Origin of the sequence: Nonomuraea sp. NPDC023979, from assembly GCF_040639085.1 — a bacterium.
Lineage (GTDB): Bacteria > Actinomycetota > Actinomycetes > Streptosporangiales > Streptosporangiaceae > Nonomuraea > Nonomuraea ceibae.
Window position 1 is genome coordinate 56,771 of sequence record NZ_JBEZZG010000034.1, and the last position, 48,789, is coordinate 105,559.

Genomic DNA, 48,789 nt, shown 5'->3' on the forward strand with positions numbered 1-48,789 from the left:
GAGGCGCTCGGCTTCGAGGTCGTCATGGGCATGCCGGGCGCGGCCTTCCTCCAGGCGCCCGGCTCGACCAACGACCACGACCTCGGCCTGTTCCAGATCGGCCAGGACGCCGGCCCGTCACCCGCCGGACGCACCGCCGTCGGCCTCTACCACCTGGCGTGGGAGGTCGACACGCTCGACGAGCTGGAGCGCATCTCCGCCAGGCTGAGCGAGCTCGGCGCGCTCGTCGGCGCCTCCGACCACGCCACCACCAAGGCCCTGTACGCACGCGACCCCGACGGCCTGGAGTTCGAGGTCTCCTGGCTGGTGCCCGCCGCGTTCGTCGACGAGGCCCTGCTCGCGGCCCGGTCCAGCATCCGGCCGCTGGACCTGGCCGCCGACCGGGCCCGATACGGCGGGCAGACCCGGGGCGGGGTCGGGGTGTCGATCCCCGGCTAGCGGGTTACCGTGGGAGGACCAGTTTCCTTCTCTTGGAGAACGTCATGCCGAGAGATCCCGACCACGTGCTCGACGCCATCGACGGCGTCGTCGACGAGTGGGAGACGCTGAGCGCCGACGCGATGCGCTGGGCGCCTCCCGAGAACAAGGGCGACGACCTCCTGCGCGAGGTCACCGAGATCTTCGCGCCGCTGGCCGAGGCCCTTACCGAGGCGTTCCGGCCGCTGGGCGACGCCGTCACCCGCGCCCTCGACACCCTGGTCGACGAGGACGACGACCGTTAACGGGCGAACCGGTCGGTGGCGGCCAGCAGGGCCTCCCTGACGCCCGCGTAGGCGTTGGAGTGCCCCGCGCCCTCGACCACGATCAGCTCGCAGCCCGGCCACGCCCGCGACAGGTCCCAGGCCGTCTGGAGGGGCGTGCTGATGTCGAGCCGGCCGTGCACCAGGACCCCGGGCACGTGCCCCAGGCGCTCGACGCCGGTGATGATCTCGTCGTCGGGCAGCCAGGCGGCGTTGCGCCAGTAGTGGGTCACCAGCCGGACGAACCGCATCCGGAACACCGGGTCCTCGAACGTCGGATCGGGCTTGTGGTCGGCGTTCACCCGTACGTGGGAGTCCTCCCAGCGGCACCACTCGCGGGCCGCACGATCGCGCACGGCCGGGTCGGGGTCGGCGAGCAGGCGCGCGTAGGCGTCGGCGAGGTCGCCGTCGCGGTCCTTCTCCGGCACGCCGTCGCGGAAGCGTTCCCACTCCTCGGGGAAGTAGCGCCCGACGCCCCTGGTGATCCAGTCGACCTCGTGCCTGCGCGTGGTGGCGACCCCCGACATGATCACCTCGGTGACCCGGTCCGGGTGGCGCACGGCGTAGGCCAGGCCCAGCGTGGTGCCCCAGGAGCCGCCGAAGAGCTGCCAGCGGTCGATGCCCAGGTGCTCGCGCAGCAGCTCCATGTCGGCCAGCAGGTGGTCGGTCGTGTTGACGGACAGGTCGGTGTCAGGGTCGGCGGCGTCGGGCGTGCTGCGCCCGCATCCGCGCTGGTCGAACAGGACCAGCCGATAGCGCTCCGGGTCGAAGTATTCACGCCAGCGCGGCCCGGCCCCGGACCCCGGCCCGCCGTGCACGATGACGGCGGGCTTGCCGTCGGGGTTGCCGCTCACCTCCCAGTGGACGAGGTTGCCGTCGCCCACGTCGAGCATTCCCTGGTCGTACGGGTCAATTCGCGGATACATGGTCGCGCTCCTCCCGATGGGGCTCAGATCTAACAGCGCTGTTATATTAGCCCCATGACCGCGAGCCTCGGCACGCTGCTGCGCCACCTTCACGACCTGATGGACTCCGCCATCGCCGCCACCTACGCCGAGCAGGGCCTGGAGGGATATCGGCCGCGCTTCTCCCCCGCCGTCCGCGCCCTGGCATCCGCCGGGCCGATGGCCATCCGCGACCTCGCCGACGCCACCGGCGTCACCCACTCCGCCGCCAGCCAGACCGTCGAGCAGATGCGCCGCGCCGGCTGGGTCACCCTCGCCAAGGGGAGCGACGCCCGCCGCCGCATCGTCCACCTGACCGACCAGACCCGCCGGGCGCTGCCCGCCATCGAGGCCGAGTGGGCCGCCACCGAGCGCGCCGTACGCGCCCTGGACGCCGAGCTGCCCATGCCGCTCACCGACGTCCTCCAGGCCGCCGCCGACGCGCTCAGGCGCCGCCCCTTCCACGAGCGCCTGTCGTCAGAGGCCGGTAAAACGGGCTGATCTTGTCGGTGGGGCCTGCGATAGTGAGCGGGTGGTTCACACCTTCTCCCTCCTGCCCTGCCATGTCCGGGAGCTGCCCGCCGGGGCGATCGAGCTGATGCCGATCGTGCTCCCCATGACGCTCACCAGCGTCCAGCGCCGCGAGCTGGCCGCGATCCTGCTCCACGGGCTCGACGACCCCTCCCCCGTCGAGCCGGAGCTGTGCGCCGTCTGACCGTTCAGGCGCCGATCCGCGCCAGCGCGCCGTCCCTGGCGCACAGCTCCCGATAGCGGCCCGCGTGGAAGACCAGCGGGTCGCCCTCCTGCCACTCGAAGTGCTCGACCTCCCCCACCATCACCAGATGGTCGCCCGCCTCCTGCGCGCTCACCGTACGACAGGCGAAGAACGCCAGCGCGCCCGCCAGCGCCGGCAGCCCCGTGGGCGTCAGCCGCGTCGCCACCCCGTCGAACTTGTCTGGAGCCGGCCTGCTGAACCGCCGCGACAGCTCCTCCTGCCCGGCGGCCAGCACGTTCACCCCGAACCGGCCGGCCCGCAGGAACGCGGGCGCGCTCGGCGCCCGGCTCGACAGGCACCACAGCACCAGGGCCGGGTCCAGCGACACCGAGGCGAAGGAGTTCACCGTGAGCCCGGCGCGCTCGCCGGGCAGGGCGGTGGTCACCACGGCCACCCCGGTGGCGTAGCGGCCGAGCGCGTCACGCAGCGCCCTCATGACGACACCTCGGCCAGATAGCGCCGGGCGCTGTCCGGGTCCATGAACCACTCGGCGAAGTCCGTCGGGTCGTCGAAGCCGTTGACGAAGCGCGAGGCCACCTCGGGCAGCGACCCGGCCGCGCCGAGGATCTCCAGCACGTGCGGCGGGGGCGGGGCGAGCAGCGCGTTGGTCCAGTCGGTGACGTGCCGCGCCTGCTCCCAGAACCGCTCGAACGTGCGCTCCATCCACGCCTGGTCGAACGGCCGGTCGCCGTGCTCCAGGATCGCCTGGAGGTAGGCGGCGGCGCACCGGGCCGCGTTGCCCGCGCCCTGGCCGGTGATGGGGTCGTTGAGCACCACCACGTCGGCGACGCCCAGCACCGGGGCGCCGGTGGGCAGCACCGCGACCGGCCGCCGCACGGTCGGCGCGAACCGCCCGGTCAGCGTGCCCATCGCGTCGGTCAGCTCGATCCCGTCGCACCGGGCGGCCTCCCACGGCAGGAACGTCTCCAGAATCGACCGGCTCGTGGCCAGGTGCTCGGCGGGGGTGCGCACCTCGCCCCAGCAGTCCATCGGGCCGCCCGGGACGCCCTCGAACACCATGATCTCGCACGGGCCGGTCACGGTCAGCGCGGGGAAGACGAAGTACTCGCCCACGCCCGGGATCACGTTGAAGCACACCGCCGAGTGCTCCGGCCTGGGCGTCAGGCCGGTGACGTAGGTGAGCGCGAGCGTCCGCTGCGGTGCGTCGTAGGGGGACCTGGCGGCGTCCCGCTCGAACAGCGAAGCGATCTTGCCCTTGCCGGCGGCCACCAGGACCAGGTCGTGCGTGGCGGCGTAGGTCTCCAGGTCGGCGGGCGTCACGTCGCGGATCTCGACCCGGCCGCCCAGCTCCTCCACCTCGGCCAGCCAGGCGGGCATCTTGACCCGCTGGTCCACGCTGCGGGCGGGCTCGCGCAGCCGGGCCGCCCAGCCGATCGCCTGGCCGCCGTCGGGCCCCGCGACGGCGAACCGGATGCCGTCGATGGGCGGGCAGTGCGGCCAGTGGTCCAGGCCGAGCGCGCGCTCGTGACCCAGCGTGGTGCCGAACATGGCCTGGCTCGACATGACCCGGCCGTCGCGGATGTCGTCCGGGGTCCGGTTGGAGACCACGGTGACGTCGTAACCGTTCTTCAGCAGCCCGAGCGCCAGGTGCAGTCCAGACTGCCCGGCGCCGACGATCAGAATCTTTCGCATACCGGGAACGGTATTTTCCGGCCCCCCGGCCGAGCCATCCACTGAGCGCGGATCCCGTCCGCTGGACGCGGAGTCAGCTCAGCCGCAGCGTGGCCGAGGGCGCGCGGCCGTACCTGTCGCGGTAGGCGGCGGCGAAGCGGCCCTGGTGGAGGAAGCCCCAGCGGGCGGCGACCGTGGTCACCGTGCACCGGGCCGGGTCACCCGCCAGCAGCTCGGCGTGCACCCGGGCCAGCCGCACGTCGCGCAGGTGCGCCATCGGGGTGATCCCGAGGTGGGCGCGGAAGCCCTCCTGGAGCGAGCGGACGCTCACGGCCACGGCCCGCGCCACGTCGCCGGTGGTGATCGGCAGGTGGGCGTGCTCGTCGATGAACGCCATCGCCCGGCGCACCACCTTGGGCACCGCCGCGGGACGGGGCGCGATCAGCCGGCCCAGGTAGTTGGACGGCTGCGTGGTGACGAGGCTGAACAGCAGGGCGTTCTCCAGATGGGCGGCGGCCAGCGGCTGCGCGCCTCCGGTCTCGGCGGCGCCGACGAGCAGCCCGGCCATCGCCCGCCAGCCCTGCCCCCACGCGCCGGTCAGGTCCACGCCCAGGTCGAACACCACCGGCTCGGCGACCGGCTCGCCGAGCAACTGCTCGACCGCGCCTTCCACGGCCTGCCGGTCGAACTTGACGATGAGCTGCGGGCAGCCCGCGCCCCAGCGCATGTCCAGGCGCTCGGTCGGCGACGGCAGCGAGGCCAGCCCCGGCGTCGAGACGATCTCCTGGCCGCCGCACCGGATCAGGCTGCGCCCGGCGATCGGGATCTGCACCAGGTAGAAGGACTCCAGCTCGCCCGGCTCGATGCGCACCTCGGCGCCGTAGTCGAGGTAGCTGACGCGCACGGAGCCGAGCTGCGCGGAGTTGAAGCGGGCGGCCAGCAGCCCGGCGTCGCCGGTCACGTCCAGCCGGTGCGGGCAGAACACCCGTCCGACCTGCTCCCGCACCTCGTCGAGATCCGAGCTGGCGAACAGCGGGCTGTTGCCGAGCAGAACACCGTCCATGCCCGATCATCGACATGATCTGCGGCAGCGTTCCAGGCAAAAATGCACAGATCAGGGGAGCCGGCTCCGATACACCTTCCTGGCGCGTTCGTACAGGTCGAGGTGGTCGCCGTACTGCTCCTCGGTGTCGAAGCGGCCGAACTCGCGCACCACCTCGGCCAGCCGGTCCAGCCAGGCCAGGCACCAGCGCACGTCCTCCTGCCGGGCCACATGCCCGCCGGCCACGTCCAGGTAGACCGGGCTGGTGTGCCGGGCGGGCCCTGCGCGAGCACCCCGTCGGCGGTGCGGATCTCCAGCGTCTCGACCTCGGGCCCGATCGAGGTCACCGCGATCTCCACCCGCTCCCCCGGCGCGACGTCCAGCGTGGCGCCGGGCCCCTCGCCGTTCACCGTGAGCTCCAGCCACGGCCCGGTGGTGGTGAACGTGCGGCAGAGCAGGATCGCCTCGGCGTAGGACTCGGCGGTCAGCGGGCCGTCGACGCGCGCGTACACCCGCTCCCAGCCGGGCGGGGCGGAGGCGGTGGCGCGGAGTCGAGCAGCAGCGCCGTGCGGAACTCGCCGAAGGCCACCCGGGTGACGGCCCGCAGCTCGTGCCCGGGAAGCGCTCGGCGAGCTGGCGCAGCGCCGGGCCCCAGTAGTCGTGGCGCCGGTCGAGGAAGACCGTGGCCCGGGCCTGGGTCACGTACGCCAGCGGCTCCTCGCCCCAGCACGGCCCGTGCCTGTCGCGCAGCATCCGGTACTCGTCGAGTGCGGCGGCCACCGGGGCCGGCATCAGCGGTTCACCGCACATCGGGATACCTCCGGGCGTCACCGAGATAAGCTGAAAATGGCCAGAGCAATTGTCGTGCCATATAACCGCAGCTTAATAAGCTCAATGATCCGACATGGCGTATTTCTCATTGCGCCGGCACGACACTTCGCGATATTCATCAGCCGTGATCCCGGTCAAGGTGTTTCGCGCCGCCGCGTTCGTCCTGGAGAAGACCTCCCGCATGCAGGTGGGCAGGGCGTGGCACGACCCCGCGCTGGACGTGGCCCTGCGCCGCGTCCGCGCCGGGCGGCTGGAGCGCGGCCTGGACCTGATCAGGCAGGCCCGCGACGACCACGAGCTGCGTGCCCTGCGCGTCACCGAGCTCGCCACGGCCGCCGAGGCGCACCTCGACGCGCTGGAGCGGCTGGCCGGCGACGACCCCGACGCGCTGCTGTGGCTGGGCGCGGCCCGGGTGCAGCACGCCTGGGAGCTGCGCGACGACCTCACCGGCCGTTTCCACGAGCAGCTCGCCACCGCCGCCGGGCCGCTGCGCCGGGCCGCCGAGGCGGACCCCGGAGACCCGGTGCCGTGGGACGTCCTGCAGTGGCAGGCCATGGGCCTGGGCGACCGGGACGAGCTGGACCGCCTGTGGGAGGAGCTGACCAGCCGCGCGCCCCGCCTGTTCGCCGGGCACTACACCCGCGCCCAGGCGCTGTGCGGCAAGTGGCACGGCTCCGACGAGGAGGTGCTGGCCTTCGCCCGCACCGCCGCGGCCACCGCCGGCCCCGGCGACCTGGTCACCGCGATGCTGCCGCTGGCCCACTTCGAGGTCGCCTGGAGCGAGATCGCCGCCTCGGGCCGCGACGCCCAGGAGGTGCTCGAAGCGCACTTCCGCGACCCGTACGTGGCCGAGGAGCTGATCGACGCCGTCGACACCTGGCACGCCAGGCCCCGGCCGCACCCCCGGTCCGTGGAGGCGATGCACCTGTTCGGCGCCGCCTTCTACTACGGCGGCCACCACGCGCGCGCCCAGAGCCTGCTCATGAACGCCGGCCGCCGCGTCCCGGAGATCCTGCCCTGGTCGGCCGGCTCGCTCACCCCCGGCCGCCGCTACGCCCGCGCCCGCCGCGAACTCGGCCTCGACTGAGCCATAAACGGCCGCCACTAATTCGGCCGATCTTGCATGACTTTCTTCGCCGGGTTACGTTGACCGGGTCCAACGCGGGAGCCCGGTGCGACCGGGCTGAGAGGACGGCTGCCCAGCCGCCGACCGCCAGAACCTGCTCCGGGTAATGCCGGCGAAGGGAGTTGCGCGATGAGCGACGCGCGTTTTTCCAAGGTCTACACCGGGGATCTCCGCGTGCCGATGCGCGAGATCAGACTGTCTAACGGCGAGCGCGTCCGCCTGTACGACACCTCGGGCCCGTACACCGACCCGGAGGTCACCGTCGACCTGGCCCGCGGGCTGGCGCCGAGGCGCGCGGAGTGGATCCGCGCCCGCGCCGGCGGGCCCGTCACGCAGGTGGGCTGTGCGCGGGCCGGGACGACCACGCCCGAGATGGAGTTCGTGGCGGTCCGGGAGGGCGTCGAGCCGGAGTTCGTCCGGCAGGAGGTCGCCGCGGGCCGGGCCATCATCCCCGCCAACGTCAACCACCCCGAGTCCGAACCGATGATCATCGGCCGCAACTTCCTCGTGAAGATCAACGCCAACATCGGCAACTCGGCGGTCACCTCCTCGATCGCCGAGGAGGTCGAGAAGATGACCTGGGCCACCCGGTGGGGCGCCGACACGATCATGGACCTGTCGACCGGCCGCGACATCCACGCCACCCGCGAGCGGATCATCCGCAACTCCCCCGTCCCGGTCGGCACCGTGCCGCTCTACCAGGCGCTGGAGAAGGTCGGCGGGCAGGCGGCCGAGCTGTCGTGGGAGGTGTTCCGCGAGACGCTGATCGAGCAGTGCGAGCAGGGCGTCGACTACATGACCGTGCACGCCGGCGTGCGCCGCGCGTTCGTCCCGCTGACCGCCGGGCGCAAGACCGGCATCGTCTCCCGGGGCGGCTCGATCATGGCCGCCTGGTGCGTGGCCCACGGGCGCGAGAGCTTCCTGTACGAGCGCTTCGCCGACATGTGCGAGATCTTCGCCGCCTACGACGTGTCGTTCTCGCTGGGCGACGGCCTGCGCCCGGGCTCGATCGCCGACGCCAACGACGAGGCCCAGTTCGCCGAGCTGCGCACGCTGGGCAAGCTGACCAGGATCGCCCGCGACCACGACGTCCAGGTGATGATCGAGGGCCCCGGCCACGTGCCCATGCACAAGATCAAGGAGAACGTCGACCTCCAGCGCGAGATCTGCGACGACGCCCCCTTCTACACGCTCGGCCCGCTGGTCACCGACATCGCGCCCGGCTACGACCACATCACCTCGGGCATCGGCGCCGCCATGATCGGCTGGTACGGCACCGCGATGCTCTGCTACGTCACCCCCAAGGAGCACCTCGGCCTGCCCAACAGGGACGACGTCAAAACCGGCGTGATCACGTACAAGATCGCCGCGCACGCCGCCGACCTCGCCAAGGGCCACCCGCAGGCCCAGGCGTGGGACGACGCGCTGTCGGACGCCCGGTTCGAGTTCCGCTGGGAGGACCAGTTCGACCTGTCGCTCGACCCGGCCACCGCTCGGGCCTTCCACGACGAGACGCTGCCCGCCGAACCCGCCAAGAACGCGCACTTCTGCTCGATGTGCGGGCCCAGGTTCTGCTCGATGCGGATCAGCCACGAGCTGCGGGACCTCACGGGACGATGACGGCCCGGCCGACGATCTCGTTGTCGTGCAGGCGCTGGTACGTGCGCGGCGCCTCGTCGAGCGAGTGCGGCTCCACGCGCACGCCGATGGCGCCCGACCGGGCCAGCGCCAGCACCTCGATGAGCTCGTCCCGGCCGCCCCAGTAGGGGACCGACACCGCCATCTCGTACGGGCCGCTGCCGAACCCGACGGGCAGGCGGCCGTCGGCCACCCCGACGATCGTCACGTCCGAGCACACCCCCGCGCACGCGCCCGCCAGCGTCACGGTGGGCTGGATGCCGACGAAGTCCAGCACCAGGTCGGCGCCCAGCCCGCCGGTCAGCTCCCGCACCCGGCCGGCGGCGGCCTCGTCGGAGATCACGGTCTCGTGCGCGCCGATCTCCCTGGCCAGCTCCAGCTTCTCCTCGCTGATGTCGAGCGCGATCACCCGCGTCGCGCTCATCGCCCGCAGGATCTGGACCGCCATGTGGCCCAGCCCGCCCGTCCCGATGACCACCGCCGTGCTGCCCGGCACCAGCTTGGCCAGGCTCCGCTTGATCGCGTGGTAGGGCGTGAGCCCCGCGTCGGTCAGCGGCGCCGCCTGCGCCAGGTCCAGCCCCTCCACCGGGACCAGGTGACGGACGTCGTCGACGATCATGTACTCGGCCATGGCGCCGGGAGCGCCCAGGCCGGGCGGCTTGATGGCGAGGTCCTGGGCCCGGGTGCAGTAGTTCTCCGCGCCCCTGGAGCAGTTGCGGCAGGTGCCGCACCCCCACGGCCCGTACACGACCACGTCCTGGCCCACCTCGACGCCCGTCACCCCGTCGCCGAGCGCCGCCACCGTGCCCGCGCCCTCGTGGCCGAGGATCAGCGGCAGGCTGCCCCCGACGAGCAGCGGGTTCTCGATCACCGCGATGTCCGAATGGCACATCCCGGACGCCCTGACCCGGAGCAGCACCTCACCGGGAGCCGGCTCGGGGTCGGGCACCGTCACGACCTCGGGCATGCTCCCCTGGCCGGCCAACTGGACAGCTTTCATGCCTCTCCTCGCTTCCCGAGCCCCTCCCCCGGTACATGCCACGTTCCGGGCGGCCGAAATCCCGAGCTCAGAACAGCGTCGGCGGCTCGGCGGGCATCGGCTCGGGCAACGGCTCCAGCCCGGGGACCCGGGCCCGTACCTCGTCGTGGAAGCGCCGGGCGAGCGGCAGCGCCTCGGCGTTGTCCGGCGTGTGCACGAACACCGTCGGCGAACGGCCCTCGCGCAGCCACCCGGCCACCGTGCCGACCCAGCCCTGCCAGCCCGCCACCGTCCGGTCCACGTCGTCCCTGCCCAGGTAGCGGACGATCGGCCGGTCCGTCAGCGCCCGCGCCCGGCGCGGGACCCGCGGCTTCTTCGTCCACGCGTCACGCTCGGCGTCGCTGGTCGGCGGGCTGCCGAACAGCGTCGTGGTGTCGAACGGCACCCACTCCGCGCCCGCCCCCGCCAGCACCCGCTCCAACTGCCCCACGGCCCGCTCGTCCTCGAAGAACGCCCGATGCCGCACCTCCACCGCCGGGCGCAGCCCCGCGGGCAGCCTGCGGAGGAACGCGGCCAGCGCGCCCAGGTCACCCGGCCCGAACGACCCCGGCACCTGCACCCACAGCGCGTGCACCCGGGGCCCCAGCGGCTCCATCGCGTGCAGGAACGCCCCCAACTCCTCCTGCGCCCCCGTCAGGCGGCGCTCGTGCGTGATCGCCTTCGGCAGCTTCACCACGAACCTGAACCCCGGATCGGTCTGGGCCGCCCACGTCTCCACCGTGCTCCTCGACGGCGTCGCGTAGAACGTCGTGTTGCCCTCGACCGCGTTGCACCACGTCGCGTACGCCCGCAGCCGCTCGCCCTGCGCGAGCGGATGGGGGAGGAACCGACCCTGCCACGGCGCGTGCGTCCACATCGCACAACCCACATGAAGCCGCATGCACCCGACGCTATCGGGTCTCCGCACCGGCCCGCCGGTTCGCGGCGCGGGCCGTGACGGCGCCCACCGCGCAGACGAGCGCGAACCCGAACAGCACGTACCGGGCCGAGGTCAGCATCGACGCGCCCCCGGCGTTGAGCAGCACCCCGGCCACCGCCGTGCCGAACGCGATCGACAGGCTCGTCACCGTGGCGATCGCGGCAGCCGCCTGACGGCCCTCCGCCGGATCCGACGTGCTCGACATCGCCGCCACCGACAGATGCGGATACGCCAGCCCGATCCCCGAACCCGCCACGACCAGCGCCGGAGCCCACACCAGCATCAGCCAGCCCGGCGCCGCGTCCCTCAGCAGCAGGCCCTGCGCGAGGAAGCCCAGCGCCAGGACCAACGGCCCCAGCACGCACAGCCGCCGCACCGCGCGCCCGCCTGCCGCCGAGGCGCTGCCGAGCTGCGTCAGCGACCAGCCGAGCGAGACCGCCGCACCCAGCAGCCCCGCCGTCACCGGAGGCAGCCCGCCCAGCCGCTGCGCGAACAGCGGCACGAACGTCTCGACCGCCACGCCGAACGTCAGCAGCCCGATCGTCAGATACACCCACTTCAGCGCCGACCCCGCCGTGTAGGTCGTCCGGGGGAACACCCGCCTCCCGCTGCGCCGCTCATGCGCCACGAACCCGCCGACCAGCAGCAGCGCCACCGCGACCCCGGCCGCCATCGCCGCCGTCCCGGGCAGCACCCCCGCCAGGCTCACGGCCACCGTGGCGGCCGTCACCAGCACCAGCGACACCACCGGCACCGGCGTCCGCCCTCCCCCGCGCTCACCGCGCGGCACCACCCGGGGCACGATCCCAGCGCACACCGCCCCGATCACCGCCATCGCCAAGAACGCCAGCCGCCAGGACCCGAACTGCGCGAACAGCCCCCCGAGCGCCGGACCCGCGAAGTTGCCGACCCCGTACATCGCCGACATCAGCGCGTTTCCGCGCGTCCACAACCGGCGCGGCAGCGCCGAGTGGATCACCGCGAACCCCAGGCCGGACAGCAGCCCCGCCCCGAGCCCCTGCACGCCCCGCCCAGCCAGCAGCACCGGCATCGCCGGGCTCACCGCGCACGCCAGCGACCCCGCCACGAACCCGCCGAACCCCATCAGGTACGCGCCCACGTTCCCCCACCGGGCCAGCACCCGGCTGACCAGCATCGTCGCGATCACCATGGCGACGAGGTAGAACGTCATGTTCCAGGCGTAGAAGCCGGCGCCCCCGATGTCGGCCACCGCCGTGGGCAGCAGGCTGGAGGCCAGGTAGATGTTGATCGCGCCGACGAGCACGCCGCCCGCCAGCACCACCGCCGAACCCAGATGGCGCGGGCCCAGCAGTTCCCGCCAGGACGCGGCCTCGACCGCGTCGTCCGTTGAAGTCATGGCTTCAAGCGTGTCGTTGCACCGGCCCCGGAGACTTCCCGCGCCCAGCGCCCCCGCCCACCAGCAAGCCCGGTCGGCGAACCCTCCACCCTCGGTCGAAGGCGCCCCTATCTAGGCGATCTTCCGGGAGGTACGTTGCTTGCATGTCCGTATTACGCAAGGCCGTCGGGGCAGTGGTGGCGTTCGTCGTCGTGGCCGGGGCTCCCGGCGCGAGCGCGGCCGAGGCGCGAGCGCCGGAGAACGCCGTCATCGTGTGGGACAGGAACGCCGAGACGGCGATCTGGGAGGTGGCCAGGCAGCAGCCGCAGGTGCAGGCGCGCAGCTTCGCCATGGTGCACGGCGCCGTCTACGACGCGGTGAACGCGATCGCCGGCAGCCCGTACGAGCCGTATCTGGTGGCGCCGAAGGCCGGCGGGAGCGCGTCGACGGAGGCGGCCGTGGCGTCGGCGGCGTTCGGCGTGCTGCGGGCGCTGTTCCCGGAGCAGCGGGAGAGGCTGGAGGCGCAGTACGGCGAGTCGCTGGCGGCGGTCCCCGACGGGGCGGCCAAACGGCGCGGGATCGCGGTCGGGGCGCGGGCGGCCGCGGCGATGGTCGCGGCGCGGCGGGACGACGGGGCGTTCGGGGATCAGACGTGGCCGACGGGGACGGAGCCGGGCCGGTGGCGGCCGACACCGCCCGGCTTCGGGTCGGACGGCGCCTGGGTGGGCGAGCTGAAGCCGTTCATGCTCCCGCGCCCGTCGATGTTCCGCACCTCGGGCCCACCGGCGCTGACCAGCGAGCAGTACGCGCGCGACTTCAACGAGGTCAAGGCCGTCGGCGGCAAGGACAGCACGCTGCGCACGGCCGACCAGACGGAGGCCGCGATCTGGTGGCACGACCGGCACCTGGCCGAGTGGGAGATCAAGCGGCAGCTCGCGACGACGCAGCGGCTGAGCACGCTGCGGACGGCGCGGATGTTCGCGATGGTCGGCATGGCCGAGGCCGACGCGACGATCGCCTGCTACAACGAGAAGGCGCGGTGGGCGTTCTGGCGGCCGGTCACCGCGATCCGGGAGGCCGACGGCGACGGCAACCCCGAGACGGCCGCCGATCCCGGCTGGACGCCGCTGCTGGTCACGCCGCCGCATCCGGACTACACGTCCGGGCACACGTGTTTCAGCGGGGCGGGCATGTCGGCGCTGACGCACTTCTTCGGCCGCGACGACATCGCGTTCAGCGGGTTCAGCCACGACGCGGGCACGACCAGGCACTTCCGCGGCTTCTCGCACGCACTGGCCGAGGTCACCGAGGCCCGGATCTGGGGCGGCATCCACACCCGCGCGGCCGACGTGGCAGGCGCGAAGATCGGCAGGCAGGTGACCGCCTACATGGTGAAGCACCACTTCAGGCCGAGGCGCTGACCAGGTCGGGGCCGGTCCGGCGCGGACCGGCCCCGACACCGGGACTACTTGGCCAGGTCGAACCGGTCCAGGTTCATGACCTTGTTCCAGGCCGCGACGAAGTCCGTCACGAACTTCTCCTTGGCGTCGTCGCCGGCGTAGACCTCGGCGACGGCACGCAGCTCGGAGTCGGAGCCGAACACCAGGTCAGCGCGGCTGCCGGTCCACTTGACCTCGCCCGTGGCGGCGTCGCGCCCCTCGAACGTGGTCGCGTCGCCGGACGTCGCCTTCCACGTCGTGCCCAGGTCGAGCAGGTTGACGAAGAAGTCGTTGGTCAGCACGCCGGGCGTCGTGGTGAAGACGCCGAGCTGCGAGCGCTGGTAGTTGGCCCCCAGCACGCGCAGGCCGCCGACCAGGACCGTCATCTCGGGGGCGCTCAGCGTGAGCAGGTTGGCCCGGTCGATGAGCAGGTATTCGGCCGGGAGGCGGTTGCCCTTGCCCAGGTAGTTGCGGAACCCGTCGGCGGTCGGCTCCAGGGCGGCGAACGACTCGGTGTCGGTCTCCTCCTGGGAGGCGTCCACCCGGCCCGGCGTGAACGGGACCTGGACGGCGAAACCGGCGTCCCTGGCGGCCTTCTCGACGCCCGCGCAGCCGGCGAGCACGATCAGGTCGGCCAGCGAGATCTGCTTGCCGCCGGTCTGGGCGCCGTTGAACGCCTTCTGGATGCCCTCCAGGGTGCCGAGCGCGGTCGCGAGCCGGTCGGGGTCGTTGACCTCCCACCCGATCTGCGGCTGGAGGCGGATGCGCGCGCCGTTGGCGCCGCCGCGCTTGTCGCTGCCGCGGAACGACGAGGCCGACGCCCACGCGGTGGACACCAGCTCCGACACCGACAGGCCCGAGGCCAGCACCTGCTCCTTGAGCGCGGCCACGTCGGCGGCGTCGACGAGCTCGTGCGTCACCGCGGGCAGCGGGTCCTGCCAGAGCAGCACCTCGGACGGGACCTCCGGGCCGAGGTAGCGGGCGACCGGGCCCATGTCGCGGTGAGTCAGCTTGAACCACGCGCGGGCGAAGGCGTCGGCCAGCTCGTCGGGGTGCTCCAGCCAGCGCCGGGTGATCTGCTCGTAGATCGGGTCGTAGCGCAGCGACAGGTCGGTGGTCAGCATCGTCGGGGCGTGGCTCTTCGACGGGTCGTGCGCGTCGGGCACGGTGCCCTCGCCGGCGCCGTCCTTCGGCCGCCACTGGTGGGCGCCCGCCGGGCTCTTGAACAGCTCCCACTCGTACCCGTACAGGATCTCCAGGAAGCTGTTGTCCCAGGTCGTCGGGGTGTTGGTCCAGATGCCCTCAAGGCCGCTGGTGATCGTGTCGCCGCCCTTGCCGGTGCCGAAGCTGTTGCGCCAGCCGAGGCCCTGCTCCTCGATGGAGGCGGCCTCGGGGTCGGGGCCGACGTGGTCGGACGGGCCGGCGCCGTGCGTCTTGCCGAACGTGTGACCGCCGACGATCAGGGCGGCCGTCTCCTCGTCGTTCATCGCCATCCGGCGGAACGTCTCGCGGATGTCGCGGGCCGCGGCGAGCGGGTCGGGGTTGCCGTTCGGGCCTTCGGGGTTGACGTAGATGAGGCCCATCTGGACGGCGGCCAGCGGGTTCTCCAGCTCGCGGTCGCCGCTGTAGCGCTGGTCGCCGAGCCAGGTGGACTCGGGGCCCCAGTAGACGTCCTCGTCGGCCTCCCACACGTCCTCGCGGCCGCCGGCGAAGCCGAACGTCTGGAAGCCCATCGACTCCAGCGCCACGTTGCCGGACAGGACCAGCAGGTCGGCCCAGGAGAGCTTGCGGCCGTACTTCTTCTTGACCGGCCACAGCAGGCGGCGGGCCTTGTCGAGGTTGGCGTTGTCGGGCCAGCTGTTGAGGGGCGCGAAGCGCTGCTGGCCGGCCCCGGCGCCGCCGCGGCCGTCGCTGATCCGGTACGTGCCCGCGCTGTGCCAGGCCATCCGGATGATGAACGGGCCGTAGTGGCCGAAGTCGGCGGGCCACCAGTCCTGCGAGGTCGTCAGCACCTCGGCGATGTCCCGCTTCACGGCCGCCAGGTCGAGGCTCTTGAACTCCTCGGCGTAGTCGAAGTCCCCGCCGAACGGGTTGGCCACGACCGGGTTCTTGGCGAGAATCCTCAGGTTGAGCCGCTCCGGCCACCACTGGCGGTTGCCGCCGCCCTGGGTGGGGTGCGGGGCGCGATCGTGCGCGACCGGACAGCCTCCCGTTGCCTCCGTCTTCGGGTCGGTGACGATTGCATCATGGTTCTCGGACATGGAATCCTTCCGGGATTTTCTTGCTCAGGAGCTGGAACATCGGGGGCACAGGCCCCAGTAGATGACCTCGGCCTCGTCGATCGCGAAGCCGTGGTCGTCGGCCGCGCTCAGGCACGGCGCGTGGCCGACCGCGCAGTCGACGTCGGCGACGGCGCCGCACGACCGGCAGACGATGTGGTGGTGGTTGTCGCCCACGCGGCCCTCGTAGCGGGCGGCGCTGCCAGCGGGCTCGATCCGGCGTACGAGCCCGGCCGCGGTGAGGGCGTGCAGCGCCTCGTACACGGCTTGCAGGGAGATGTGTCCCACACGGTCACGCACCCCGGACGCGATCGCCTCGACGCCGAGGTGGTCACCGTCCCGGACGGTCTGGAGCATGGCGACGCGGGCGGCGGTCACCCGCAGGCCGGCCCCGCGCAGCTCCTCGGCGATGGTCGGTGCGGTCATGGCCGCCAAACTTACCTACGCAAAGGCGAACGGTACAAGATAACGAATCGTTTAATTTTGGTGCCGCGCCGGATAGCTCGGCTCCCCCGCCGGCACCGCGTCTCCAGTATCGCCGCGCACCACGTCCGAGCCCCCGCGTAACACGCGGAAAAGGCACGCCGGACGCAGGAGCGCCGACGGCGGATCGAGGAGGTTGGCCACCCGCAGGAAGCGGCGGCCGAGCTCGGTGTCGTGCTCGGCGGCACGGTGGAAGCGCTCCAGATAGGCGTTCACCATCTTGATCTTCGCGGTGCGCCGGCCGCGCACCCCGGGCAGGCGCAGATCGTTGGCGGCCACGATGTCCCACGGCGCGTCGACGACCCGGGCGATCGACCGGAACAGCTCGCGGGCGGGCCGGTCGCGCCTGGCCCACTCGCCCAGCCGCAGCGCCTCCACGGCGGCCACGCTCATGCCCTGGCCGTAGATCGGGTTGAACGCGCACACCGCGTCACCCACGACCGCCAGCCCGCGCGGGAAGCGGGGCAGCCGCTCGTACCGCCGCCGCACGCTGGCCGGAGTCCGGTGGTGGGTCCCCTCGTCCAGCGGCTCCGCCCGGGAGACCAGCTCGTGGATGTCGGGCGCGGGCAGCGACCTCGCGTACGCGACGAAGCTGGCCAGGTCGGCGGGCGGCGCGTCACCGTAGCCGCCGATGGTGACGATCCACCGGTCGCCCTCCATCGCCAGCGCCACCCCGGCGCGCGGCACCGCCCTCGTCGCCGCCATGATCACCACCGGGTCCCCGGCCAGGTCGTCGGGCCTGCGGCGGAACACCCGCGTCGTGTACGTCAGGTCGATCTCCACCCGCTCCTCGGCGGGCGCCGGGAACCCGAGCTGCCCCAGCCACGCCGGCATCCGCGAGCCCCGCCCCGACGCGTCCACCACCAGGCCCGCGCTGACCGTCTCCCCCGAGACCAGCCGCACCCCCGTCACCCAGTCGCCGCTGCGCGTCAGGTCGGCCACCTGGCTCTCCCCGGCCACCTCCACCCCCGGCAGCGCGCTCACCCGCCGCCGGATCTGCCCCTCCAGCAGCAGCCGGCTCACCAGCAGCCCCGGCATGCGGCCCGGCGCCGGAGCCAGCCGCCGCCCCTCGTTGATCCACCGGCAGTCCGCCTGCAGGTCCCCGCCGAACGCCCCCCGCTCCATCAGCTCCACCGTCAGGCCGGGAAGCAGCAGCTCCATCACCTCCAGCCCGCGCGCCAGCAGGCCGTGCGCGTGCCGGCTCTGCGCCGTGCCGCGCCGGTGCACGTCCTCCCCGGGCAGCCGGTCCCTGTCGAGCACGGTGACCCGCTCGGCGATCCTGCTCAGCGCGGCGGCGGCCAGCAGGCCGGAGACGCTGGCTCCGATGACGACGGCATGCCTCATGACACCCACGATGACCGCCGCCCGTCCGCCACCCCACCCCTAAACCGCGGGACGAACCCGCTATCACCGGACCCGCTCTTTTCGGACCCGCTCTTTCCGGACGGGACAGGCGGAAAGCCGCGCGATACCCTTGGGGACCGCCTTCACAGCGCCCCCGAGCAAGGACCGATTCCATGAGACGACGGGTCACCCTCGCCGCCGCCCTCCTGATCGCCTTCGTCCCCGTCGGCCATGCCCAAGCCTCCCCCGCCCAGGCCGCCGGCGCCGCCCCCGATCCGGCGAGCGCGCTCAAGCGGCAACTCCGGCACGAACACGGCGTCCGCGTCACCGAGACCACCCGCTACTCCTTCGGCACGAAGGCCAAACCTGCCGGGACCCGGATCACCGGCCGCGTCCAGCTCTCCCCGTCGGGCCCGGTGGCCGCCGACCTGTCCTGGCGCGACCTCGGCGAGTCCAGGTCCCACCGGGTGATCCGCGTCCGCAAGGACGTGTACGTCAGCCGCAGCCACGTGTCCGGCCCGGTCCCGTCCGGCAAGAACTGGATCATCTACCCCGACCGCCACCGGGGCCGCTTCGGCCGCGACCTGGCCGGGGACGCCAGCCTGCAGCCCATCGACGTGTACGACCCGGCCCTGGTGAAGGCCCTGCTGAAGTGCTCGACGAGCAAGGCCGTCCCCGGCGGGCGCCTCTACCGGGGCACGATGAGCTACGCGGAGCTGCGTAAGACAGCCAAGGGCACGCTGGTCAACTGGTCGTCCGGCAAGGCCATCACCGCCCGGAGCAAGGGCAAGGTCTCCTGGCAGCTCTGGACGGGCCGCGACGGGCTGCTCAAGCGCCTGGTCACCAACGACACCGCCGGGACGGGCAAGAGCCCCCTGGTCAAGCGGAGCGACACGCGCTACACCGGCTGGGGGTTCCGCCTCGCCGTCACCGCCCCGCCCGCCGACGAGGTCATCACCGAGGCCGCCCTGCTGAAGTACACCCGCGACGAGAACACCCCCATCCCCGAGGACTCGGGCAACACCTGATCCGGTCGCCTCAGGAAGGGTGATGTCCGTGCGCGAGCCGGCGGCGGGAGCGTTACGCGCCGGCGCGGTCCTGGCCGCGTCCGGGCCGGTGATCCTCACGACGTTCGGGATCGGCAGATCAGGCACCGGCTGGTTCTGCGCCACGACCGTCCTGACCGCCCCGACCGGCCTGATCGTCCCGCCGCCGCCGCGCTGCTCACGGCCTCCCGTTCAGCCCGGCCCCGGAGGCCGTACCGGATCGTCCTGTGGCTGCCGGCCGTGGGGGCGGCGGCGTGGGGGCCGGCGTTCCACCGCCTGACGCCGGTGGTGCACGAGGAGCGCCTGCTCCATGTCGTGTACGTGTGGACGCGGGGGACGTTCTGGGATGATCTCACCCAGTGGTCCGTGGATGCCGGGGTGATAGGGCTGCCGGTCGTCCTCGTCGCGCTGGCGGCCACCGCGTACTCCCACTGGTGGCTGCTGGTGCCGCTGGCCGGGTTCGTCCGCCGTGGGCGCGACCGGGTTCTGAGGCGGCCGGTGGTGCAGGCCGCGGGCCTGGGGCGGCTCGGCGTGGGGGTCGTGCTCGCCGTCGCCGTCGTCTGGGCGGCCGTCTCGTCCTTCACGCCGACACGGTGAACGGCCGCCGAGTCGGGCGTACGCTGAACCCGCAGGTGACGGACGGGAGGCTGACGTGGCCGAGACGACGGTGGCCGAGGTGATGGCCGAACTGGCCGAGCTCGAGGACCCCAGGATCCGCGAGGTGAACGAGAAGCACGGCGACGATCACGGGGTGAACCTCGGCAAGCTGCGCGCCCTCGCCAAGCGGCTGAAGACGCAGCAGGACCTCGCGCGCCGGCTCTGGGAGACGGGCGACACCGCCGCCAGGCTGCTGGCGATGCTGATCTGCCGCCCGAAGGCGTACGAGCGCGACGAACTCGACGCCATGATGCGCGAGGCGCGCACGCCCAAGGTGCACGACTGGCTCGTCAGTTATGTGGTGAAGAAGAGCCCGCACGCCGAGGAGCTGCGCGTAGCCTGGTTCGCCGACCCCGACCCGGTGGTCGCGAGCGCCGGCTGGGCGCTGACCTCCGAACGGGTGGCGAAGAAGCCCGAGGGGATCGACCTCGCCGGGCTGCTCGACCTCGTCGAGAAAGAGATGAAGGACGCTCCGGAACGGCTTCAGTGGGCGATGAACACCTGCCTCGCCCAGATCGGGATCGAACACCCCGAACACCGCGCCCGCGCCCTGGCCATCGGGGAGCGGCTGGAGGTGCTCAAGGACTACCCGACCTCGCCGGGGTGCACGTCGCCGTATGCGCCGATCTGGATCGGCGAGATGGTGCGCCGGCAGCAGGCGGCCTCGTAGCCGATTCCCGGGCCACAGGGTCACGGGGCCCGTCGTGGACCCCGTGACCGTGCGTACGATTCTCGCCCGGACCCGCATGGGTCAGGCGGCGTCGAGAGCCGCGGTGATCTTGCGGGCCATGTCCGCCAGGGCGGGGCTGGGCGTGCCCTTGTGGATCTGCGCCGCCGCGTCCACGGCGACGAGGACGGTGCCGCGGAAGTTGGCCGCCTCGGCCGGGTCCTGCCGGTTGAGCAGGCGCATCGACTCCGTCAGCGCGGGCAGCACCTGGTCGGCCAGCGTGGCCACCGTCCTGCCGTACTTCACGCCCTTGGGCGCCTTGGCCAGCACGTGCCCGACCAGCCCGGTCGCCGAGGTCAGCGCGATGGACCCCTCGGTGGCGACCCGGTGCGCCGAACCGGCGGCGCCGGCGGCGGACATCAGCGAGACGGCGCCCCAGGCGGCGACGCGGAGGGTGAGCTTGTCCTGGTCGGTGAGGGAGATGGCGATGGTCATGAGACGCTCCTTCTGAGCTGTACGGTGCCTGTCGGCCGGGTGGCGCGGTTCGCAGCGACGAACCGCTTATGTCCCCAACTTTCGCCCACCGCCCTGACACCAGATCGTCGCCGCCCTGACACGGCCCCTGATACCGGGACGAGATGACACGATGGGCGCCATGCGAAAGATCATCGCCGCCGGGCTCGTGGCCCTGCTCATCCCCGCAGCCGCCCCGCACCCCGCCCACGCCGTGGCCGCCGACACGTACCCCGACTACGCGGCCCTCTCCGCCAAGGAGGTCGAAGGCCGCGACTACCTGCGCCTGCGCCGCCTCCCCCGAGGCGCCGAGGTTGCGCACATCGCCATCCACGGCGGCGCGATCGAGTCACCCACCACTCAGCTCGCCGACCACGCGGCAGGCACCAAGCACGCCTTCTACTCGTTCGTCGGCATCAAGCCCGACGGCAACAGCAAACTCCACATCACCTCGACCCGCTTCGACGAGCCTCGCGCGCTCAAACTCGTCGCCGCCGTCGACCGGACCGTCTCCTGGCACGCCGCCGCGGCCACCCACGCGACCACCTACGTCGGCGGCCGCGACGCCCGCCTGGTCGCCAAGGTCACCGCCGCCCTCAGGAAGGCCGGCTTCCCCGTGGCGGCCACGGTCCCCGACCGGATCAACGGCACCAGCCCCCGCAACATCGTCAACAAGAACAAGCGCCGCATGGGCGTACAACTGGAGATCAGCAAGGGCCAGCGCGCACGCTTCTTCAAGGGCGGCAAACTGTCCAGGGCCTGGGTGGAGAACCCGGCCAACCGCACCAGCGCCTTCTACCGCTACGTCAACGCCGTCAACAGCGCCCTAGCCTCCTGACCAGCGCCTTTGGGGAGCGCGGCGGCACTTCACGGGGTGAGCTTCACGGTGAGCACCGAGAAGACGTGCCCGACCTGCTCCTTCGGGCCTGCATCCGCCCGCAGGTCGGTCCACGGCACCACACCCGGCAGCCCGTCCGCGGCCATCAGCGCGAGCACAGGCGCGGGACTGTCAACAGTCCGGAAACCAGCCCTGAACGACAGCCCACCCGGCTCGACAGAGGCCACCGAACACCGCAGCTCCCTGGACGGGTGAAGCACGCGACGGTGATCGTCGCTGCCGTGGACAGCCTCCGGCAGGGCCGAGCGCCACGTCCCGCAAGATCAAGCTCGCCCGAGCGATATCCCGGGGTGGATCCCACAACAGGAGTGGACAGCGGCTGAGCGACGCGACGAGATGCGTTTACAAGAACTCCTGTTGGGGTCCTGGTGCGGGCGGGGAGGACAGACATGGGGAGGCCTATCTGCAACCGGCAACGAACCCGACGAAGTCCCGCCACTCCCGTGTGAAAATCAGCCCCTTGTTGGGATCGCCCCTGACGCGATCAGCGTCCCGATCGTCCTGTCCGTCGTGCTCTCAGAAGCACACCGAACAAATGTCGAACGCGCCCCGCATCTCAAGCGTGAGGATCCGTAGCAAGGGCATGGTTGGGGATCGTCCCGCTTCGGCAGGTCGACATTGACGAACACCACTCCCCTCAGATCCCGGACTGCCAGGTGGACAGCACAATGAGTCGCGGCAGAATACTGCCCAGTTCTGTCTAGGCACGAGCCGGTCTGATCACGGCATAACCCGCCAGTTCAGCAGTTACCACCCGTAATCGCGGTGGAGGTCTTCGGGCTGGTAGCGGAGCTGGAATGCCCGAAGGCCATCGCCCTCAATGCGGTGGATGACAATTTCAGAAAGAAATTGAGCCTTGACAGCTCGGACGCGACTGACACGGTTTTCCTCATTTTCGCTGATCCAAGTCTCAAATCGTTTGGGAAGATTGAAAGTGAGCCGATAAGTAGCCGATGGGGCCGAGAATCCCAATGTCCACTCCTGAGGCATTGGCGATACCGCCCATTCCGCCCGACTGTCCTCTCCTGTTCGCCATAGCCGGATAATGTGGTCTGGATGGTTCCGAGCATAGTCCAGGAACTGCTCGATGTTGTCGACGGCCAACGGGAGGATAAAGGGAGCCGCAGGGAAGCCAAGTAGCAGCTCAACACGCCGCCGTTCCATTAAGGCATGGACGAGCCCACCAAGAGATCCCTCTACCTCCTCAGCAACTTCAAATGCATTCGTTGCATAATATTCGTCATCGCGGGAAATGTCGGGCATGGTGCCGAGCATTGACCGCAGCCGGCTACGCATCCACATGACGGGGAATTTCTTCATCTTATATTTTTCGGCAATCACGAGCAGCTTTTCGGCTGTCGACTCAATGCTGCTCAGCAGCCAAGTGAAGGATGCACCAGACAAGTCCACGAGTGAGATTTGCTGAGCAAGCGCGAAGTCTTGCGCTGCCGTAGTGAACCCGCTAGCGGAGAACACAGCGTACACGTACCGGCATCTTTTCCTCAGCTTATTGCCCGGGCCGTGTACGAAGTTCTCGTTGATGTCGTGGATTACCCCGTGCGCGTTACGGACTACTGCCAGATCAGTTTTATGCCGAGTGAATTTCGCCTCAAGGAACAGTCGGATTGGCAATGAGAACGCCGGCACAAATGCGAATTCACCCAACACATCTACCTGATGGTCAGCTCCCCTGCCTTTAACGCACAGCCCGTTGGCATTCATCACTAGTTCGTAGGGGTCTTGACTCACATCAACAAGAAGCCGGTATCCGGAGTTGCGGAGCATCCACGCCAGCACTTCCTCCAATAAATAGCCTCTCAGCGCGGCCTTCGTGATCATATGCACAACTCCAAAAATCATTGGTCAGAATCGAGGGGGCGCAAGCACTGTGGCTCCCAGGTCGGCACGCTCGCCCATTAAATCATTCGGGACAGACACCGGGGACCTTACTCCAGAATCAAGCGCGTATGGACGGTGGTGCGTAGGCGTCAACGTTCGACGTATAGGAACGTTCCTCTTATCTCGACTAGGGCCATCCTCTGGGAAGGTCTCACAGGGGAGGCATGTGTCGGCAATCGCCTCAGCCTGGATAGCCAAGCCGAAGTGACCGATCGTCACGCTCAGCCAGTCACTTCTTCACAAGTACGGGGACGCCCATGGTGCGGCGTCAGCGCCGCTGCTCTCAACCGTGCGACGTTGTACGGGATGATCAGCCTGTGTGTGGCTGCGTCGGTGTACCACTTCGCTGTAGAGCAGACCCACAACCGTGTGTCTGATGGCAAACCGACGTAGCGTAGGGCCGCCAGGCTCGGGCACCGGAAGCGGCGCGATCGACGCGACGAAGAGCGCAGCATCAAGCCGACTCTCACTCTGGTCAGCGGCTACATAGGATTCGGCAAGAGCGAGTTCCCGTAGGCGCCGATCGTTCGGCCCAGGCGTTCGGGATGTGGAGGATCCGGTACGCGCCGTCGAGCATGTCGCGGGTCAGCCAGACTCCACCCTCTCATGTTCCACGAGAGGGTGGAGGTTCCGTCCGCCTCTTCATCGTCATCGCCACTGGCCGGACGCAGCAGGTCGGCGTACGGCGTGAGCTCGCCGTAGTCACCGTTGTCGTGGTCCGCAGTGTAAGACCAGTAGCCACCGCCCTCCGACTGCTGCTGGCCAGGAAGACATTGCCGTCGATGTCTCAGGTCGGGAACCGGTGTCGCATCTCCGGCCCGGCAAAGGCCTGAGACCGCCGCACGCCGGGGTCCCCGCCGACAGCGCGGCGGGGACCGGGGTGTGGAGCCGGCGTCAGCAGATGAGGGCGACTCCCACGGTGAAGGGGATGCTGTGGTACGGCGTGTGCTCGGAGCGCTGCCCGGCGGACACGCAGGTGCCGACCTCGTGCCAGGAACCGACGCCGGCGTTGGGGTTGGGGTGCTTGACATGGATGAGGACGGCGTACCGGGCGTAGCCGGTGCAGATCGCCCAGGCGGTCTTGGGACTATCCACGCCGGTTGTGCAGTTGGGGTCGGCGTTCGCCGGAGAGGCCATGCCGAAGAGGGCGGAGGCGGTGAGGAGAGCTGTGGCGGACAGGGCCGCCGCGTGCTTTCTGAGGTGCATTTGCTGACCTCCAGCAGGGTTGGCTGGTGCGCGGATGGTCCCCGAAGGTGGTGCACTCTTAGGAAAGCTTCTTATTAGAAAGTAGCCGGACGCAGCGCACAGTCAAGGGCCAGCGCCTTTCTGCGTCGGTGTGCGCGGGTCACGTACCTCCGAGCGGAGGTCAGCTGATCCGCGGGCTTCCAGGAACCATCTCCGGCGCACCGTCAGGGCCAGCGAAGAAAGGCGGTAGATCCCGTTGCTGTACGACCATGCGAAAGGCCCTCCGGGATCATCCCGAAGGGCCTTTGGCCTGCTGTGCGGCCGGAGGTACTCGAAACCCCAACCTTCTGATCCGTAGTCAGATGCTCTATCCATTGAGCTACGGCCGCTCGCTGCGTAAGCAAGCATAGCGGGTCCGGAGCGATGCCTCGAACCAGTTACGCCGATCGCGCGTCTTCGGTCTCCACCTTCTTGGGCCACAGCGTGTGGCTCACCGGCCAGATCAGGGCGATCGCCGGCACCCTGACGAGTTGCAGGGCGAACATCCGAAGCTCCTCCGTACGCGCCGGGTCGCCCACGAGCCAGGTCATGAGCAGGACGACGGCCCAGGTGATCCCGTACGCCAGCAGGATGAGCAGCCAGTAGCGCCATTCGTAGAGGGTGCGGGCCCTGCCTCCGGGTGGGGGTTTCGGGGGCGGGGGGCCGCCGGCGAAGCGGTGGTGGAACTTGGCGTCGGCCCAGCGCAGGGTGCGGTGGCCGAAGACGACGGAGTACGCGAGGTAGGCGGCCGCGAGGCCGTGCTTGAAGTCGGCCACGGCGCCGCCGCGCATGTCGATCACGGCGGCGGTGAGGAGGACGACGTCCAGGAGGGGGACGCTGACCAGCAGGGCCGTGCTGAGGCGGCGGCGCTTCCAGAGATAGCGGCAGGCGAGGCCGAGTCCGAGGAGGACCCAGAAGCCGATCTCGCACGCGATCAGGATGGCGACAATCACGCTGTCCAGTCTTGCGGGCGCTTTGGGCGGTTTCCTCCGCCAGGAAAAGGAACCTGTGGATACATCGAAGGGTGTATCCACAGGCGGCCCCGCGAAGGAGGGAACCGGTGGTCCGGGGTGGTGGGATAGGAGGCATGAAACGCGTGCCGCTGCTGGCGGGGCTGGCCTTCGCGGTGGGTCTGCTCCTGATCGCGGCTGGAGCCTACATCCCCCGCGACCCGCCCGCGTGGCAGCCGTCCCGGTGGATGATGGCGGTGCCGCTGGCGATGGTGTGCCTCGCCACGCTGGGGCGCACGCGGGCGCCGATGGCCTCGCTGGGGCTGGGCACGACCGGGATCCTGCTCGACACCGTGGTGGGGCCGTCGCTGGGCACGGTGCTGGTCTACACGGACAATCTGTACGCGGCCGCGCTCTACGGGCCGGCCAGGGCGTCGCGGTGGCTGTTGATCGGCACGACGATGATCGCGGTGGTGTCCGGGGCGGTGGGCGGGTTCCTGGCGAGCGACTGGCGGGTGCTGGCGCTGATCAGCGTGCAGCTGGGGCTGGTGCTGGTGTCGCCGGTGACGACGGCCCAGGTGCTGCGGCAGCAGCGCGACCGGGCGGTGGCCGAGCGGACGCGGGCTGAGCAGGTGGCGCGGCTGGCCGAGCTCGACCGGCAGGCGGCGATCACGGCCGAGCGCACGCGGATGGCCCGCGAGCTGCACGACATGATCGCCAACCATTTCAGCGCCATCGCCATCCAGTCCACGGCCGTGCTGTCCCGCAAGGACCTGGATCAGGGCACCGTGCGAAAGATCATGGAGTCCGTACGTGAGAACAGCGTGAAGGGGTTGTCCGAGATGCGGTCCATGATCGGGTTGCTGCGGCAGGCGGGCGAGGAGGCCGAGGCGGTGCGGCCACGGCTGGCCGACGCGGAGGGCCTGGTCGAACGGGCCCGCGGGTCGGGGATGGAGACGTCGTTGCGCGTCGAGGGCGAGCCCCGGGAGCTGCCCCCGCCGGTCGATCTGGCCGCGTTCCGGATTCTTCAGGAGGCATTGACCAATGCGCTCAAACACGGCGAGCAGCCGGCGAGCGTGCACATCCGCTACGAGGCGCGGCAGGTCTCGGTGACCGTGGACAACGCGGTCAACGGGCGTGACGCGCGGCTGCCGGGCGCGGGCGCCGGGCTGGTGGGCATGCGGGAGCGGGCCGCGCTGGTCGGCGGCACGTTCGAGGCCGGGCCGCAGGGCGACGGGTGGCGGGTCACGGCACGGTTGCCGACCTCTGGACAGGATGACGGGAGCGCGGGATGAGCATCAGGGTTCTGGTGGCCGACGACCATGCGGCGGTCCGGGCCGGGATCGTGCTGATCCTCGACGGCACCGACGACATCGAGGTCGTGGGCGAGGCGGCCGACGGGGTGGAGGCCGTGGCGCTGGCCAGGGAGAAGCGGCCGGACGTGGTGCTGATGGACGTGCGGATGCCGCGGATGGACGGCATCTCGGCCACCAGGGAGCTGGTCGGGGTGGCCGATGTGCTGATCTTGACGACGTTCGACGTGGACGAGTACGTGTTCGGGGCGTTGCGGGCAGGGGCGGCCGGGTTCCTGTTGAAGAACACCGACGCCGATTCGCTGGTGGAGGCCGTGCGGCTGGTGGCCAGGGGTGACGGGCTGATCTCGCCGGCTGTCACGAGGCGGCTGATCACGGCGTTCGGCGAGCAGGCGCCGCCGGTGCGCAAGGAGGCGGTCGATCCGGCCGGGCTGACGCCGCGCGAGCGGGAGGTGCTGGCCTGCATCGGGCGCGGGCTGTCCAACGCGGAGATCGCCCGGGAGCTCGACATGGCGGAGGCCACGACCAAGACTCACGTCAGCAGGGTGCTGAACAAGCTGGGGCTGAAGAGCCGGGTTCAGGCGGCGATCTATTACTCGGAGGGGCTATAGGGCGGTCTGAGGAGGTTCTTCCTGGGCAGGGCTGGGGGGTGGGGCCGGGCGCGGGGCAGCAATATCGGCCGGTATGTATAGCCAAGTGAAAGTGTCGCCCCCTAACCTTTGCCGGACCAGGGGGGAGAGCCGATGACCACACCACCGCCGCCGCCGCAGGGCCCGGACGACCCGGCGTGGCGCCAGCCACCCCAGGGACCGCCGCAGGGGCCACAACAAGGGCCGCAGCAAGGGCCTCCGCACGGGCCGCCGCCGCACGGGCCACAGCAAGGCCAACAGCACGGGCAACAGCAGTGGCCGCCGTACGGGCAACAGCACGGGCCGTGGCCGCCTCCGCCTCCGCCGCAGCCGCAGGGCAGCTCGGCGGGGATCGTGGTCGGGCTCGCGCTCGCCGGGGTGGCCATCTACAGCGTCATCAACGTCATGGTCGTGTTCGGGGTCCTCATGGTCGCCGGCTCGGCCATGGGCGGCGACCAGGCGGGGGTCGTGATCGGGGCGGCGGCCGCGTTCCTCGCCCTGGTGGGGCTCGGCGTGGGCGTCGGCCTGCTGCTGGTGCGCAAGCCGTGGTCGATCGGCACCGGGCTCGGGCTGATGATCGGCTGGGCGCTGTGGTCGATCGTCACGGCGGGACTGTGCACGGGTCTCAACCCGAGCCTCTACGGCGGCTGACGTGCCGCTGCACGAGATCTTCGTCGGTCTCGGCGTGCTGGTGGCCTCGGTGGTGTTCGTCCGCGAGGCCCGCAGCCGGGGGGCGCTGAACGAGCAGTCGCTGGTGGCGGTCACCGGGGCGCTGGTCGGCGGCGCCATCGGCATGCGCCTGGCGGGCTGGCTGGAGACGTTGGACCTGCAGAGCCTCTGGCTGTACGGGTCGCGCAGCGTCCTGGGCGGATTGACCGGCGCGTACGTGGGGGTGCTCGTCGCCAAGCGGGTGATCGGCTATCGGGAGCGCACCGGTGACCTGTTCGCGCCGGCGGTGGCGCTGGGCATGGCGGTCGGGCGGATCGGCTGCCATCTGACGGAGGCCCCGGGGCGGCCGACCTCGCTGCCGTGGGGCATCCACGCGCCGGCGACGACCCCGGACTGCCCCGGCTGCCTGGCGGGCCAGGCGATGCACCCGTCGTTCGTCTACGAGATCGTCTTCCAGCTCGCCGCGTTCGCCGCCCTGGTGTGGGCGCGCAAGCGGCTGACCAGGCCGGGCGAGCTGTTCACGCTCTATCTGGCGGGCTACGCGGTGTTCCGTTTCCTGGTGGAGTTCACCCGGGTGAACGACATCCTGTGGTCCGGCCTGACCGGTCCGCAGTGCTTCCTCCTGCCGGGTCTGCTGCTGCTGGGCATCCGGGTCGGCTACGGCTGGCGGCGCGGCTACTACGATGCCCTCTTCGACCGGAAGGTGCACCAGTGAGCACAGGCATGGAGCTGCGGGGCGACCGCATCCTCCGCTACGTCAACGCGTTCTGCCCGCACTGTCAGGAGCCCGATCTCACCCGGGTGGAGCGGCTGAGCGGCTACCTGGCGGAGCGGGACGGCCGGGTGTGGCTCGAACGCGGGTGCCGCGAGCACGGGCTGGTCAGGACGCTGTACGACGAGGACCCGGAGATTCTTGCCTATCTGGAGGAATGGACCGCTCCCACCAAGCAGCACATCCCGGACGTGTCGGGCAACTTCGCCCCCGTGCCGGGCGCGTACCTGCAAGGGCTTCCGGAGATGCAGACGCAGCACACCTGCATCCTGCTGGAGGACATCGCCGAGGCGTGCAACCTGCGCTGCCCCACCTGCTTCGCCGGCAGCTCCCCCGACCTGTCCGGCGTCGTGCCCGTCGCCGAGGTGCTGGCCAACGTGGACCAGCGGCTGGCCAGGGAGAACGGCAGGCTGGACGTCCTCATGCTGAGCGGCGGCGAGCCCACACTGCACCCCGAGCTGAAGACGCTCCTGGCCGAGCTGACCGCCCGGCCCGTCACCCGCATCCTGATCAACACCAACGGCGTCCTGATCGCCCGCGACGACTCGCTGCTGGACCTGCTCACCGAGCACCGCGAGCGGGTCGAGGTCTACCTCCAGTACGACGGCTCGTCGGCCGAGTCCTCCCGGCATCACCGAGGCGGTGACCTGCGCAGGCTGAAGGCCGACGCCGTACGGAGGCTGTCGGAGCGGGAGATCTTCACCACACTGGTGATGACCGCCGCCCTGGGCGTCAACGACGGCGAGATCGGCGACGTGATCAAGCTGGCCCTCGACACCCCGTACGTGGGCGGCGTGTCGTTGCAGCCGCAGTTCGGCTCGGGCCGGTCGGGGGCCATCGACCCGATGGACCGGCTGACCCACACCGGCGTGCTCAAGCGGCTCGGCCCGCAGACCGGCGGCCTGGTGACCTGGCGCGACCTGACCGCGCTGCCGTGCTCGCATCCGCACTGCTGCTCGGTGGGCTACCTGATCCGCGACGACTCCCGGCAGTGGCGCTCGCTGGTGGCGTTGATCGGCCACGACCGGCTCAAGGAGAACCTGGGCCTGGTCGCCAACCGCATCGCCGACTCCGAGATCCCGCGCGAGCTGCGGCTGGCCGTCCAGGAGTCGCTGCTCGGCCTGCTGTCGGAGCAGTCGTCGCTGTCGCACCCCCGGATCGGCGACCTGTGGCGCAACATCTGCGAGAACTGCGACCTCGGCGTCTCCACCCTGCTGGCGCTGGCCTCGTCCGCGCTGCCGGGCAGGCGGGCGAAGTTGCGCCGGATGCTGGGCGAGCGGGTGGTGCGGGTGACGGTCAAGCCGTTCATGGACCTGTCGACCATGATCGAGGAGCGGCTGACGCAGTGCTGCGTGCACGTGGGCACGCGGTCCGACCGTGACCAGTGCGCGCCGTTCTGCGCCGTGCAGGCGTGGCCGCAGCTCTCGGCCCAGCGGCTGTCAGCGGTGGCCGCCGAGCCGAGGGTACGGCTCCCGCTGGAGGTGATCACGTGAAGGCCGAGCCGTACGATCCGCTGAGGTTGTGCGTCTATGCCACGGTCGCGCTGCTGGCGTGGCTGTTCGGGCCGTGGGCGTTGCTGGCGTTCGCCGGGCTGGGGTTCGCGGGCTACTGGAAGGCGCGGCGGGCCGGGCTGACCCGGAGCAAGTGCCTGCTCCGGGACACCCGGCTGGTGCTGGCCTACCTGGGGCTGCTGGCGGCGCTCGCGGTGGCGGCGATCATCTTCTGGTGACGGCCGCCAGGTTCATCACGGTGACCTCGGGGCCCTTGCCCCAGTACATGATCGTGGTGGGCGAGGACGACGTTCCGCTGCCGTAACTGGCGGACCCGTCGGGCGACACCCGGTTCACGCCGGCGATCTTGCCGGTGGCCGGGTCGTAGACCGCGACGGGCGCGACGTACTCCTTGGCCGGATCGGCGTCACCTCTGACCGGCATGACCGAGGCGAACCGGTCGCCCAGGACCTCCCCGTGGAAGCCGAGCGACGGGAGCAGCGTGGCGTCGGAGCCGTCGAGGCCCTGCACCAGGAGCCCGCCGCCCTTGGCGTCGCCGTAGCACCACTCGGCGGCGCAGGTCAGCTTCGTGACGGAGCCGGAGGCCGGGAGCGGGGTCTTCTCGCCGGTCACCAGGTCGACCCTGCGGTCCTGGTTCTTCTGCCCGCGCTCGCCCGGCGCGTAGCCGACGGCGTACGGCCAGGAGTCCAGGTGGAGGCCGTCGGAGCCGGCGACCTTCTCGGGCTCGCCGCCGGACAGCGGAAGCCGGTGGACACCCCCGTCGCGTACGGACCAGACCAGGGCGTCCTCGGTGAGGCCGATCCGCTCCACGTTCGCCAGGTCGCCGGTGACCTCGCCGACCCGCTGGGCGGTGCCGCCCTCGCGGGGGATGATCCAGAAGTCGGCCCACTTGTCCCTGTCGTTGGGCGTGGTGCCGTACCAGGCGAAGTGCCGCTCTCCCACCTCGACGTCCTGGACGAAGTAGCCCTTGACGCCTTCGGGGGCGGGCATGTCGCCCACCACCCTGGTCGTGCGGGCAGTGGTGTCGTAGATCTCCAGGCGGCCGGCCTTCTCGAAGGAGGACTCGGCGGTCAGCAGCACCTCGGTGGGGGAAATTCCGGTCACCGGGCGATATTTCCAACCATCGGGGGCCGCCGCCGGCATCGTGAACACCGCCTCCGGCCACACCTCGGCCACCGGCTTCACCTCCGCCACCCTGGGGACGGCACTGGCCACCTCCCCAGGCGACACCGTGGTCACCGCGACCGCCGGCTCCACCGACACCCGAGGCTCCCCCCGCCACACCGCCATCGTCCCTCCGGCAACCAGCACCACCGAGGCGGCCGCCAGGGCCATGCCCGCCCACTGCCGGCGTCGCCGCGCCCGCCGCCGGGCCGCGACGGCCGCCGCCAGCCCGCCGGTCGGCGTGACGTGCCCGGCCCCGGCACGCAGGGTACGGACCAGGTCCTCTTCGCTTCTCATCGTGCCTCCTGCAGCATTCGCTTGATCCGGAGCTTGTCCAGGGCACGCGCCGCCTGGCTGCGCACGGTGCCGCGCGAGACGCCGAGGATCGCGGCGATCTCCGCGTCGGGCAGGTCCTCGTAGTAGCGCAGCACGAGGACCACTCGCATCCTGGGCGGCAGCCGTTGCAGGTCCGCCCACAGGTCCGCGTCCTCGTAACGGTCGAAGCGCCCCTTCTCCGGCACGACGGACACCAGTTCCTCCCGGTGCCTGCGCCGCCACGAGGTGATGTGCAGCCTGACCATGGTCGTGCGCACGTACCCCTCGGGGTCGTCCTTCTTGCGCACCCGTGACCAGGCGTCACCCAGCCTGGCCAGAGCCTCCTGGACGAGGTCCGCCGCGTCGTCCGCGTTGCCGGACAGCACGTAGCCGTACCGGAGGAGCGCATCGCCCCGGCTCCGGACGAACTCGTCGAACTCGGTTGTGTGGTCCACGTATCCAGGGATCCTCCAGCACGCCGTACCGTTGCACGAAACGCGAAAAGCGCGCGCCCCCGGAAGGGGACGCGCGCTTTCGAGGCGGTCTGATCAGGCGGCGTACGACGGGTAGCCGTAGCCGGCGACCTGCGAGGTGGGACGGACCCGCTCCTCGACCTTGCCGTTGCCGGTGTTGCCCTCGATCGTGGAGATCGTGCCGTCACCGTTGTCCTTGACGACGAAGCCGACGTGGTCGATGGAGCTGATGTCCTTGCTGCCGCTCCAGGAGAAGAAGACCACGGCGCCGGGCTTGGCCTCCTGGCCCCAGCGGTCGTTGGCGGCGAACCACTTGGCGTGGGTCACGGTGTAGGCGTCCCAGCCGACCTGCGGGCGGGCGCCGGTCTGCTCGCCGACCCAGGAGACGAACATCGAGCACCAGGCGGCGTTCAGGTAGTCCTGGCGGTTGCCGCCGTCACGCTGGACGGTCTCGGCGGCGCGCTGGGAGTTGGCGTACCACTGCTGGAACTTGGTGCCACCGCCGGCGGCGTTCTCGGAGGTGCCGACCTGGGCCTTGGCGACGGCCAGGACCTGCGAGGCGGAGACGTTGACCCTGGTGTTCTGGTTCGTGGCGGCCTGCTGGGCCTGGGCGGCCTGCGGCTGGGTGTTGGCGGTGGTCGCGGTGCTGGCGTCCGCCGACACGTGGGCGCCGAACGCGGTCGCGACGAGCGCGGCGCCGAGGACGGCCTTGGGCACGTTGATCTTGGGGGTGCGGATGGGGCGCATTAAGGGTAACTCCTCGCTTCCATACCGCTTACCGGGTTAGCTGACGGGTTCGGGCGTGGAAGCTGCCCTACGGCGATGTCGGTGCCGATTCACCCCGGTGGAACACATGGGTCCCCGGTTCCGCGTGTGAGCGGATTCAGCGGTCACAGGTCGGTCCCTGTGATGGACGGTGGGTCGTGACGCCCGAGAGTCGGTCGCGTCTTACCCGCGTACAGAAATGTCCAACACACCCCTGACCTGGGTAATTCCCTCGTAACGAAATTTCCACGAAACCGGCCGCGGGCGGGGGCCCGCGGCCCGGCTACTCCGCAGGAACGTAAAGGCTGAGCGTCTCGGCGATGCACGCCGGGCGCTTCTCGCCCTCGACCTCGACGGTCATCTTGAGGTTGGACAGGTAGCCCGCCGGCGTCCCCTTGACGTCGGTCAGCTCGGCCGTGGCCCGCACCCTGGCCCCGACCGGCACCGGGCGGGGGAAGCGCACCTTATTCAGGCCGTAGTTGACGCCCATCGCGATGCCCTCGACCCGCACCAGCTCGAACATGAACGCCGGCAGCAGCGACAGGCTCAGGTAGCCGTGCGCGATCGTGCCGCCGAACGGGCCCTCCTTGGCCCGCTCCACGTCGACGTGGATCCACTGGTGGTCGTCGGTGGCGTCGGCGAAGAGGTTGACCTGTTCCTGGGTGACGGTGCGCCACTCAGTGGGGCCGAACTTCTCGCCGACGGCAGCCTTGAGTTCCTGTACGTTCGCGAAGGTCCGCATGAGGCGGAACGCTATTGCGCCGGTGGGACCGCTGCCAAGTTCAGCACCCGGAACTTGTCCGGCTTGTCCCCCTTGGTGGCGCCCCAGTAGAAGACGGTGCTCGGTTCCGACGAGACGCCCGCCCCGTACCAGTTGCCCGGGTTGCCGAAGCTCACCATCGTGCCCGTCGCCAGGTCGTACACCGCATTGCCCGCCGCCAGGAACCGGTCCAGGATCGGGTAGCGCGCCACGCCCATGCCGATGCCGCGCGCGACCTCCCGGGGCGGCTGCGAGCCGTCGACGCGGCTGATGACCGTGCCGCGCTCCCCCCGGCCGTAACACCAGACCGGCCCGCAGCGCATGCCCTGCACGCCCGGCGGCGGCTGCACGGTGCGGCTGGAGCCGTCCTCCAGGTTCACCAGCCGGAGCTGGTTGCGGTCCAGGTCCCCCGGCAGGCCGGCCACGTCGGTGGCCCAGGGCCACTGGACGAGGTGCAGGCCGTCGCTGCCGGGGACGCGCTCGGGCTCGATCCCGCCGAGCGGGTGCCGCCACACGCCGCCGTCGACCTCCGACCAGACGACGTGGTCGCCGTCCAGGCCGATCGCGTCGAGGTCGGCGTCCTGGCCCACGCGGCTGGCCACCAGCCTGGCCTCGCCGCCGGCCAGCGGGACCGTCCAGATGTCGCGGATCTGCGCGCCGTCGCCCTGCTCGCCGTACGCGAACCAGGCGACGTTCGCGCCGTCCACGGTCACGCCCTGCACGATGTACTTCTTCAGCCGGTCGTCCTTCGGCACCTCGGCGACGAGCCTGGCCTTTCCGGTACGCGAGTCGTACACCTCGAACTTGCCGGCCTTCTCGAACGACGACTCGGCGCTGAGCAGGACCTCCGTGGGGCTGATGGCGGTGATGGGGCGGTAGCGCCAGCCGTCGGAGTTCCTGGCCGGCATGGTGAACACCGCCTCCGGCCACAGCTCCGCCGCCACCGCTTCCACCGGCTCGACGGGCACCGGGGCGATCGACGCCGTGGCCGTCGCCAGCGGCTGCGGGGTCTCCCGGACGGCGGTGCCCCTGAAGACCGCCGTGCCGGTGCCCGCGACCGCCACCACGGCCGCCGCGGCCAGCAGTTGCGCCCTTCTCCTGGCGCGCCGCCGCCTGCGCAGCCGGGCGACCCCCGCCAGCAGGTCCGGCTCCGGCGCGTCCGCGGCGCCCTGCCGCAGCGCTGTGACCAGCTCGTCCTCTGTCCTCACGCCCGTCCCCTTTCGAGCATCGCCGGCCTGACCCGGAGCGTGTTGAGCCCGCGGAACGCCTGGCTTCGCACCGTTCCTCGGGAGATGCCGAGGATGTCGGCGATCTCCTGATCGGACAGGTCCTCGTAGTAGCGCAGAACCAGCACGGCGCGTTGCCGCCGCGGCAGCGTGGCGAGCTCTCTCCAGAGCTCGCCGGTGGAGTGGATGTCGGTGTAGGAGCCCTCGGGCAGCTCGCCCGTCAGGCGCTCGCGCCGCACCTTGCGCCACCAGCTCACGTGCTGGCGGGCCATGATCGTACGGACGTACGACTCCGGATTGTCCTTGTTGCGCACCCGCCGCCAGGTGTCGCTCAACCGCAGCAGCGCCTCCTGCACCAGATCGGCGGCGTCCTCGGCGTTGCCGGTGAGCACGTAGCCGTATCGCAGGAGGGCCGGCCCGCGGGCCCGGACGAAATCCTCGAACTCCACACCACCATGACGCCCGGGGTGGGCTCGGCTGTTGCAAACTTCTTTACCCGAAATCATCGCGCACCTGTTCGAGTCCGCGCTACAGTCTTAGGTACTCGAATCGAACAAGGGTTCGGCCTGGTGAGAGGGGGTGTGTCCGGTGACGGTGCTCGCGCTCGCCCCTGCCCGGACACGCCGTAGCGCTTTCTTCCCAAATCTAAGACGGCCGCTATATCCGGCAATAGAGTCCGAGAGCGTGGACCCTGTGCGCAACCCCTACGCCCCCGGAGCCGGACAGCGTCCGCCGGAGCTCGCCGGGCGCGACCGTGAGCTGCAGCAGTTCGAGGTCGTGCTGGAGCGGGTGGCCCGCGGCCGTCCCGAGCGCAGCATGGTCGTCACCGGCCTGCGCGGCGTCGGCAAGACCGTGCTCCTCAACACCTTCAAGTCCATGGCGATGCAGCGGCTGTGGGGCACGGGCAAGATCGAGGCCCGGCCCGACCAGTCGATCCGCCGTCCCGTCGCCGCCGCCCTGCACATGGCGATCCGCGAGCTGGCTCCGCGCCACCGCGCGCCCGAGCGCATCGAGGAGTTCCTGGGCGTGCTCAAGGCGTTCGCGATGCGCGACCCGGCCGCCGCCAAGGGCACCTCGCACTGGTCGCCCGGCATCGAGGTGCCGGCCAGCCGGGGCCGGGCCGACTCCGGCGACCTGGAGATCGATCTGACCGAGCTGTTCGTCGACGCCGCCGGCGTGGCCACCGACCTGGGCGTCGGCATCGCCCTGTTCATCGACGAGATGCAGGACGTGCAGGCCGCCGACGTCTCGGCGCTCTGCGCCGCCTGCCACGAGCTGTCACAGTCCGGCGGCCCGCTCATCGTGGTCGGGGCCGGGCTGCCGCACCTGCCGAGCGTGCTGTCGGCCAGCAAGAGCTACAGCGAGCGGCTGTTCCGCTACGCGCGCATCGACAAGCTCGACCGGGAGGCCGCCGACCTGGCGCTCATCCTGCCCGCGCGCGAGGAGCAGGTCGAGTTCACCCAGGAGGCGCTCGACGCCCTCTACGAGGCGGCCGACGGCTACCCCTACTTCGTCCAGGCCTACGGCAAGGTGGCCTGGGACCTGGCGCTGCGCAGCCCGATCACGCTCGACGACGTCAAGGTGTCGGCCCCGGAGGCGGAGGAGGAGCTGGCCGTGGGCTTCTTCGGCAGCCGCTACGAGCGCGCCACCCCCGCCGAGCGCGACTACATGCACGCCATGGCGGAGATCGGCGACGAGCCGGTGCCCACCGCCGAGGTCGCCGAGGCGCTGGGCCGCAAGCCCTCCAGCCTCTCCCCTGCCCGCGACAGCCTCATCAAGAAGGGCCTGATCTACAGTGCCGAGCGCGGCCTGATCGCGTTCACGGTGCCGCATTTCGGGAGGTTCCTGCGTGCCCAACCGGTGTGAGCACCGCCCCTAGCCCTCTATTGGGCTGTCTAGTGGGGAAGCTAGACAGCCCAATAGAGTTCAATCGAGCGCTCTATAAGGCTGTCTACCGTCAGGCCGATACGGTCGTATATTCCGGCAGAGACTCCGCGCTCACCACCGCGACCCGCACCGCGGGCCGCCGCCCCGCCAGGTGCACGGCGAAGACCACGTCGTCCCGCTCGTGGTTCTGGAAGGCGAAGAAGCGCCAGCACAGCTCCCGCCAGCTGTCATAGGGCTCGGTGGCCGCCAGTTGCGCCGCGTGGGCCCGCCACGTGCCGCTCGACTTGAGCCGCGCCAGCGACACCCCCTCCTGCGGGCCGCGCCGCTGCTCGCAAGGGGCCCGGTGCCGGGCCCGGTCGACCAGCTCGTCGATCTCCGGCGACAGCACCGCCAGCACCGCCGCCCCGGCCAGCGTGAACCCCCAGGCCGGCTCGGCGAACGCCGTCCAGCCCGGCGTCCCGGCCCACACCGCCATGAGCGCCATCCCGGTCAGCACCACGGTCCGGCCGATCGAACGCAGCCCGACCGGCGCCGAGCTCACCTCGCCGAAGCAGCCGCACCCGGCATCCGGCCGGCGCCTGCGCAGCTCCAGCAGCACGTACGTGGACAGCGCGAAGAACGTGACCGTCCCCCACCGGAACAGCGGGTGCGCCGAGACCAGCAGCCCGGCGGCGAGCACCAGCTCGACGACGCCGCACAGCAGCAGGGCCGGTTGCTGGAGCCGGCCCGGCATCAGGACCGCCGGGCCCAGCCGGGCCAGCTCCCCCGGCTCCCGGCCCGACCGGACGACGGAGAACTTGGCCACCGTCCCCAGGACGAGCAGGACGATCAGGACAGGCACCTGTGAGGCCAGCACGTGTGTCACCCCAATCCGATCTGCGCGTTGAAACACCCGTTCACCAGGTCCCCGCCCAGCTCCACGTAGCTGGCCGGGGAGAGCTCGGTGATCCGACCGCGTGGCGAGGTGCCGCACTCGACACACCGGTCGCAGAACCGCCCGGCCACGCACCCGCACGCGACGATCGGCACGACCGCCGACCGATTCGCGCACACGTTCTGGATCTGCAGCAGCGAGCCGATCGCCAGGTACGGCAGCGCCGCGCACGACACGCCCGCGTCGGGGCAGCCCGCGTCCGAGCGCTCCACCATCGGGTACGCGGCGCCGCGCTCCTCGCCGTCGAACACATCGGACCAGGTGATGGTGCCCGCGATGCGCGCCTGGGCGCCGGCGTAGGACGGCGGTGGCGGCGGCACGGCCCGCGCCGGGTAGGCGGGCTGCGACGTGGCGGGCAGCAGCGCCAGCGCGGCGCCGTCCTTCCTGACCCCGATCGCGTCGAACAGGTAACCGGGCTCGAACTGGGGATGGCGCACCCGCAGCCGGCCCGTGGCGCGGTAGGGGATCACGATCGTGCGGCGGCCCCGGTGCGGGCCGCAGTCGAGCTCCACGGTGACGTCCTTGCGGCCTTCGATCGACACGATGGTGCCGGTCAGGCGTACGGTGTCGGCCCAGATCCGCTCGACGACCTTGCCCTCGCGCAACGCCCTCATCAGCACGGTGGCCCGTACCGGAAGGTCGGCCGGGGCGACGTCGCCGCCGTGCCACGCGGTCGCCCACGGCGCGATGACCAGGCGCTCCTGCCTCCCGTCCGGGGTCTCGACGGCGATCATGTGCGGGCTCACGTCGAGGATCTCGCCGGTGACCGCGCGCAGGGGCTCGCCGCCCTCCGGCCCCGGGCCCGGCGTCGCCGCCTCGCGCCCCAGCGCCGCCGCTGCCAGCACCCGGCGACGCTCAACATCAGGAAAGCCCATCCGCCCCTCCCTCGTCCCGGGTACCAGAGTCACACGCATGCGGCTGGGCCAGGGCCTTCCACCGCACACGGGAGCAAAATACGCATCCCCCGGGGAAGGAGATGACATCCGGCGTCATACAAACTGCCACCGACCTTGACTGACCTTTATCCACGGCGGGCCGAATCCTGAATTGCGGTTCTGCCTGAATGCGGCCCCGGGCTGGGATTCTGGCCGGGATGCAGAGATTCGACGAGGAGTTCCGCGAGTACGTGATGACGCGCGGCCCTGCGCTGCTGCGTGCCGCCAAGCAGCTGACCGGACACCCTCTGGATGCGGAGGATCTCCTGCAGAGCGCACTGACCAAGACATACCTCGCATGGGACCGCATCCAGGACCGGGGGGCGCTCGACGGGTACGTGCGTCGGGCGATGGTCAACATCAACATCTCCCAGTGGCGACGGCGCAAGCTGGAAGAGTACCCGTCCGACGAGTTGCCCGAGGTGGTTACGCCGGCAGAAGCCTGCGGCGACGTGCACGAGCGGCTCGAACTGGCCCTGCAGAAGCTGCCCGAGCGGATGCGGGCGGCCATCGTGCTGCGCTACTACGAGGACATGACCGAGCCGGAGATCGCCAGCGCGCTGGGGATCAGCGTCGGCACGGTGAAGAGCACGGTGTCGCGGGCCATGGCCAAGCTCAGGAGTGAACTGGGTCTGCCCCGGCCGTAGCGCAGGGCCGCACGACCTGCCGGATCTTGCGCAGCGTGGCCAGGAACGTCTCCAGCTCGGCGGAGCTCAGCAGCCCGGTCAGGCACTCGTCGATGTCCTCCAGGTGGCGGGGCAGCACCTCTTCCAGCTTGTCGCGGCCGGACCCGGTGAGCGTGGCGTAGGAGGCGCGCCGATCGGTGGCGCACGCCTCGCGGGAGACCAGGCCGTCACGTTCCAAACGGTCGATCACGCGGGTCACGCCACTCGTGGACAGACCGGTCTGCGCGGCCAGATCGGTCATCCGGAGCTGCTGACGCGGCGAACGCCCCAGCCTGACCAGGGTCTCGAAGTCGACGTCCGACAGCCCGGCCGCGCTGAACACCGGCTGCATCCTGGCCGTCAGCCCGGCATGCACCTCCGCCAGCAGGCCCATGGCCGTCAGCCTGGGGTCGTCAATGTTCGTCACGCTCATACCCTAACGGACGTTGGTTGACGCGCGGAATATTCCTCGTGTAGAAATTTGTTGGCGCAAACGTCCGCACAACAAGCTCCATCGGAGGGAACCCCATGAGCACCCGCACCTGGAACGGCCTGACCGTCCCCGCCGCCGGCACCTACACGCTCGACGTCGCCCACACCACCATCGGCTTCGTGGTCAAGCACATGATGGTCAGCAAGGTACGCGGCAGCTTCTCCAACTTCTCCGGCTCCGTCACGATCGCCGAGAACCCGCTGGACTCGTCCGCCGAGCTCACGATCAAGACCGAGAGCATCTCCACCGGCGTGGCCGACCGCGACGGCCACCTGCGCAGCGACGACTTCCTCGCCGTGGACAAGTTCCCGGAGATCACCTTCAAGAGCACCCGCGTCACCGACCACTCGGGCGACGAGTTCACCGTCGTCGGCGACCTCACGATCCGCGAGGTCACCAAGGAGGTCGAGCTCACGGTCGAGTACGGCGGCGCCGGCACCAACCCGTGGGGCCAGGCCGTCTGGGGCTTCTCCATCAACACCGAGTTCGACCGCGAGGACTTCGGCCTCACCTGGAACCAGGCCCTGGAGACGGGCGGCGTTCTGGTCGGCAAGAAGATCAAGGTCGAGATCGAGGGCGAGGCGAACCCGGCGGCTGCCGCCTAGGCTTCGCGGTTGTCCACAGCGGGGGGTTATCCACAGCCCTGAGCCCGCTCCTGACCAGGAGCGGGCTTTGTCCACAGCCCGTTACCCACAGGGTGTGGACAACTCGCTGGACACTGATTGGACAGCGACGAGGCGGCCGCGCGGGGACGCGTGACGGGAACCGCTTTGCCGCACTGCCAGAAGGCCGGTACGCTGTCCTGAGCCACGTGGCTACCAGGAGGATTCGCCTAGTCAGGTCTATGGCGCCGCACTGCTAATGCGGTTTGGTGGCAACACCATCCGGGGTTCAAATCCCCGATCCTCCGCAGGTTGAAGGCCCTCGCCCAGTTTCGGGTCGAGGGCCTTCCTCGTTCCTTAGGGCGTCAGGGTTGCAGTTGGCCCCCTCACACCGAGCCCCAGAGAGCCGCGCCCATGCGGTCGATGGCGCCCCTCATTTCAACATCGGCCATCCCGAGCCGGATCCACCGGTTGTCGGAGACCAACCGCTCGCCATGCACCACCCAGCGCGTCAGCTCAGCGTCATCGAGCTACCTGGCACGCCGCCGCCGTACACGTACTTCCAGATGGCAGCCGAGATCGTTGCCAAATAGTCCCTATGAGGATCAAGCCGCGGCGCGGTACCCCCGACCCTCCGCCCGCCGTCCGGGCGTGCGACTGGAGGCCGGTCCCGGACGGCACCGGTCCGAGCACCGCACGCCGACCTCCCCAGACCTAGCCGAACGCTCCGTCTGGGGTTGCCGCGCCACTTCCTGGACATAATGACGTTCTTCCTCGGCAACGGATAGACACACGTCGTACTCGTGAAGGGGCGGGGAGGCATCAGCGTCCACATGTCGATGGTCCGACGGGGTCCGGTTTGTGTGTCCGTAGTGTCTACAACACCAGCCCAGCCAGGATGCGGTGATCACCGTACGCGTGGCGAGTGTCGCGATGTCTGAACAGGCGCCAACGCTGTAGCGCCATCTCCGCGCTACCCCCAGACCGACTTGGCCTGAAGGACGAACAACTTGTGGCGGCTGGTGGCGATCAGGCGCCCGGCTGATTGTCACGGATGCGGTGAGCGATCTCGTCGAGATAGATCATCCGACGAGTCTTCCCACAAAGAGCAGAACATGCACTGCCATGAACACGAACGGAACGCGACGTTCGCTTACACCCAGCTCGGCGTAGCGAGTGCGCCACGACTGCACCGGGTCGCGCTTGAGGGTGGCCCACTCATCGGAGAATAATTTGATCGGCAGTTGCTCCTCGATCTTGTTGATGACCTCAAACTTGGCTCGGTTGAGATCACGATAGCTCTTGAGCTGGAGCCACCAGGTGGCCGACAGAGCGATACCAGCGAGGGCAACAGCGGTTGATGCCCACAGCGACTTGGTGAGGCCGGGGCTGGCGAGTCCGAGTACCGCCACGAAGGCGGTCTGAACCGATAGGAAAAAGGAGTTCGAAGTTCCCCTGCGGGCTGACACTCGGTCCGCCATTTCCACGGCCATCTTGTAGAGGTCAATTACCTCCGCAGGGGGCCGGGGCTCGGGGTCCTGGCTCACCGGGCTCCGCCGATCAGGAGGTTAAGGTTCCTCCACGTCCAGTCGTACGTCTTGTCACCAGCTGTTGCCGTCGTCGGCTTGGTGCAGACCTTGCTGGCGTAGCCCTTGAGCAAGAAGTACTCCATCGGCTCGTCCTGAGCGATCTTGAGTGCGATGGCGACGCCTTTAGCGGTGTGCGTGTGCTTGCCACACACGACAGAGGGCTCCTTGATCGACCAGCCATGCACCTCGAAGGGCGAATCTGGGTTCCCAGCTTGCACGATGAGTAAATCTTTGAGGGCCTTGTCGTAGTCATAGCTTGTAAAAACACGGTTGGCCACCAGGCCCCTCCTAGGATGCTCATCAAATTCTACGCGACCTATCACGCCTGAACGAATAAGCCCTGCTTTTACAAGGGGTCACCCCTGCAGGGTGGCGCGCCAACTAGCTATCTGTTCGGGGGGGATATTCAGGGGACGCTGGAGTCGTTGCAAGCCTTGCACAATGGTTTCAACCTCGGCATCTGTAGGGTTGTGGGTTCTGACCGCCTGAAGATACTCCACGACACGGTTTAACTCGCCGCTCACGACGGCGGCAGTGGCAGCGGTGGCGTTGACCCAAACATTCCGCTCGACGAGCCGATCAATGATCTGCATAGCTTGACGGTAGACCCGTGCAGCATCTTCTGTTCGGCCCAGTTGTAGCTCAGACATGCCGAGCAGATCCGCGAGGTAATATGAAGCTGGGTTCGCGGAGAACGCCGCAGCGTAAGTTTCCCTGGCTTCGGCTATCCGGTCCTGCTCTCGGAGCCATCGGCCTTTCAGTGCCGCGCATTCCACGTTCTTCACGAACGCCTTCGGCGACAACTCCGCGATGCTGTTGAGTATCTTTTCAGCACTCTCGTAGTTCTGACAGTCTATATAGGCTTGACCCAGGGAGCGCAGGACAAATAAGTCGCGCGGGGACAGCCTACGGGCCATTTCGAACTGTTCGGCCGCTTCCTGATAGCGCTTAGTCGCCATGTACAGCTGTGCAAGCCTGCGGTGCAGGCGTATATCGATAGGCCTTTCCTCGATGCCCTCTTTCTGGCCGAATGCCACCAGTAGCCATTCGTGGACCTGACGGACCTCCGACGCTCTGTCGCTCGTGGCCAGAGCGTCCAGCCTTTCACACCATTCATTGACGATCGGTTCGGTGGGAGTCAGAGGAGCAGTGCGCAGCGCCTCGGCAACGGTGTTGAGCCAGTGGGTTACGGCGCGCTCGACGTTCTGGGCGGCCCTGATCGTCGAGGCGGGGTCGCTGCTGAATTGTTCGATGAATTCGTTAAGCAGGAGCCTGACATCCGAGAAGGTATCTCCCCGCGCGATGTGGGCGTGGCTGTTGAGCAGCGGCGAAGGGATGTCATTCATGCCAATATGGAAGGCGATGGGGCGTACGCTGCGTAGTCGAGCCTGGGGTTCGGCCAAAGCCGCCCCGTAGACCGCCCCTGCCTCCCATAAGACCCATGGCTTGTGCACCGATGTTGGCGTCAGCAGTACGAGCGTCACAGTCGCAGTCCGTACCTGGGTAGTGATCCACTGAAACCAGTTCTCCCCGAACTGGACGCCGCCGCCGAGTTCGCGGCTCGTCGAGTAGACGACGGAGACGGCGCCAGCACCGAACAACGCAGTAACGGCTTCGCTCACAGCGTTGGCGATCGCCCCATCAGCCTCGGTGTGACTGATGAAGATCGAGGGCTTGCCGTCGTCGTTGACCACATTCATCGTAGGACCCTGCCCCTGAGTAGCAGGGTCCACTGGGGCATGGGCACAGCTAGAACTCTCCGTTCACTCCCCGGCTTGGATCCAACTGGTACGCGCAGAAGGCGTAGGGCCTAGATCGAACCGTGCTGGACCAGCCTAGTACCTACGTACCTAGTCGCAGCTCTAGTTGTACTTGGCCAAGTTCTTGGTGACACGCGGTCGTGAGTTGTTGGTCACGTAAAAGATCTCCGGGCGTAGTGGAGTTGCCGACTTCACCACCAGCCGGAGGTCCTGATGGGTCACGCTACGTCCGGCTGACGTTTCATGGCAGATGCCTGCTGATTCGCCATGTCGAGTTCGACGGCCGCCCGTCGCGATGCGGCCGCTGAACTCGGTATCTCCGCCAGTGCGGGCATCGATGGGTGCGCCACTTCCGCGCCGAGGCCTAGGACGGACTGCGCGAACGGCGCACCGGCCCCCACTCCTGACCGCGCCGCACCTCGCCGCCACCAAGTAGCAGGTGCTGGCCACCCGCGCCAGGTGCGGGCCGGACCCGACCACATCGCCCGGGCCACGGGAGTGCCGACCAGAATCATCACCGCATCCAGCACCGCCACGGCCTGCCCATCCTGGCCTGCGACCCCTCACCGGCCCGCCGATCCGCACCGCCACCCACAGCACCCGGCGACATGGTCCACGTCAACGTCAAGCAGCTCGGCCGCATCCCCGACGGCGGCGGCCAGCGCGCACACGGTCGCAGCGAGCAGGTCCGCGGCATCGGCATCGGCTACGACTACCTGCACACCGTCATCGACGACCACACCCGCCTGGCCTACGCCGAAGTCCTCACCGACGAGAAGGGCGCCACCTGCGCCGACCTGCGCCCACCTGGGCGCACGACAGACGTTGACCCGCCCACGCTGCCCACGGGCCAACAGGCCAACGGCAAAGCCGAACGCTCCAACCGCACCCTGACCACTGAATGGACTTACAGCCGGCCCTACACGAGCAACCAGCACCGCACCCAAGCCCTTGACCCCTGGCTCGAGCACCACAACACCACCTGGCCGCACACAGCCCTCGGCGGCCGACCACCGATCAGCCGACTGGCACGAAGTTCATGACCAAGTACATCTAGTCGCAGCCCGGCACTGTGCAAGCTGTCTGAAATCGAGCGCGTCGGCCAAGCGGCCGTGGCGAACTGGACGAGTCCAGGTCGCGTGCTTTCATGTGGGCGCCGAGACCGTTATGCGACGTCCGCGAAGAAGATCACGCCCGACGAATAGCAGAACACGAACAGGGCCAGATAAATCATCGATGACATCCTGTATTGGCGCCACAACGGTACGGCCAGGGTACCGACTGTGCTGGTCGCCCGGCTCTGCTCGGCCGGCAGCCATCGTTGTATCTGGCCAGCGTCGGGGGTGAACCAGATTATCGCCATGAAAACGTTGATCAGCGTACCCAGTAGAACAATGCCGAACTGGTCGTCGAAAGACAACAGGAATTGAAGCTGGGTGATGAGCAGGGCCACCATGACCACGTTCAAACGCCGTTGGAATCGCGCGTAAGTGGTGCGGGATGACGCGAGTTCGACGGCCAGCCAGAAAAGGTAGAGACAGCAGGGTATGCTGATCCAGAACATCAGCTCGGCCAGCGCCGGCACAAGGCGGCCCAAGCCTTCATCGTGCACAAAACTGCTGTATACATTGCCCTGCCCGAACAGAGTTATGGCCAGCAGCCATGTCGAGAACAGTCTCATGGAGTGACTCTTGTACCGCACGGGCCCCGGCATGACCATTCTCGTCAACCCCTCCGGAAGTGCCGGGAAGGAATAACTCACACTCGCCGACGAGCTCGCCTGTAGTGATTTCCCGAGAAGCACAAGCTTGTCGTACGAACGCTCACGGTAGTCAAACCACTGGTATCGGTGAAGTCGTTTCAGGGTCTCGTCAGGCTGGATGGTCGTGCATATCACATAGATCAGGTCGGGGTTGTTCCGCTCAAGATCTCCTAGCCAGGCCACTTGGGTGTGGTTAGTCAGCAGGACGATGGAGACGTCACGCCGTTGCAAGCTTTCGCCGCCGCTGTGCACACACTCGGCCAGCGCCGTCTCTATTTCCGCCGCGACATGGTAGTCCGCGGGATGATGCAGCAGATGCCACCGTAGCGGTTGCTCGGATGCGGTCCGTAGTGGTTTCTGCTGCTCGACGCCTCCTGACCACAGCGTTTCTGGTCGTCCCGATCGATCGGGGTACCTAAGTGGGCCGACCGTGGACCCGGAGTGGATGCGACGAGTTCTACTGCGAGCGTTGGGGGGTCCATTGTGCTGAAATCGCAACTTCTCAGGTGCACTGCCGGTTGCCAGCCAGCGATAAAGAGAACCGGAGCGTTGTGCCACCAGGAAGTTAATCGCGCCGAGCACGAGAAGCGCCAGCGTCGGCCAGCGCCAATGCGCGCTGGTTGTCGTCAAGAATGGCGCCGCGTCTCCTACGGAGAGAAAGGGAGAACCATAGTCGAAAGAAGATGACGAGCTGTACTTCACGTACCGGCCAAGGATCATGTCGTAGAAATCTCGCCATGCCGAGGAGTGCAGATTGGCGGGCGTCGACATGAGGCCGCCGCTGATACTCACAATGACGTGATTGGTCGAGTGATTGATGAAGCTGGTGTTCAGGTAAAGCCAGCCTGGGCCGAGTAGCGCCAGGGGGAGCAGGGCAAGAGCGAATCTCCGTCGATAAATGATCGCCACCAGAAGGAACGCCGTTATTGTCGTGAGCAGCAAGGTGACGGCGGCGATGCCCAAGAATGCGTAGACTTTACTGGATAGCCCGTGGAAAGTGTATCCGAGCAGATGGGTCGTGAAGCTTACGTCGCTTTCTTCTGGGATATTTTTTCCGTGTGGTGTGGTGATCGCCACCAGCGTTCGAAAGTTCAGTACATCGAAGAACAAGCTCGCTGCGAGCGTCAGAGTCAGGGCGATCGTTACCAAGGAAGTGCTTGGTGGCTGGCGCAGCGGAAGGCGGAGGGCGTTCCCCGTCGCAGCCTTGTCGCGGTAATGACGGGGTTGGACGAGCAGATTGACCAGCGTCATCGCCTTCGGTTCGAACCGGGTGCGCATGTCGATGATCGCCACGGCTTCGCGGCTCAGTTCAGGCGGTAGTTCAACGGCCTCGAAGAGGACGACATATATCCGCTTGCCGCATGCGAGCGCCGTGCGCCACTCATAGTTCACATCCTGTGACGCAAGGGCATCGCGTGAAGCCACGACCACCAGGGATGTGCATGTCGATAGGCCTTGGTCCATGCTCTTTCTCCAGTCGACGCCCGCCTGGATCCGGCGTGTGTCGAACCATACGGATATAGCATTTCGCTCCAAGCGCAGCATCAATGATTCAGCGAAATAGAACTGTCTACGCGAATAGCTGAGAAAGACTTCGAGACTTCTCTCTCGATCTCCCCTCTCAGCCGCTGAACCGACATTGAGATCTGGTGGAGTACGGTCCGCTTGCACGTCGCCAGGATCATCGCCGAAATGGACATAAAGGTAAATGAGCAAACCCGCGTCAATGAGGGCCGACAAGACGAGATAGTTGTCGGACGATGTGCGGGTCAGCAAAGCAATGAACGCGCGGAGTGATTCGGCTGATATGACGAAGATAAATCCTGGTTCGCGTCGGAAAAAGATGAAAAGGATGCCGACCATCTCACCGAGGGCCGCTACTCCTAGGACAAGGTCCCAAGACGGCGAGCGCCCGTGGTCGATATCGACCTCGAATGCGGTGATGGTGCTGTACATCACCCAACTGGTCTGTGTGAGCACAATGACCAATAAGATGATCGACAGGGCGCCGCGCCTTGTCGAATAGCGTGCGCTGGTGTTTCGGTGCATGGACCCCCACTTCTTGTGGCCGAGCTGCAGGGCGGCCTAGGCGATGGCGGCGGTCGAGAACGTCACGGGCCGCCCCAGTCGCCGCTGCAGCACCTTGATGGCTGAGCAAGGAGGCCGGCCCGCACACGATAGTACGAGCACGTCTGCTTGCCCCGCCGCCTCCTTGCCTAATTGGTTCACGAGCACGGTCTGCGGTTTGAGGACGACGTCGGCATGCCTGCCCGCCGAGCCCCGGGCGCTCTTGGAAGTTGTCTGCATGCTCCTATTGGCCGGTCTCGGTGGCCTTGTTGCTCGGTCCGTTCATTTCTGACCGGGTGTTTCTTGAATGACGGCCTCCCGCGTTGATGATGCGGCATGGGCACCAACCGGCTCGTGCCCGATCGTAGGGTGATCAAGAGAGAACCGTGGGGGATCACAAGCACTTCATCAGCTCCCAGCTGGACACCCTTCCCAGCGAGAAGGCAAGACCCGGAAAGGCTGCCCAAACTGGCAGTACGAGGAGATCCTCTCACGGGAGATTTCTGGCCCGATAATTGCGCGTGACCAGTTCGGCGATTCTATTCATGTGGCTATCGACAGGTTCGCCGAGCGCTACTAGCGTTTCCGGAAGGTACGGCCTCTTGGCTTCACGAAGTCCCGTAAGGAGTACGGGCGGGACGTCCACCCTTAGAAGATCGTCGGGTCGTGGTTGGGCCTGGTTACAGTTCACTGCAGTATCAGGTCGTCCCCAGGAAGGCCAGCGATGGGCGTCGGTCCAGGCAGGACGCTCCTGGACGAGGGTCTCCCGAGCTGCTGACGCGGTTTGGTGGCAACACCGTCCGTGGGCTCAAATCCCCGATGCTCCGCAGGTCAAGGACCCTCGCCCCTAAGACGGGGAGAGGGCCTTTCGCTATTCTCGGGCGTCAACGTGACGGCACCCCGGGCCGCACGAGACTGAGCCATTTCCATCCTGAAGCGCCAGGTCACAAGCATGTTGCAGGCTCTCGATCTTGACCTACAAGCAGAGAAGCCCCTGGTAGATGCGTTGTCGACCAAGAGCAACAGCATCCCCAGGAGCTTCGTGTGCTGTTCTAT

Annotated in this window: 49 protein-coding genes, 2 tRNA genes, 1 pseudogene and 2 riboswitches (1 of these 54 running past the window's edge); of the genes and pseudogenes, 23 read left to right on the top strand and 29 right to left on the bottom strand. The window is 69.2% G+C overall.

Features of this window, described 5'->3' with window-relative positions:
- On the top strand, positions 1-438 hold the 3' portion of the coding sequence (locus tag AB0G11_RS39430) for a VOC family protein (RefSeq protein ID WP_219498864.1). It extends 72 nt beyond the left edge of the window; the window shows 438 of its 510 coding nt (coding positions 73-510); its start codon lies beyond the left edge, outside the window; the stop codon is at positions 436-438.
- A gap of 44 nt (positions 439-482) precedes the next feature.
- The gene (locus AB0G11_RS39435) at positions 483-722 is read left to right on the top strand and encodes a hypothetical protein (RefSeq protein ID WP_219498861.1); all 240 of its coding nucleotides are present in this window, start codon (positions 483-485) and stop codon (positions 720-722) included.
- On the opposite strand, the gene pip is transcribed toward AB0G11_RS39435, so the two are convergent.
- Entirely contained in the window at positions 719-1,666 is a 948-nt protein-coding gene (gene pip / locus AB0G11_RS39440) for a prolyl aminopeptidase (protein WP_219498859.1), read from the bottom strand. The two genes, AB0G11_RS39435 and pip, sit on opposite strands and share 4 nt — an antisense overlap.
- Positions 1,667-1,720: 54 nt before the next feature.
- Here pip and AB0G11_RS39445 point away from each other — a divergent pair, with 54 nt between their 5' ends.
- Positions 1,721-2,185 (top strand): MarR family winged helix-turn-helix transcriptional regulator, encoded by a 465-nt coding sequence (locus AB0G11_RS39445; RefSeq protein ID WP_357591748.1) that lies wholly within the window; start codon positions 1,721-1,723, stop codon positions 2,183-2,185.
- A 31-nt stretch (positions 2,186-2,216) separates the two neighbouring features.
- Positions 2,217-2,399 carry a hypothetical protein gene (locus AB0G11_RS39450; RefSeq protein ID WP_219498838.1) on the top strand — a complete coding sequence of 61 codons (183 nt, stop codon included), beginning with the start codon at positions 2,217-2,219 and terminating at the stop codon, positions 2,397-2,399.
- Between the two features lie 4 nt (positions 2,400-2,403).
- Here AB0G11_RS39450 and AB0G11_RS39455 read toward each other — a convergent pair whose 3' ends face one another.
- The 4 genes from AB0G11_RS39455 to AB0G11_RS39470 form a co-directional block, all read right to left on the bottom strand.
- Positions 2,404-2,895, bottom strand: coding sequence for a flavin reductase family protein (locus tag AB0G11_RS39455; RefSeq protein ID WP_357591750.1), 492 nt, complete (start codon positions 2,893-2,895; stop codon positions 2,404-2,406).
- A complete protein-coding gene (locus AB0G11_RS39460; protein WP_357591752.1) occupies positions 2,892-4,112 on the bottom strand; it encodes a styrene monooxygenase/indole monooxygenase family protein in 1,221 nt (406 codons plus the stop codon). Before AB0G11_RS39460 ends, AB0G11_RS39455 begins: the two co-directional genes overlap by 4 nt.
- 73 nt (positions 4,113-4,185) lie before the next feature.
- On the bottom strand, positions 4,186-5,154 hold the full coding sequence (locus tag AB0G11_RS39465) for an AraC family transcriptional regulator (RefSeq protein ID WP_357591754.1): 969 nt from the start codon (positions 5,152-5,154) through the stop codon (positions 4,186-4,188).
- 51 nt (positions 5,155-5,205) lie between these two features.
- Positions 5,206-5,379 (bottom strand): hypothetical protein, encoded by a 174-nt coding sequence (locus tag AB0G11_RS39470; protein WP_357591756.1) that lies wholly within the window; start codon positions 5,377-5,379, stop codon positions 5,206-5,208.
- Positions 5,380-5,400: 21 nt separating this feature from the next.
- Between AB0G11_RS39470 and AB0G11_RS39475 the strand changes: the two genes are divergently transcribed.
- The 3 genes from AB0G11_RS39475 to thiC all read left to right on the top strand — a co-directional run bounded on the left by AB0G11_RS39475 (position 5,401) and on the right by thiC (position 8,710).
- Entirely contained in the window at positions 5,401-5,607 is a 207-nt protein-coding gene (locus AB0G11_RS39475) for a hypothetical protein (RefSeq protein WP_357591758.1), read from the top strand.
- Between the two features lie 481 nt (positions 5,608-6,088).
- Positions 6,089-7,051 carry a hypothetical protein gene (locus AB0G11_RS39480; RefSeq protein WP_357591760.1) on the top strand — a complete coding sequence of 321 codons (963 nt, stop codon included), beginning with the start codon at positions 6,089-6,091 and terminating at the stop codon, positions 7,049-7,051.
- A gap of 64 nt (positions 7,052-7,115) precedes the next feature.
- Positions 7,116-7,228: riboswitch (TPP riboswitch) on the top strand.
- Positions 7,220-8,710 (top strand): phosphomethylpyrimidine synthase ThiC, encoded by a 1,491-nt coding sequence (gene thiC, locus AB0G11_RS39485; RefSeq protein WP_357591762.1) that lies wholly within the window; start codon positions 7,220-7,222, stop codon positions 8,708-8,710. (Overlaps the previous riboswitch by 9 nt.)
- Here thiC and AB0G11_RS39490 read toward each other — a convergent pair.
- From AB0G11_RS39490 to AB0G11_RS39500, 3 genes are all read right to left on the bottom strand, one after another.
- Positions 8,697-9,728, bottom strand: a complete 1,032-nt coding sequence (locus AB0G11_RS39490; RefSeq protein WP_219498822.1) for an NAD(P)-dependent alcohol dehydrogenase — start codon at positions 9,726-9,728, stop codon at positions 8,697-8,699. The genes thiC and AB0G11_RS39490 overlap by 14 nt on opposite strands.
- A 67-nt stretch (positions 9,729-9,795) precedes the next feature.
- Entirely contained in the window at positions 9,796-10,647 is an 852-nt protein-coding gene (locus tag AB0G11_RS39495) for a DUF72 domain-containing protein (protein WP_357591764.1), read from the bottom strand.
- A gap of 10 nt (positions 10,648-10,657) precedes the next feature.
- Positions 10,658-12,064 carry an MFS transporter gene (locus AB0G11_RS39500; protein WP_357591766.1) on the bottom strand — a complete coding sequence of 469 codons (1,407 nt, stop codon included), beginning with the start codon at positions 12,062-12,064 and terminating at the stop codon, positions 10,658-10,660.
- Between the two features lie 143 nt (positions 12,065-12,207).
- Between AB0G11_RS39500 and AB0G11_RS39505 the strand changes: the two genes are divergently transcribed.
- Entirely contained in the window at positions 12,208-13,464 is a 1,257-nt protein-coding gene (locus AB0G11_RS39505) for a hypothetical protein (RefSeq protein WP_357591768.1), read from the top strand.
- 44 nt (positions 13,465-13,508) lie between these two features.
- Here AB0G11_RS39505 and katG read toward each other — a convergent pair whose 3' ends face one another.
- The 3 genes from katG to AB0G11_RS39520 are packed head-to-tail and all read right to left on the bottom strand — an operon-like array spanning position 13,509 to position 17,588.
- Positions 13,509-15,743 carry a catalase/peroxidase HPI gene (gene katG / locus AB0G11_RS39510; RefSeq protein WP_357591770.1) on the bottom strand — a complete coding sequence of 745 codons (2,235 nt, stop codon included), beginning with the start codon at positions 15,741-15,743 and terminating at the stop codon, positions 13,509-13,511.
- A 24-nt stretch (positions 15,744-15,767) separates the two neighbouring features.
- A complete protein-coding gene (locus AB0G11_RS39515; protein ID WP_357591772.1) occupies positions 15,768-16,187 on the bottom strand; it encodes a Fur family transcriptional regulator in 420 nt (139 codons plus the stop codon).
- A gap of 51 nt (positions 16,188-16,238) precedes the next feature.
- Positions 16,239-17,588: an FAD-dependent monooxygenase gene (locus AB0G11_RS39520; RefSeq protein ID WP_357591774.1), complete on the bottom strand. Its 1,350-nt coding sequence runs from the start codon at positions 17,586-17,588 to the stop codon at positions 16,239-16,241.
- Positions 17,589-17,761: 173 nt separating this feature from the next.
- On the opposite strand from AB0G11_RS39520, the gene AB0G11_RS39525 reads away from it, so the two are divergent.
- From AB0G11_RS39525 to AB0G11_RS39535, 3 genes are all read left to right on the top strand, one after another.
- Positions 17,762-18,616, top strand: a complete 855-nt coding sequence (locus AB0G11_RS39525) for a hypothetical protein (protein ID WP_357591776.1) — start codon at positions 17,762-17,764, stop codon at positions 18,614-18,616.
- Between the two features lie 258 nt (positions 18,617-18,874).
- Positions 18,875-19,231, top strand: a complete 357-nt coding sequence (locus AB0G11_RS39530; RefSeq protein WP_357591778.1) for a hypothetical protein — start codon at positions 18,875-18,877, stop codon at positions 19,229-19,231.
- Positions 19,232-19,286: 55 nt separating this feature from the next.
- Positions 19,287-19,961 carry a DNA alkylation repair protein gene (locus tag AB0G11_RS39535; RefSeq protein WP_357591780.1) on the top strand — a complete coding sequence of 225 codons (675 nt, stop codon included), beginning with the start codon at positions 19,287-19,289 and terminating at the stop codon, positions 19,959-19,961.
- 81 nt (positions 19,962-20,042) lie between these two features.
- Here AB0G11_RS39535 and AB0G11_RS39540 read toward each other — a convergent pair whose 3' ends face one another.
- Positions 20,043-20,453, bottom strand: a complete 411-nt coding sequence (locus AB0G11_RS39540) for a hypothetical protein (protein WP_357591782.1) — start codon at positions 20,451-20,453, stop codon at positions 20,043-20,045.
- Positions 20,454-20,613: 160 nt separating this feature from the next.
- On the opposite strand from AB0G11_RS39540, the gene AB0G11_RS39545 reads away from it, so the two are divergent.
- Entirely contained in the window at positions 20,614-21,309 is a 696-nt protein-coding gene (locus AB0G11_RS39545; protein WP_357591784.1) for a poly-gamma-glutamate hydrolase family protein, read from the top strand.
- Between the two features lie 807 nt (positions 21,310-22,116).
- Here the strand turns inward: AB0G11_RS39545 and AB0G11_RS39550 are convergent.
- The 4 genes from AB0G11_RS39550 to AB0G11_RS39565 all read right to left on the bottom strand — a co-directional run bounded on the left by AB0G11_RS39550 (position 22,117) and on the right by AB0G11_RS39565 (position 25,445).
- On the bottom strand, positions 22,117-23,208 hold the full coding sequence (locus tag AB0G11_RS39550) for a hypothetical protein (protein WP_357591786.1): 1,092 nt from the start codon (positions 23,206-23,208) through the stop codon (positions 22,117-22,119).
- A gap of 954 nt (positions 23,209-24,162) precedes the next feature.
- Positions 24,163-24,474 carry a hypothetical protein gene (locus AB0G11_RS39555; protein WP_357591788.1) on the bottom strand — a complete coding sequence of 104 codons (312 nt, stop codon included), beginning with the start codon at positions 24,472-24,474 and terminating at the stop codon, positions 24,163-24,165.
- 295 nt (positions 24,475-24,769) lie between these two features.
- A tRNA-Arg gene (locus tag AB0G11_RS39560) sits at positions 24,770-24,842 on the bottom strand.
- A 48-nt stretch (positions 24,843-24,890) separates the two neighbouring features.
- Positions 24,891-25,445: a hypothetical protein gene (locus AB0G11_RS39565; RefSeq protein WP_357591790.1), complete on the bottom strand. Its 555-nt coding sequence runs from the start codon at positions 25,443-25,445 to the stop codon at positions 24,891-24,893.
- Between the two features lie 134 nt (positions 25,446-25,579).
- Between AB0G11_RS39565 and AB0G11_RS39570 the strand changes: the two genes are divergently transcribed.
- From AB0G11_RS39570 to AB0G11_RS39595, 6 genes are all read left to right on the top strand, one after another.
- Entirely contained in the window at positions 25,580-26,737 is a 1,158-nt protein-coding gene (locus AB0G11_RS39570; RefSeq protein WP_246643591.1) for a histidine kinase, read from the top strand.
- Entirely contained in the window at positions 26,734-27,366 is a 633-nt protein-coding gene (locus AB0G11_RS39575) for a response regulator transcription factor (RefSeq protein ID WP_219498789.1), read from the top strand. The genes AB0G11_RS39570 and AB0G11_RS39575 overlap by 4 nt, the downstream gene beginning before the upstream one ends.
- A gap of 372 nt (positions 27,367-27,738) precedes the next feature.
- The gene (locus AB0G11_RS39580) at positions 27,739-28,035 is read left to right on the top strand and encodes a hypothetical protein (RefSeq protein WP_219498786.1); all 297 of its coding nucleotides are present in this window, start codon (positions 27,739-27,741) and stop codon (positions 28,033-28,035) included.
- Position 28,036: 1 nt separating this feature from the next.
- A complete protein-coding gene (locus AB0G11_RS39585; RefSeq protein WP_219498783.1) occupies positions 28,037-28,768 on the top strand; it encodes a prolipoprotein diacylglyceryl transferase family protein in 732 nt (243 codons plus the stop codon).
- Positions 28,765-30,318, top strand: a complete 1,554-nt coding sequence (locus AB0G11_RS39590; protein WP_357591791.1) for a radical SAM protein — start codon at positions 28,765-28,767, stop codon at positions 30,316-30,318. Before AB0G11_RS39585 ends, AB0G11_RS39590 begins: the two co-directional genes overlap by 4 nt.
- On the top strand, positions 30,315-30,554 hold the full coding sequence (locus tag AB0G11_RS39595) for a hypothetical protein (RefSeq protein ID WP_219498780.1): 240 nt from the start codon (positions 30,315-30,317) through the stop codon (positions 30,552-30,554). Before AB0G11_RS39590 ends, AB0G11_RS39595 begins: the two co-directional genes overlap by 4 nt.
- Here the strand turns inward: AB0G11_RS39595 and AB0G11_RS39600 are convergent.
- The 6 genes from AB0G11_RS39600 to AB0G11_RS39625 all read right to left on the bottom strand — a co-directional run bounded on the left by AB0G11_RS39600 (position 30,541) and on the right by AB0G11_RS39625 (position 35,488).
- Positions 30,541-31,797 carry a hypothetical protein gene (locus tag AB0G11_RS39600; RefSeq protein ID WP_219498778.1) on the bottom strand — a complete coding sequence of 419 codons (1,257 nt, stop codon included), beginning with the start codon at positions 31,795-31,797 and terminating at the stop codon, positions 30,541-30,543. The two genes, AB0G11_RS39595 and AB0G11_RS39600, sit on opposite strands and share 14 nt — an antisense overlap.
- Complete coding sequence (locus tag AB0G11_RS39605) at positions 31,794-32,270, bottom strand: SigE family RNA polymerase sigma factor (protein ID WP_219498776.1); 477 nt, start codon at positions 32,268-32,270, stop codon at positions 31,794-31,796. Before AB0G11_RS39605 ends, AB0G11_RS39600 begins: the two co-directional genes overlap by 4 nt.
- 93 nt (positions 32,271-32,363) lie before the next feature.
- Complete coding sequence (locus AB0G11_RS39610; RefSeq protein WP_357591793.1) at positions 32,364-33,035, bottom strand: CHAP domain-containing protein; 672 nt, start codon at positions 33,033-33,035, stop codon at positions 32,364-32,366.
- Between the two features lie 10 nt (positions 33,036-33,045).
- A riboswitch (cyclic di-AMP (ydaO/yuaA leader) is annotated at positions 33,046-33,187 on the bottom strand.
- Between the two features lie 149 nt (positions 33,188-33,336).
- Positions 33,337-33,795, bottom strand: coding sequence for a MaoC family dehydratase (locus AB0G11_RS39615; protein ID WP_219498771.1), 459 nt, complete (start codon positions 33,793-33,795; stop codon positions 33,337-33,339).
- 11 nt (positions 33,796-33,806) lie between these two features.
- Positions 33,807-35,021, bottom strand: coding sequence for a hypothetical protein (locus AB0G11_RS39620; protein WP_357591795.1), 1,215 nt, complete (start codon positions 35,019-35,021; stop codon positions 33,807-33,809).
- On the bottom strand, positions 35,018-35,488 hold the full coding sequence (locus tag AB0G11_RS39625; RefSeq protein WP_308125560.1) for a SigE family RNA polymerase sigma factor: 471 nt from the start codon (positions 35,486-35,488) through the stop codon (positions 35,018-35,020). The genes AB0G11_RS39620 and AB0G11_RS39625 overlap by 4 nt, the downstream gene beginning before the upstream one ends.
- Positions 35,489-35,723: 235 nt before the next feature.
- Between AB0G11_RS39625 and AB0G11_RS39630 the strand changes: the two genes are divergently transcribed.
- Positions 35,724-36,905, top strand: a complete 1,182-nt coding sequence (locus tag AB0G11_RS39630) for an ATP-binding protein (protein ID WP_219498763.1) — start codon at positions 35,724-35,726, stop codon at positions 36,903-36,905.
- A 91-nt stretch (positions 36,906-36,996) separates the two neighbouring features.
- Here the strand turns inward: AB0G11_RS39630 and AB0G11_RS39635 are convergent, their stop codons facing one another.
- Together AB0G11_RS39635 and AB0G11_RS39640 are read right to left on the bottom strand one after the other, a co-directional pair.
- Positions 36,997-37,782, bottom strand: coding sequence for a MauE/DoxX family redox-associated membrane protein (locus tag AB0G11_RS39635; protein ID WP_308125559.1), 786 nt, complete (start codon positions 37,780-37,782; stop codon positions 36,997-36,999).
- A 5-nt stretch (positions 37,783-37,787) separates the two neighbouring features.
- Positions 37,788-38,735 carry a hypothetical protein gene (locus AB0G11_RS39640; RefSeq protein ID WP_357591797.1) on the bottom strand — a complete coding sequence of 316 codons (948 nt, stop codon included), beginning with the start codon at positions 38,733-38,735 and terminating at the stop codon, positions 37,788-37,790.
- A 218-nt stretch (positions 38,736-38,953) separates the two neighbouring features.
- On the opposite strand from AB0G11_RS39640, the gene AB0G11_RS39645 reads away from it, so the two are divergent.
- Complete coding sequence (locus AB0G11_RS39645; RefSeq protein ID WP_219498755.1) at positions 38,954-39,442, top strand: SigE family RNA polymerase sigma factor; 489 nt, start codon at positions 38,954-38,956, stop codon at positions 39,440-39,442.
- Here the strand turns inward: AB0G11_RS39645 and AB0G11_RS39650 are convergent.
- Entirely contained in the window at positions 39,411-39,893 is a 483-nt protein-coding gene (locus tag AB0G11_RS39650; protein ID WP_219498752.1) for a MarR family transcriptional regulator, read from the bottom strand. The two genes, AB0G11_RS39645 and AB0G11_RS39650, sit on opposite strands and share 32 nt — an antisense overlap.
- Positions 39,894-39,988: 95 nt before the next feature.
- Between AB0G11_RS39650 and AB0G11_RS39655 the strand changes: the two genes are divergently transcribed.
- A complete protein-coding gene (locus AB0G11_RS39655) occupies positions 39,989-40,558 on the top strand; it encodes a YceI family protein (RefSeq protein ID WP_219498748.1) in 570 nt (189 codons plus the stop codon).
- Positions 40,559-40,774: 216 nt separating this feature from the next.
- A tRNA-Ser gene (locus AB0G11_RS39660) sits at positions 40,775-40,863 on the top strand.
- Positions 40,864-41,637: 774 nt separating this feature from the next.
- Here AB0G11_RS39660 and AB0G11_RS39665 read toward each other — a convergent pair.
- The 3 genes from AB0G11_RS39665 to AB0G11_RS39675 form a co-directional block, all read right to left on the bottom strand.
- Positions 41,638-41,967 carry a hypothetical protein gene (locus AB0G11_RS39665; protein ID WP_357591799.1) on the bottom strand — a complete coding sequence of 110 codons (330 nt, stop codon included), beginning with the start codon at positions 41,965-41,967 and terminating at the stop codon, positions 41,638-41,640.
- Positions 41,968-42,098: 131 nt separating this feature from the next.
- The gene (locus AB0G11_RS39670; RefSeq protein ID WP_357591801.1) at positions 42,099-42,422 is read right to left on the bottom strand and encodes a hypothetical protein; all 324 of its coding nucleotides are present in this window, start codon (positions 42,420-42,422) and stop codon (positions 42,099-42,101) included.
- 78 nt (positions 42,423-42,500) lie between these two features.
- Positions 42,501-43,844: a toll/interleukin-1 receptor domain-containing protein gene (locus AB0G11_RS39675; RefSeq protein WP_357591803.1), complete on the bottom strand. Its 1,344-nt coding sequence runs from the start codon at positions 43,842-43,844 to the stop codon at positions 42,501-42,503.
- 242 nt (positions 43,845-44,086) lie between these two features.
- Between AB0G11_RS39675 and AB0G11_RS39680 the strand changes: the two are divergent.
- Positions 44,087-44,947 (top strand): annotated as a pseudogene (locus tag AB0G11_RS39680) (leucine zipper domain-containing protein).
- Between the two features lie 122 nt (positions 44,948-45,069).
- Here the strand turns inward: AB0G11_RS39680 and AB0G11_RS39685 are convergent.
- Positions 45,070-47,715: a toll/interleukin-1 receptor domain-containing protein gene (locus AB0G11_RS39685; protein ID WP_357591805.1), complete on the bottom strand. Its 2,646-nt coding sequence runs from the start codon at positions 47,713-47,715 to the stop codon at positions 45,070-45,072.
- Between the last annotated feature and the right edge of the window lie 1,074 nt (positions 47,716-48,789).

Bases quoted from the DNA above. Each gene is read 5' to 3' on its own strand.
- AB0G11_RS39465 (WP_357591754.1), bottom strand. From the start codon at position 5,154: ATGGACGGTGTTCTGCTCGGCAACAGCCCGCTGTTCGCCAGCTCGGAT.
- AB0G11_RS39505 (WP_357591768.1), top strand. From the start codon at position 12,208: ATGTCCGTATTACGCAAGGCCGTCGGGGCAGTGGTGGCGTTCGTCGTC.
- AB0G11_RS39525 (WP_357591776.1), top strand. From the start codon at position 17,762: ATGAGACGACGGGTCACCCTCGCCGCCGCCCTCCTGATCGCCTTCGTC.
- AB0G11_RS39515 (WP_357591772.1), bottom strand. From the start codon at position 16,187: ATGACCGCACCGACCATCGCCGAGGAGCTGCGCGGGGCCGGCCTGCGG.
- AB0G11_RS39640 (WP_357591797.1), bottom strand. From the start codon at position 38,735: ATGGGCTTTCCTGATGTTGAGCGTCGCCGGGTGCTGGCAGCGGCGGCG.
- AB0G11_RS39650 (WP_219498752.1), bottom strand. From the start codon at position 39,893: ATGAGCGTGACGAACATTGACGACCCCAGGCTGACGGCCATGGGCCTG.
- pip (WP_219498859.1), bottom strand. From the start codon at position 1,666: ATGTATCCGCGAATTGACCCGTACGACCAGGGAATGCTCGACGTGGGC.
- AB0G11_RS39545 (WP_357591784.1), top strand. From the start codon at position 20,614: ATGCGAAAGATCATCGCCGCCGGGCTCGTGGCCCTGCTCATCCCCGCA.
- AB0G11_RS39570 (WP_246643591.1), top strand. From the start codon at position 25,580: ATGAAACGCGTGCCGCTGCTGGCGGGGCTGGCCTTCGCGGTGGGTCTG.
- AB0G11_RS39575 (WP_219498789.1), top strand. From the start codon at position 26,734: ATGAGCATCAGGGTTCTGGTGGCCGACGACCATGCGGCGGTCCGGGCC.
- AB0G11_RS39540 (WP_357591782.1), bottom strand. From the start codon at position 20,453: ATGACCATCGCCATCTCCCTCACCGACCAGGACAAGCTCACCCTCCGC.
- AB0G11_RS39460 (WP_357591752.1), bottom strand. From the start codon at position 4,112: ATGCGAAAGATTCTGATCGTCGGCGCCGGGCAGTCTGGACTGCACCTG.
- AB0G11_RS39455 (WP_357591750.1), bottom strand. From the start codon at position 2,895: ATGAGGGCGCTGCGTGACGCGCTCGGCCGCTACGCCACCGGGGTGGCC.
- AB0G11_RS39610 (WP_357591793.1), bottom strand. From the start codon at position 33,035: ATGCGCCCCATCCGCACCCCCAAGATCAACGTGCCCAAGGCCGTCCTC.
- katG (WP_357591770.1), bottom strand. From the start codon at position 15,743: ATGTCCGAGAACCATGATGCAATCGTCACCGACCCGAAGACGGAGGCA.
- AB0G11_RS39675 (WP_357591803.1), bottom strand. From the start codon at position 43,844: ATGAATGTGGTCAACGACGACGGCAAGCCCTCGATCTTCATCAGTCAC.
- AB0G11_RS39655 (WP_219498748.1), top strand. From the start codon at position 39,989: ATGAGCACCCGCACCTGGAACGGCCTGACCGTCCCCGCCGCCGGCACC.
- AB0G11_RS39600 (WP_219498778.1), bottom strand. From the start codon at position 31,797: ATGAGAAGCGAAGAGGACCTGGTCCGTACCCTGCGTGCCGGGGCCGGG.
- AB0G11_RS39615 (WP_219498771.1), bottom strand. From the start codon at position 33,795: ATGCGGACCTTCGCGAACGTACAGGAACTCAAGGCTGCCGTCGGCGAG.
- AB0G11_RS39445 (WP_357591748.1), top strand. From the start codon at position 1,721: ATGACCGCGAGCCTCGGCACGCTGCTGCGCCACCTTCACGACCTGATG.
- AB0G11_RS39495 (WP_357591764.1), bottom strand. From the start codon at position 10,647: ATGCGGCTTCATGTGGGTTGTGCGATGTGGACGCACGCGCCGTGGCAG.
- thiC (WP_357591762.1), top strand. From the start codon at position 7,220: ATGAGCGACGCGCGTTTTTCCAAGGTCTACACCGGGGATCTCCGCGTG.
- AB0G11_RS39685 (WP_357591805.1), bottom strand. From the start codon at position 47,715: ATGCACCGAAACACCAGCGCACGCTATTCGACAAGGCGCGGCGCCCTG.
- AB0G11_RS39500 (WP_357591766.1), bottom strand. From the start codon at position 12,064: ATGACTTCAACGGACGACGCGGTCGAGGCCGCGTCCTGGCGGGAACTG.
- AB0G11_RS39555 (WP_357591788.1), bottom strand. From the start codon at position 24,474: ATGCACCTCAGAAAGCACGCGGCGGCCCTGTCCGCCACAGCTCTCCTC.
- AB0G11_RS39520 (WP_357591774.1), bottom strand. From the start codon at position 17,588: ATGAGGCATGCCGTCGTCATCGGAGCCAGCGTCTCCGGCCTGCTGGCC.
- AB0G11_RS39645 (WP_219498755.1), top strand. From the start codon at position 38,954: ATGCAGAGATTCGACGAGGAGTTCCGCGAGTACGTGATGACGCGCGGC.
- AB0G11_RS39550 (WP_357591786.1), bottom strand. From the start codon at position 23,208: ATGATCACGAAGGCCGCGCTGAGAGGCTATTTATTGGAGGAAGTGCTG.
- AB0G11_RS39435 (WP_219498861.1), top strand. From the start codon at position 483: ATGCCGAGAGATCCCGACCACGTGCTCGACGCCATCGACGGCGTCGTC.
- AB0G11_RS39490 (WP_219498822.1), bottom strand. From the start codon at position 9,728: ATGAAAGCTGTCCAGTTGGCCGGCCAGGGGAGCATGCCCGAGGTCGTG.